This is a genomic window from Cryobacterium sp. TMB1-7, assembly GCF_004402435.1.
Classification (GTDB): Bacteria; Actinomycetota; Actinomycetes; order Actinomycetales; family Microbacteriaceae; genus Cryobacterium; species Cryobacterium zongtaii.
Genome location: NZ_SOFZ01000023.1, coordinates 55350 through 111228, shown reverse-complemented (window position 1 = coordinate 111228; position 55879 = coordinate 55350). Strand labels below are relative to the sequence as shown.

The window sequence follows — 55879 nt, the reverse complement described above, 5'->3', positions numbered from 1 at the left end:
CGGGGTGCAAAGCATCCCAGGAGTCGAAGAGCGCGTCATCTTCCTGCGCCAGGCCGGAATCTTCGATGACGGCGTGCAGCGCCAGTTCGAAGGCGTGCTGTTCGGCAGCCACCTGTGCCACGCGGGGGTCGTCGACAGCGATCATGTCGTCGAGTGCCTCCTCGGCGGTATCAACGCGGTCGGATTCCTCCCGCAGACCCCGGTGGGTGGCCAAGGCGATGAATCGGCCGGCTTGGACGGCCGCACCGAGCGGGCCGAAGATCCGCTCGGTGACCAGCAGGATGTCCAGGTCCGCCTGGCGCAGGGAGCCCTCGGGCAGGCTCGTGAGGCGGCTGGTGACGAAGTCGGGGAGCAGACCAAGTTCCCGGGCGCCGGCGACGTCGTAGTCGCTGTCGGCACCAGTTGGAGCCGGGTCAGCAAAGGCGTCACGGATGGCGTCCACGGCGATCCCGGCGTCGGCCATTTTGCGGATCCACAGCAGCCGGATTATCTCTCCGTAACCGTAGCGGCGGTCGTCACTGCCCCGCTCGGGCTCGGGGAGCAGGCCGATCTCTTGGTAGAGACGGATCGCCCGCGGTGTGGTGCCGACGAACGATGCCGCGTCACCGATCGTGACCTGACGCGGTGGAATAGGGATAAGGGACGAGTGTATGAGCGGGGCCTTCCTCAGCGGGGCGGGAAGTGAGTCCACCGAACCACATAACGCTACGGATAGGCGCAACTCCACGCTCTCCCGGTCAGAGCCGGTCCACCTCGATCAGGATGGCGGTCTCCGGATACAGAATCGGCGGCCGAAGCCCGATCTGCGCCAGCGCCGCCCCGGTGCTCTCCATCCCGGTCAGCCAGCGCGGCTGCTGGGCCTGGGTGGTGCCCGCCGCTCCGGCCGGTTCCACCAGCCGCACCTGGTAGCGCGCCGCCGGGTCGAGTCCGGGCAGCAGGATGCGTCGCGGGTTGCTGCCGCCGGCCGCGGCCAGTTGCACGTAGGCGAACACGGCCTCGCCGCCGTCCTGCGCCACGACGCCGTGCACGAACGCCGTGTCGTCGGCCTGCTCGACCCGCACCACCCTGCCGGTGTGCAGCAGGGCGCGCTTCTGCTTGTAATAGGCGGCCCAGGAGGCGAGGGCGGTGCGTTCGGCCGGGGCGGCCTCGGTGATGTCCCACTCGATCCCGGCGTGGCCGAAGAGGGCCGTGATCGCGCGGAAGGACAGGGCGTGCACCCGGCCGGTGGTGTGCGAGTGGGTCGGGCCGATGTGGGTGCCGAGCAGCTCGGGCGGGATCGCGAACTGGGTGTAGCGCTGAATGTATTGGCGTTCGAGGGCGTCGTTGCAGTCCGAGGTCCAGAACCTGTCTGCGTGCTGGGTCATGCCCAGGTCGACCCGCCCGCCGCCGGAGGAGCAGGACTCGATTTCCAGCCGCGGGTGCCGGCGCTTGAGCTCGTCGAAGAGCCGGTAGATCGCCTCGGTCTGGCGGCGCACGCCGGCCACGCCGAGGTGCGCGGGCTCGGTGAGCACCCGGTTGTGGTCCCACTTGATGTAGCTGATGCCGCACTCGGTGAGAATCGCGTCGACCTGGCCGAGCACGTGCGCGTAGGCGCCCGGGTGAGCGAGGTCGAGCACCTGCTGGTGCCGGGCCTCCGGCGGGATCCGCCCGCCGGCCTGGAAGATCCACTCGGGGTGCTCCCGGTAGACGTCGGAGTCGACGTTGACCATCTCGCCCTCGAACCAGAGCCCGAATTCCATGCCCGCCGCGGCCACCCGGTCGGCCAACGGCCGCAGCCCATCGGGCCAGACCATGGGGTCCACGATCCAGTCGCCGAGACCGGCGAAGTCGTTGCGGCGGCCGAGGAACCAGCCGTCGTCCAGCACGAAGCGTTCCACGCCCACCTCCGCGGCAGCGTCGACAAGGGCGCCGAGCTTGACCGGGTCGTGGTCGAAGTAGACGGCCTCCCACACGTTGAGGGTCAGCGGGCGCGGTCGGGTCGGATGCTGCGGCCGCGCCCGCAGCCAGCGGTACAGCCGGTCGGTCATGCCGTCGATGCCCGTGTCCGAGTACGTGGCGGCCACGGTGGGGGCGGTGTAGCCCGCTCCGGGGGCGAGGATCGATTCGCCGGGCAGCAGGAGTTCACCGGCGCCGAAAGCGGTCTGCCCGTTCGGGAGTCGTTCGACCAGGTGCCGGGTGTTGCCGCTCCAGAGCAGGCCGGTGCTCCACACCGAACCGGTTTGGTAGTCGGCGCCGTCGGAGAGCGCGAGTTGCACGATCGTGTAGTCGTGGCCCGAGCGGCCCTCGCGGATTTCGCGCGCCCAGGTGCCCACCTGGATGGGCCGGCGCTGCGGTTGGCGCTCCTTCAACCAGCGGCCGGTGAAGTCGAGGGTTTCGGTGGCGGCGTCAGGCAACGGCAGCCAGGTGGTGAGTTCGGTGAGGTCGAACGGGGTGGCGCCGTTGTTGGTGACGGTCTGGCTGATCAGGAGCACACCGGCCGGCTGATCGACGGCGGCTACGACGCCGTGGTGCGCGGCGACAGCACCTGGTAACCAACCTGGACAGGGGCCTACCGCGGTGCAGGGTCTTCTGTCACTCTGGGCGCCATGAGCATCCGAGCCCGAGTGGTGGTGGGCGTCTATCCAGGTCAGGCCGACGGCGTGGTGCTGCAGGCCGCTGTCTTCGCGGCGCGGTTCGACGCCGAGTTGGTCTGCGCCTGGGTGGACCCGGGCCGGCATCCGCGATCCGACCATGCCGACGTACCCGCACCGGGCAACGGCGCGGGCATCGACCCGTACCTCACCGCCCGCCTGACCCGCATCCTGGGCGGCCAGGACATCGAGTGGAGCACCCGCCAGCTCTCCGGCGACCCGGCCAGGGCGCTCGGGCAGCTCGCCGAGACGCTCCGGGCCGTGATGATCGTGGTCGGCACCAGGGACGGCACCGTGCGCGGCAGCCTGCAGGAGTTCTTCGCGGGTTCGATCGCGATGCACCTGGCGCACCGGCAGCACCGTCCCGTCGTCGTCGTCCCCCTGTCGCCGGTGTCGTTCGACGATGACGTGCCGTGGGAGTCCGAGTGAGCGGTGTACCCTTTTGCGTGGTGATGGATCCCACCTGAGCACCCGCTCGAACCGCCGACTGCGCTGATGGTTCCGGCCGACGAGACTGGTGGGTGACGGTGACGAGCTGGCCGAGCGGTGCTTCACTCGTCCTGCTCCGCCACGGCCAGAGCACCGCGAACGCCGCCGGCCTCTTCACCGGCATCCTCGACCCCGAGCTGTCACCGTCCGGCGCCGACGAGGCGCTGGCCGCCGCAGACCTGCTCACGGCGCACGACCTGGTCCCGGATGCCGTCCTCGTCTCCCCGCTGCAGCGCGCCAGGCAGACCAGTGCCATCGTGGCCACCGCGCTGGAGTTGCCGGCCGACGCTGTCCACACCGACTGGCGCCTGAACGAACGCAACTACGGCGCCCTCACCGGACGGTACAAGGACGATGTGCGCGCCGAGGTCGGCGAGGCCCAGTTCCTGGCCTGGCGCCGCTCGGTCGACACCGCGCCGCCGGCCATGTCCGACGAGCAGCTTGGCGGCTTCGCCGACACGGCCCTGTTCCGTGGCCTGCCCGCCCGGGCGCTCACCCGCAGCGAGTCGTTACGTGACGTGATGTCCCGGGTGGCCGAGATCCATACCGAACGGGTGCTGCCGCTCCTGGCGGATGAGCGCACCGTGCTGGTCGTGGCGCACGGCAACTCCCTCCGCGCGTATTGCGCCGTGCTCGAGACCCTCGACAAATCGGCCATCCACCGACTCAATCTGCCCACCGGGCATCCGCTGGTCTACCAGGCCGGCGGCCGGCGGTACCTCGATGCCCCACGTGCCGAGGCGGCCGCGCTCGCCCTCACCCTCGACGGCGGCACCTGATGGCAGTCCCGACCGGCGCGTCGCGCCCCGTACACCTGCGTTGGCCGCACCTCGCCCTCGTCTTCGCCGGCGGTACCGTCGGCACCGCGCTGCGCGAGCTCTTGGCGATCTCGGTGCCGCCGGTCGCGGGGGTGGCTGTCGTGATCGTGGGCATCAACATCGTCGGCGCCTTCGTGCTCGGGCTGCTGCTGGAGACCCTGGCCCGCCGCGGCCCAGACGAAGGCCGACGCCGGCAGCTGCGGCTGCTGCTGGGCACCGGCGTGCTCGGCGGCTTCACCACCTACAGCGCCCTGGCCACCGACACCGGCCTGTTGCTGGCCGACAGTCGACTCGGCGCCGCCCTGCTCTACGCGCTGGGCACGGTTCTGATCGGCGCGGCCGCCTCGTGGGCCGGGATCGGCGCGGCCGGGGCCCTGCACGGCCGGCGGCCGAATCCTAGCGGGACGGCGGCCCAATGACCCCGCTGCTCTTTGTCGCCGTGGCGCTGGCCGGCGGTCTCGGCGCGACCCTGCGGCTGGTCGTCGACGGCGTCGTGAAGTCCAGGGTGCGCACCACGCTGCCGGTCGGCACCCTGCTCATCAACGTGGTCGGCTCCCTACTGCTTGGACTCATCACCGGCCTCACCCTGGCGCTGTGGTTGCCGGAGGCCTGGCACCTGGTACTCGGCGGCGGCCTGCTGGGCGGTTTCACCACCTTCAGCACCGCCAGCTACGAGACCGTGCGGCTGGCGCAGGACCGGCGGTCCCTTCCGGCGCTGGTCAACGGGCTCGGGATGCTCGCGCTCGCGGTGGGCTGCGCCTTCCTGGGCCTCTGGCTGGGCCTGGGCGGGTAGCCCAGCGCGAGGTCAGATCGACTCGTTGTGCCTGGCGACCGCATCGGTCACCCAGGAGAGCTCGTCGACGAAACGACCGAGCAACCGGGCCAACTCTGTGCGGTCCTCTTCAGTCCACTTGCCGACCAGGGTTCCGTACACGTCCTGGGCGAGCTGGCGGTGCCGGGCGATGGCGGTACGCCCCTCTTCCGTCGCGGTGATGAGCACGCCCCGCCGATCGGTCGGATCGGATCGCCGACTCACCAGTCCGGATTTCTCCAGCCGCCGGATCTCGGTGGTCATGGTGGACTTGTCCACCGCCATCCAGCCCGCGAGCTTCGACATCCGCAGCGGCCCGGCGACGACGACGCGTTCCAGCAACCAGGAGTCCGTGCTGGAGAGGGCGGCACCGCTCGAATCGTGCAGCATCCGTTTATTGTCGGCGCGCGTCGACCAGCGGAGGATGGTCGACAGGGCCGATTCCAGAGCCTCACCGACCGTTGGAGCGGTTTCCCGGCTGTACACCATGGCTGAAAGTTTCCTGACTTTTCGGAGGCTGTGCGAATAGTTGGACGGATCCAACTAACATAGTGGAGCTACCTTACCTTTCGGTTGGGATGCGAATGGTTGGGCGACCCCAACTTAATCACACCACTACCCCCGCGGAGAACACCACCCATGGACATACCCGGCTACGTCTGGCTCCTCACGATCCTCGGCATCGTCGCCCTGCTCACCTTCGACTTCTTCTTCCACGTGCGCAAGGCTCACGAGCCGACCCTCCCCGAGGCCGCCAAGTGGTCCGCCATCTATGTGGGCATCGCTATCGTCTTCGGGCTCGGTGTTCTCTTCTTCGGCGGCGCCACGCTCGGTACCGAGTACTTCGCGGGTTACATCACCGAGAAGGCGCTGTCGGTCGACAACCTCTTCGTCTTCCTCATCATCATGGCCAGCTTCAAGGTGCCTCGCGCCGACCAGCAGAAGGTGCTCCTTTTCGGCATCGTCTTCGCGCTGATCGCCCGCACCGGGTTCATCTTCCTCGGCGCGGCGCTGATCAACTCGTTCGCCTGGCTGTTCTACCTGTTCGGCGCATTCCTCATCTACACCGCGGTCAAGCTGCTGAAGCCCGAAGCCGAGAGCGACGAGGCCGACAACTTCATCATCCGGCTGGCGAAGCGCCTGTTCCACACCACCGAGCGGTACGACGGCGACAAGCTCTTCACCATGGAGAACGGCAAGAAGGTCATGACGCCGATGCTTCTCGTCATGGTCGCCATCGGTGGCACCGACCTCCTGTTCGCGCTGGACTCCGTGCCCGCGATCTTCGGCCTCACCCAGAACGTTTACATCGTCTTCACCGCGACGGCGTTCTCGCTCATGGGCCTCCGCCAGCTCTACTTCCTCATCGACGGCCTGCTCGACCGCCTGATCTACCTCAGCTACGGCCTGGCCGCGATCCTCGGCTTCATCGGCATCAAGCTCGTGCTGCACGCCCTGCACGAGAACACACTGCCGTTCATCAACGGCGGCGAGCACGTCCCGGTCTTCGAGATCAGCACCGGCGTCTCGCTCGCCGTGATCATCGGTGTTCTCACGGTCACGGTCATCGCTTCGCTCGTCAGCCCGGCCGGCCGCGCGCACAGCGCGATCGCGCTCAGCAAGGCTTCGGCCAAGAAGTACCTGACCGGCGACTTCAGCGGCAAGGGTGAGACGCGCGACGAAACCTACGCTCTCGTCGTCGCCCACGAACGCGCCCTGGGCCTGCTCACCCCCAAGCACCGGGCTCGTGCCGCCGAAGACGAAGAGCTGCAGGCGCTGCTGGCCGAGGCGCACAACGCCCACGCCGGCGTCGCGCAGTAGCACCACCCCCGGAGCGGGCGGCGACGCGCGGTTGTCGCCGCCTCGCCGCCCGCTCCATACAGGATTTTCCGTGCCGGCGGCCTCTAGACTGGGCGCGCACTGGCGCTGACCAACACAAAACGTCATACGAAGGAGTACACAATGGGTTTGAGCTTGTCAAAGGGCCAGTCGCTCTCGCTGACCAAGGCGGATGGCGGCAGCCTCTCGAAGGTCCGCATGGGCCTCGGCTGGGACAGCGCCGCCCCCGTCAAGCGCGGTCTGTTCGGTCGCGGCAAGGCCGCAGAGGTCGACCTCGACGCATCGGCGATCTTCTTCGACGCCGCCGGCAAGGTCCTCGACACCGTCTGGTTCCAGCAGCTCAGCAGCAAGGACGGCTCGACCCGCCACACCGGCGACAACCTGACCGGGGCCGGCGACGGCGATGACGAAACCATCCTCGTCGACCTCGCCCAGGTGTCCGCGGCGGTCTCGCAGATCGTTTTCGTCATCAGCAGCTACAGCCAGCAGACCTTCGACCTCGTCGAGAACGCGTTCAGCCGCCTCGTCGACGACTCGTCCGCCGGCACCCCCGAGGTCGCCCGCTACCAGCTGACCGACAGCGGCCCGCACACCGCCATGATCATGTCGAAGGTCTCCCGCGACGGCACCGGCTGGACCTTCAAGGCCATCGGCGAGCGCGCCACCGGCCGTTCGGCCATGGACCTGCTCACCGCGGCGGCGAAGGTCCTCTAACCGCGCCACCGCACGGCCGTTCACCCACCCCATACACACAAGGAGAAAATTCCCATGGCAGGTCTGACACTCGCAAAAGGCAACAACCTCTCGCTGACCAAGGTCAGCCCCGGACTCACCGTCGCGACTGTCGGCCTGGGTTGGGACCCGCGCACCACCAGCGGCGAAGCCTTCGACCTGGACGCCTCCGCGCTCCTCATCGGCGACAACGGCAAGGTGCGTTCCTCCGCCGACTTCATCTTCTACAACCAGCCTGCCTCGGCAGACAAGTCGGTTGTGCACCTCGGTGACAACCGGTCGGGAGCCGGGGACGGCGACGACGAGCAGATCAACATCGACCTGCGTCAGGTGGCCAGCGACGTCTCCCGCGTGGTGATCGTGGTCTCGATCGACCAGGCCGACGCACGCCGCCAGAACTTCGGCCAGGTGCGCGGGGCGTACTGCCGCATCGTCGACCAGGACGATCAGGAAATCGTGCGGTTCGACCTGAGCGAGGACGCGGCACCCGAGACCGCCATGCTGTTCGCCGAGGTCTACCGCAACGGCACCGACTGGAAGTTCAAGGCCGTCGGCCAGGGCTACACCACCGGACTCGCGGGCATCGCCACCGACTTCGGCATCTCCCTCGACTAACCGGCCCACGCTCGTCGCCGCCCGCCGCACCAGAATCAGACAGGACCACGCATGAGTTCACCCCTCTCTCCCCCGGACGCCTCCGAGCTGGCCCTGGTGCTGAAAGCGCCGGATGCACCGGACATCGTGGTGGCGGACGACGCGCCCGGCATGGTGCCGGTTCCGGCCGAGCGGCAGCAGGAGATCGCCCGTCAGGCGCGGGAGTTCGTGGCGGATGTCTCGTCCCTGGATCCGCGGACCCCCGAGTTCAGCGCGAAGATCGAGGGCATCTCCGGCCTCGCGAGCGCCGAGATGGTGCAGTCCAGCGGCTACTCCACCCGCATGCTCGAGCGCTCGTCGACTTCGGTCGCCGGCGCCAAGCGCACCGGCAACAGCGCGCAGATCACCGTGGCGAACACTCTCGGCGAGCTGCGCTCGACCGTTGAGGACCTCACGCCCAACGACGCCGACCTCGGAATGGGACGCAAGATCCTGGGCTTCATCCCCGGCGGGAACAAGCTGGCGAAGTACTTCCAGAAGTACGAGTCAGCGCAGACCCAGCTCGACGCGATCATCAAGTCGCTGATGAGCGGGCAGGACGAACTCCTCAAGGACAACGCGTCGCTGGCCGGTGAGAAGGTACAGCTCTGGGAGACCATGCAGACGCTGAGCGAGTACGCGGTCTTCGCCAAAGCCCTGGACAACGCCACCGTCGAGAAGATCGACGCCTCGCGGTCCGCCGGTCGCATCGACGAAGCACAGAAGCTCGAGGCCGACGTGCTCTTCCCGATCCGCCAGCGGCACCAGGACATCCTCACCCAGCTCGCCGTGTCGGTGCAGGGCTACTTGGCGATGGACCTCATCCGCAAGAACAACCTGGAACTCATCAAGGGTGTCGACCGGGCGCGCACGACGACCATCGCGGCGCTCCGCACGGCCGTCATCGTGGCGCAGGCCCTGGCCAACCAGAAGATGGTGCTCGACCAGATCGACGCGATCAACACCACCACCAACAACATGATCCTCAAGACCAGCGAGATGCTCAAGGACCAGACCGTGCGCATCCACGAGCAGGCGTCGAACTCCGGAGTGAGTGTCGAGACGCTGCAGAAGGCCTTCGACAACGTGTTCGCCACCATGGACGCGATCGACACCTTCCGCGCCGCTGCTGCCAAAAACATGGAGGGCACGGTCTCGGCTCTCGAAACAGGACTGCAGAAGGCGAAGCCGTACCTGGAACGCAGCAAGCAGGGGGAACAGCGCGAGCTACGCTAGACAATCGGGCAACGTAACGAGGACGGTGAGGGCATGGCGTTCGGCAAGTTCGTAGACTCTCTGTTCAAGGGTCCGGCGACGACGGATGCCCCCTCCGCGGCCGTGGAGCCGGCCGGCGTCGTGGAATCCGAGGATGAAGCGACACGGCGCGCCCTCGACCATCTGCGCGCAGCCGTTCGGAGCTCCGGGGGCGAACTGCCCACCCTGCTCACCTCCAGGCTCGCCCAGATCGACGACCTGCTCCGTCGCGTCATCGAAATGGTCGCCGCCCAGAACGCCTCGACCGAGCAGCGCGTGTTGCTCGATGCGATGATCCGGGACTACCTGCCGACCCCGCTGCGGGCCTACCTCGCCCTGCCAGAGCCCGAACGCACCAACACCTCCGCTGCCACCCTGCAGTTCTCGGCCCAACTCGGGATCCTCGAAGAAACCATCGGCGACCTGCTCAACCAGATTCGCATCGGCGCCATCGCGGAGCTCTCCACCCACGGGCGTTTCCTGGCCGACAAGTTCGCGGCTCCCACCCTCACGCTGGACGGACGATGACCTCACTGATTCCGGGGGCCAACGCCGCCCTGACCGCCGAGAACCCGGGGCTCACCGAGCTGATGATCGGCTTCGGATGGGAGATCATCCCCAGCCGCGGTCCGCAGTCCGAGCTCGTGCCCCTGGCCATCCTGTGTGACGCCCAGGGCAAGTCGCTCTCCAACGACCATCTCGTGTTCTTCAACCAGATCGTCAGCCAGGACGGCTCCGTCGGTTTCCGCGACGACCTGGACACCGAAGAGATCGACGTCGACCTCGCCAGGGTGCCCGCCGAGGTCGCGAAGATCGTGTTCGTCGTCTACGTGGACCCCGACGTGCGGGGCGCCGGCAACTTCTCCTCGGTCCGTTCCGCGTACGTCCGGGTGGCCACCCGCGACAACCGCGAGCTGGTGCGTTTTGTTCTCCCGGCCGGCGAGTACCGCACCGTGGACGTGCTGATGTTCGGCGAGCTCTACCGCCACCGTGACGACTGGAAGTTCCGTGCCCTCGGCCAGGGCTATTCGACGGGCCTGCGCGGGGTCGCCGCCGATTTCCGGATCGACCTCTGACCGGTGGCACTGAACAGCTCCCCGGTCCGCACCGACATTGGGTTCCTGCGCCGCCGCGTCAAGCCCGCAGCGCCGACCGCCGTCGCGCGCGATGCCGCCGCCACCGAGCCGGAACCTCGTCGGGCCGCATCCGCCGGGTTGTCTCTCGCCCCCGCGACGACCGGCACAGCAGCTTCACCGGCCCGCCCGGGATCCGTCGCGACGGCGCCGGCCACCGTCTCGCCGGACTCGCTTCCCTTCCCGGCCCCCTCGATCGACGAGGTTCGCGAGCTGGGCGAGAACGAGCCGGTACTCCGGCTCAACGCCCGCGAGTCCGCTGTGGGCAGCCTCATCGTGAGCGGCGCCGACCTCGCCGCGTGGGAGGACGCCGACCGGGTGACCGGCTCGGAGAGCGCTGCAGGCGACACCGCCGGCACTCCCGTGACGACAGCCGGCAATCGGCCGCTGGTGGGATTCGACGAGGCCGATGCGATCGTCTCCCTGCGCCACTTGCAGAGGCTGCGACGCGCCCTGTTCATCGCACGCGGACCGCACACCCTCGGCGTGCAGATCTTCGACGGCTCCACGGTCACGACCGCTCGGGGTGACGACTCACGGATGTTCATCCTCTGTTTGCTGAGGGTCGGTAACCTCATCGAATTGCGGGCGGAACCCGTGGACCGCACGGCGTCTGACGAAGCGATTCTGAGCCAGTTCGGTTTCACCCTCACCCCCCACGTCGCTACTCGAGAGTCCCGGAGCCGATAATCCCCCATGCGCCACTTCGCCTTCCTCGATGACTCCCAGACCGACCAGCTGTTCCACCGGCGGCCCCAGGAAATCTCGGTCGACTCGCCCGCCCCGCTGCTCGCCGCGTTCCTCGGCGCCACGCTCTACTGCCCCGGCGACCGTCCCGCTATCGCCGACGACGTCATCAAACAGGCCTCTCGCGGCTGCGTCAGCATGGTGCTCTGCCTCGAGGACTCGATTGCCGACAGCGCAGTGGATGGCGCGGAAATCAACGTCGCCGAAGCGATCAGAGCCCTGCACCGCACCGCGACGGACAAGCCTGATACCGCCCTCCCCCTGCTCTTCGTGCGGGTGCGCACCCCGGAACAGATGTTGCGGGTGGCCGAGTCCTGCGGTGCGGGCCTGGCTCTGCTCAGCGGATTCGTGGTCCCCAAGTTCGAGAACGAAACCGGCTATGCCGAGGGCTTCTTTGTTGCGCTCCGCGAGATCCAGCGGCAGAGCGGCGCCGACGGCTCGCGGGGCGGCCAACGGCTGCGACTGATGCCCATTCTCGAGTCTCCGAACATGATCCACAGCGAGACGCGTACCTCGGCGCTCGCGTCGATCCGCACGATTCTGCACGACAACCGCGAGGACGTGCTGGCCGCGCGCATCGGCGCGACCGACCTGTCCAGCGCCTTCGGGCTGCGCCGCTCGCGCGACCTCACGGTGTACGACGTCAAGGTGGTCGCCTCGATGATCTCCGACATCGTGAACGTGCTGGGCCGGTCAGACGACAGTTTTGTGATCACCGGCACGGTGTGGGAGCACTATGAGACCGAGCGCATCCTCCGACCGCAGCTGCGTATGACCCCGTTCGTCGAAGCCAACGAGAGAGAACTCCGGCACCGGCTGATGCTGGGCGGCCTGGACGGGCTGATCCGCGAGATCTCCCTCGACCAGGCCAACGGGCTCCTCGGTAAAACCGTGATCCACCCCACCCACGTGTCGGTCGTGCACGCCCTGTCTGTCGTGAGCCACGAGGAGTTCCTCGACGCCGCGGTCATTCTCGACAACGTGGGCGGCGGAGCCAGCGCGTCCCCGTACGGCAACAAGATGAACGAGGCCAAGCCGCACTCCGCGTGGGCGCACAAGACGATGCTGCGCGCCGACGCCTTCGGGGTGGCCTCGGAGTCCACCACCTTCGTCGACCTCCTCGAAGCGAGCATGCGGTGACGGTGGCAACGGCCCTCGACATCCACGTGGCCACCGACCACACCCGGAGCATCCTCGGCGTCGACGAACTCGTCGGCATCGCCCTCCGCCACAACCCCAAGCGCGCCCACCTGCTCGTCTCCACGGTGCTCGCCAAACACGTGCCGACGGTGCCCGGCATCGCCCTGGCGGCCGGGGAACTGCTCGGGTTGCTCGTCTCCGCGGTCATCACCGGCGGCTACCCTCCGGCCGCGAACGAGTTGGGCGACCGATTCGCTGTTCTGGTGGCCCGGCTGGCCGAGAAGGCCGAGTCGACGGATGCCGAATCCCTGGCCCAGGCCCACCGCAATCTGACGGACCTCCGCCGCGACATCCGCGCCGCGACGGCGCCGCAACCGGACGTCGTGACGTTCGGCTACGCCGAGACAGCCACCGGCCTCGGCCAGCTCGTCGCGGACGCCCTCGGCGCCTACTACCTGCACTCGACCCGGCACGCGCCGGCCGGGGCGACCCCGTTCGCCGGCTTCGCCGAGGAACACTCCCACGCCACCGACCATGCCCTGCTGCCGACAGACCCGCACTGGCTGCGCGCGGGCGGCACGACGATTCTGGTCGACGACGAACTGAGCACCGGCACCACGGTGATCAACACGATCACGGCGCTGCATGCCCTCATCCCGCAATCGCACTGGGTGATCGCCTCGCTGATCGACCTGCGGTCCCCCGCCGACCTCGGCCGTTTCGACGAGCTGGCGACCACGCTCGGCACCCGCATCTCCGTGGTCTGCCTGGCCGCCGGCTCGATCGGGCTCCCCGCCGACGTGCTTCCCCGTGCCGGCCGGATGATCGAGTCGATGCCCGTCATCACCCCGGCGCCCGCCGCTGCCGGCGAGGTGCACCTGCTCGACTGCACCGACCTCGCCCCGCTGCGAAGCGCCCGATTCGGCACCATGGCGCCCGCGGACGCCGCCCTCGCCGCGGCGGTCGCCGATCGTGTGGCCGCCCTGCTCCCCGCCGGGGAGGCGACCGCGGACGACCGCGGGGTCCTGGTCCTGGGCTCGGAAGAGTTCATCGCCCTGCCGATGCTGACCGCGGACGAGCTCGGACGCGCCGCCACGCCGCTGTTCGTCAGGTTCTCCACCAGCACCCGATCGCCGATCGCCGCCCTCGATGCGGCCGACTACCCGATCAGAAGCGCCATCAGTTTCCGCAGCCACGACACCACCTCCGACGGCGACGGCGTGCGATTCGCCTACAACCTCACCGCCGGCCATCGCCGGTTCGGCACCGTGGTGTTCATACCGGAACCCGGCACCGACCCCGCCCGGCTGACCGGTGCCGACGGCGTGATCGACGCCCTCCGCCGCGTGAGCGACCGCATCGTGGTCGTGCTCCTGACCGCTTCAGCCCCCACCGATGGGATACCCACCCCGTGACCACCAGCCCTCTCCCGCCGGCGGCCGTGCTGCCGCATCCGCTCAGCGGCCCCGCCTTCGGCTCATACGCCGCCGAGGACGTGAGCTGGCTGCTGCAGGACCTGCAGGGCGTTGCCCTCGAGGCACCGGCCGAGGAACGCGAGCACGCCATCCAGACCGGGGCGGCGAACTACGCCGAGTCGTTACCCATCGAGTACCTGCCGTCGCCGGAATACGAGGCGCTCTACCGGGAGGCGCTTCAGCGTTCCGGCCGCCGGCTCGCTGTAGCCGTCGGCGTCGTCACCGACCTGGCCCTCGCCGCCCGCGGTGACCGGCCGGTGTTCGTCTCCCTCGCCCGGGCCGGCACCCCGATCGGCATCCTGATGCGGCGCTGGGCCCAGCAGGCGCGCGGGATCGACGTGCCGCACTACACGATGAGCATCGTGCGCGGCGTGGGGCTGGACCAGACCGCCCTGCGCTACCTCGCCGCCCACCACGATCCGGAGCAGATCATCTTCGTCGACGGCTGGACCGGCAAGGGCGCCATCGCGCGGGAGCTGTCCGCGGCGATCGCCCTGTTCGGCCGGACCGACGGTGTGTTCTTCAGGGACGACCTGGCAGTGCTGGCCGACCCAGGACACTGCGTCACCATCCACGGCACCCGCGAGGACTACCTGATCCCGTCCGCCTGCTTGAACTCCACGGTGTCCGGGCTCGTGTCCCGCACCGTCTTCAACCGGGATCTGATCGGCGAGGACGAGTTCCACGGCGCCAAGTTCTACGCCGAGCTGAGCCCCAACGACGTCTCGGGCGACTTTCTCGACACCGTCTGCGGCTACTTCACCGATGTCGCCGCCGACGTCGCCGCCGGAGTCGCGGCGGCGAGCGGCGAGGACCGCACCCCGTCGTGGGTCGGCTGGAAGGCTGTCGAGAAGATCAGCACCGAGTACGGCATCAACGATGTGAACCTGGTCAAGCCGGGAGTCGGCGAGACCACCCGGGTCCTGCTGCGCCGGGTGCCCTGGAAGGTGCTGGTGCGGGCGGATGCCGTGGCGGATGTCGCGCACGTGCTGCTGCTGGCCGAGCAGCGCGGCGTCCCGATCGAGGTCGTTCCCGACCTGCCGTACAGCTGTGTCGGGCTCATTCGGCCCGGTCGCGGGATTGCGGGTGCACAGTGACCGGCATGCCCCTGGTCGCCTGCGATCTCGACCGCACCCTCATCTACTCATCGCGCGCCTTCTGGCTCGAGACGACCGACGCCCAGGCTCCACCGATCGTCGTCTCCGAGGTCTATCAGGGCGTGCCGATCTCGTTCATGACGCGCGCCGCCGAGCAGCTTCTGCTCGACCTCGCCGCGACCGCCACGTTCGTGCCGGTCACCACCCGCACCGTCGCCCAGTACAGCCGGGTGCAGCTGCCGGGGTCGGTGCCGCGCTTCGCCATCACCACTAACGGCGGCACGATCCTGGTCGACGGTGAGGTCGATCCGGCGTGGTCGCACACACTGCAGGCCCGGTTGGGCGCGGAAGCGGCTCCGTTGGCCGAGGTCAGGGCCCTGCTCGAGGATCCGGCCGCCGGGGAGTGGATTGTGCGGGTGCACACCGCGGAGGACCTGTTCACCTACGCGATCATCGACCGGGAGGCGATGCCCGCGGACTGGATCGCCGGGCTGCACGTGCGGTGCCGGGCGCTCGGCTGGACCGTCTCCGTGCAGGGACGCAAGCTTTACTGTGTGCCGGAAGCCGTGAACAAGAGCGCCGCCGTAGCCGAGGTGCACCGCTGGCTCGGCGCCCCCACGGTGCTGGCCGCCGGCGACTCGCTCCTCGACCAGCGGATGCTGGAGGAGGCGCACTTCGCCTTCCGGCCGGCGCACGGCGAGCTGCATGACGCGGCCTTCACCAGGCACAACCTGGCCGTGACCGCCCGGCGGGGCATCCTGGCCGGGGAGGAACTGCTGCACTCAATCACCCGGCAGGTGCTGTCGAGCTGAATTTCTTTCCCGTCCTGTCGATCCAGGCCCGCCCCGTTCGACGCATCATGTAGAGGGACGCACTCGGCGCCCTCCACGAGTGAGGAGAACCCGATGAAGTACATGCTGATCATGCGAGCAACCGAAGCGGCCCGTCAGGACTACGACACGGCGGACATCAATCAGATCATCGAGAAGATGGGTGCATACAACGAGGCCCTGGTCAAGGCCGGCGTAATGCTCGCCGGCGACGGTCTGGCCGACTCGATGGCCGACAATTTTGTGGTCGACTTCGCCGCAGACCCACCCATCGTGACCGACGGCCCCTACGGCGAAACCCACGAGCTGTTCAGCGGCTTCTGGATGATCCAGGTCGCGTCGAAGGAGGAGGCCATCGAGTGGGCGAGCCGGTGCCCGCTCGGACCGGGGTCGAAGCTCGAGGTACGCCGGGTCACCGAGATGAGCGATTTCGGTGAGGCGGCCGACAACCCGATCCTTGCGCAGCAGGAGCTCTGGCGCGCCGAGAGCGGCCAGGTCTAGCGGGCTTCGGCCGGCAGGCTGGGGTCATGGCCGATCCGCGGCGCACCGTGGACGCGGTCTGGCGCATCGAGGGCGCCAGGATCGTCGCCACGCTCGCGAAGATGACCAACGATGTGGTGCTGGCCGAGGATCTCGCCCAGGAAGCGGTGGTCGACGCGCTCAGGCAATGGCCGGAGGCGGGCATCCCCCGGAACCCCGGGGCCTGGCTCACGGCCGTCGCCAAGCGCAAGGCCATCGACACCTGGCGGCGACGCGAACGCCTCGATGAGAGGTACCGGGCGATGGCCCATGATCTGGTGGGCATCGGCACCGCCGCGGATGCTGGGGAACCGATCGATGACGACGTGCTGCGGCTGGTATTCATCGCCTGCCACCCGGTGCTCGCCCGCGAGGCTCAGGTCGCGCTGACGCTGCGGCTGATCGGCGGCCTCACCACCGAGGAGATCGCCCGGCTGTTCCTGGTGCCGGTGGCCACCATCCAGCAGCGCATCCTGCGGGCCAAGAAGACCCTCGCCGCGGCGGGGGTGCCTTTCGAGGTGCCCGACCCGAGCGAGTGGCGGTCCAGGCTCGGCGCCGTGCTCGGGGTGGTCTACCTGATCTTCACCGAGGGTTACGCGGCCACGTCCGGCGACCATTGGCTGCGCACCGACCTCGCGAACGAGGCGCTGCGGCTTGCTCGGGTACTCGCCGGTCTCACCCCGCGGGAGCCCGAGGCGCACGCGCTGGTGGCCCTGATGGAGCTGCAGGCCTCCAGGTTCGGCGCCAGGGTGCGCGCCGACGGCACGCCCATCCTGTTGGCCGATCAGGACCGCCGTCGCTGGGACCACGGCCAGATCGCCCGTGGGCAGGCCGCCCTCGCCCGCGCCGACGCGCTGGGCCGCGGCCGGGGCAGCTACGCCCTGCAGGCCGCGATCGCCCAGTGCCACGCGAGGGCCCCCAGCGTGGCGGACACCGACTGGGACCGGATCGTGTTGCTCTACGAGGCACTCGGCCGGATCGCGCCGAACCCGGTGGTTGAGCTCAACCGCGCGGTAGCGGTGGCCATGGCGACCGGTCCCGCATCCGCACTGCGCATCGTCGACGACCTCGCCGACGACGGCGCCCTGCGTGGTTCGGCCCTGCTGGCGAGTGTGCGCGGCGAACTACTGGCCCGGCTCGGCCGCGCCCAGGAGGCCCGGGCCGAGTTCCTCACGGCCGCCGCCCTCACCGCGAACACGCGGGAACGTGACGTCCTGCTCGCCAAGGCCGACGCGCAGGGCTAGAGGCGGGCGCGGAGCTCGTCGACGCGGGCGCGGATGTCGTCACGGACCAGTCGCATGCGCTCCATGCCCTCGATGCCGCGCTCGGAGGGCTCGTCCGTGATCCACGTCTCGAACCTCGTTCCGGCCACCTCATCGACCTGCGCCTCAGACCCGAGGATCACGACGACGTCGGCAGCGGCCACCATGGACGCGGTGATGGCCTTCGGCTGCTCGTCTCCGACGCGGATTCCCAGCTCGGCCAGTGACTCCACGGACTGAGCGTTCAGGGCCGCCGCGGGCTTCGTTCCCGCCGAGAACACCTCGACACCGTCCCCCGCCGCTGCCCTCATCAGTGCGGCCGCCATCTGCGACTTCCCACCGTTCTTCTGGCAGACGAACAGAACGGATGGGATACGGGTCTCGGTCATGCCGCAATCGTACCCACCGCGGCTTGCGCACCGGTCCGTGCGGGTGCCCACCGAACTATGCGGGGCAGGCGCCGGTATGCGGGTGGCGCGCCACCCGCATACCGGCGCGGCACCCGCAGATCGTGGCGACCGGCCCGCACCCGCACCTCGTAGGCTGAACCCGTGGGGGACACCAGAGAACGCGCAGTGGTAGCCGGGGCATCCGGGTTCATCGGCCAGAGACTCGTTCGCGAGCTCCGCGACCAGGGCTACGAGGTCGCCCGCATCGGCCGCACCGGGCCCGACGCGCGCTGGGACGACGACACCGCCGTGCGGGAGCTGATCGACGGTTCCGCCCTGGTCATCAACCTGGCCGGCAAGAGTGTCGACTGCCGGTACACCGACCGCAACCGCACCGAGATCCTGCACTCCAGGGTCAACACCACCCGGCAGCTCCGCGAGGCCATCCAGACGAGCGCGCGGCCGCCGCGGGTGTGGCTGAACGCGAGCACCGCCACCATCTACAGATACGCGATGGACCGCCCGATGACCGAGACCCACGGCGAGATCGGCTCCGGCTTCTCGGCGGACATCGCCCGCAACTGGGAGGACGAGCTCTTCGCCGGTGTCCTGCCCGGCACCCGCCGGGTGGCGCTGCGGATGGCCATCGTGCTCGGTGACGGTCCCGCCACCGCGATTCTCGCGCGCCTGGCACGCCTCGGGCTGGGTGGGCCGCAGGTCGACGGGCGGTGGTTCCCGCACCGGCGCTACCGCGGCATCGGCACTCAGCCGAGCGGAGACGGCACGGCGCCGACCCATCACTCCCGCGGGCGGCAGCGCTTCAGCTGGATCCACATCGACGATGTCATGGCATCCATTCGGTTCATCGTCGCCCACGACGGACTCGCCGGGCCGGTCAACCTGGCCGCGCCGCACCCCAGCGACAACCGCACGCTCATGGCGACGCTACGCCGCCGGGTGGGCGCCAGGCTCGGCTTGCCGGCGTTCCGTTGGATGCTGGAACCGGCCATGTGGCTGCTGCGCACCGAACCCGAGCTGGTGCTCAAGAGCCGCTGGGTGGAACCGGAACGCCTGGTCGCCGCCGGATACCGGTTTGCCTGGCCTGAACTCGAGCCGGCCATCTACGATGTGGTCGCTAGATCGGCACGACCATGACCGGGAATCGTGCCCGCGGCTCCGTCACCGCCGTGGCAGTCCGCGTCGCGCGGAGGATCGTCCAGGCGACCCTCAAAACGGCTCTGGTGATCGTCGACGCGCTGAACATCGGCCCCGGCTCCGCGACATCGTCGGTGGCGCACCTGCCCGTCCTGCTTCCGCGCCCGGGCGGGGACGAGCCGTCCGCCGCCCAGCCCCGCAGGAAGCCGCGTTTTCGCCGCCGCCGCCCGCGTCGCTCCAACTAGGCAGCAGCCCCGCGCCGAATCGTCCAGTCCCCACCGAATTGCGGATGCGGGTCACAGCCGCACGTCACTCCGCGAAATCGGAGCTAGAGTGTTTTTCATGCCTCAGATACGCATCAAAGACGCGGCCGCGTTCTTGAGTGTCAGCGACGATACCGTGCGCCGGTGGATCGACAACGGCGTGCTGCCCAGCTCGAAGGACGCCTCGTCCCGCACCGTGGTCGACGGCCTGGCGCTGGCCCAGCTGGCGCGCACTAACGCGGTGCTCCCGGAGGATCCGTCCGGAATCGGCCGGTCCGCCCGCAACCGGTTCGTGGGCCTCGTGACCGACATCGTGATGGACACCGTGATGGCCCAGGTTGAGATCCAGTGCGGCCCGCACCGCGTGGTCTCGCTGATGAGCAGTGAAGCCGTACGCGAACTCGGCCTGGAACTCGGCTCGGTCGCCATCGCCGTGGTCAAGGCCACGACGGTCATCGTCGAAACACCCCAGGGGCGAGTCTGACCGTGGCCCGCGTCACCCGCAGCCTCGCGACCGCAGTCGTGATCAGCCTGACCCTCACCGGATGCGGGTCCGCGACCCCGTCACCGACCGGCTCCGCCGCCGCGCTCGGGGGCGACATCACGGTCTACGCCGCCGCGTCGCTGCAGGGCACCTTCACCGAGCTGGCCGCGTCCTTCGAAGCCGCCAACCCGGGCACCACGGTGGTGCTGAACTTCGCCGGCTCCTCCGCCCTCGTCACCCAGATCATCGAGGGCGCCCCGGCCGACGTTTTCGCCTCGGCAGACACCGATAACATGGCCAGGCTCACGGATGCGGCGCTGGGCGACGGCGAGCCCGTGGACTTCGCCACCAACGTCCTGACCATCGCGGTGCCGCCGGGCAACCCCGCGGGTATCACCGACCTCACCGACCTGACCAGACCCGACGTCAGGCTCGTCGCCTGCGCCCCCGAGGTACCCTGCGGCGCCGCGGCCGAGACCGTGGCCGCGAGCGCGGGGGTCACGCTCAGCCCGGTGAGCGAAGAATCATCCGTCACCGATGTGCTCGGCAAGGTCACCTCGGGTGAAGCGGACGCCGGCCTGGTCTACGTCACCGACGTCGCCGCCGCGGGCGCCGCGGTCGAGGGCATCGAGTTCGCCGAGGCCGCCAGCGCCGTCAACACCTACCCGATCGTGCCCGTGACCGGCTCGGCATCCGTTGACGTGGCCCGGGCGTTCGTCGACTACGTCACCGGCAGCGCCGGCGCCGCCGTGCTGCGCGCCGCGGGCTTCGGGGCGGCGTGATCTCATGACGGTTCCCCGTTGGGTCTTCGCCGTGGCCGGCCTCGGCGCGGTCTTCGTGCTACTGCCGCTCGTGGCGATGGTGCTCAGGGTGAACTGGACCGAGTTCGTTCCGCTGATCAGCTCGGAGTCCTCGGTCGCCGCGCTGCTTCTCAGTCTGCGCACCTCGCTGGCGGCGACCGCGTTGTGTGTAGTCTTCGGCGTGCCGATGGCGTTGGTCCTGGCCCGCACCGACTTCTGGGGGCAGAAGGTGCTCCGCTCGCTGGTGTTGCTCCCCCTCGTGCTCCCCCCGGTCGTCGGCGGCATCGCGCTGCTCTACACCTTCGGCCGCCGGGGACTGTTGGGCAAGACCTTCGAACTCCTGGGCATCGAGATCGCCTTCTCCACCACCGCCGTCGTGATCGCGCAGACCTTCGTCGCCCTGCCGTTCCTGGTGCTGAGCCTGGAGGGCGCCCTGCGCACGGTGGGCAGCCGGTACGAAGCCGTCGGCGCCACCCTCGGCGCCAGCCCCACCACGGTGCTGCGCCGCATCACCCTGCCCCTGGTGCTGCCGGCCGTGCTGTCGGGCGCCGTGCTGTCGTTCGCCAGGGCACTGGGCGAGTTCGGCGCCACCCTCACCTTTGCCGGCAGCCTGCAGGGCACCACCCGCACCCTGCCGCTGGAGATCTACCTGCAGCGGGAGACCGACCCGGACACCGCCGTGGCGCTGTCACTGGTGCTGGTGGTCGTGGCCGTCATCATCGTCAGCCTCGCCCATCGCACCGGTGAGCCCTCCCGCCGTCGGGCACGGGCGCTCTCGTGACCTTCTCCCTCGACCTGCACGTCGCCGACCGCGACGTCAGCCTGCACCTGGACGTGGCGGCCGGCGAGACCGTCGCGATCCTGGGGCCCAACGGCGCCGGCAAGTCCACCCTGCTGGGCACCATCGCCGGGCTGGTCACCCCCGACTCCGGGCGTTGCGAGCTGAACGGCACCGTCTTGTTCGACCTGCCGGGCGCCGGGCGTCGCCCCCGCACCTGGCGGCCCCCACACCAGCGCGGTGTCTCCCTGCTCGCCCAGGAGGCGCTGCTGTTCCCGCATCTGAGCGTGCTCGACAACGTCGCCTTCGGCCCCCGCAGCGCGGGAGCGCCCTCGGGCCGGGCTCGCCAGATCGCGACCCACTGGCTCCGCGAAGTGGATGCCGAACAGCTGGCCGCCCGGCGCCCGGCCGAGCTCTCCGGCGGGCAAGCTCAGCGGATCGCGGTGGCGCGGGCCCTCGCATCCGACCCCGGCCTGTTGCTGCTCGACGAACCGTTGGCCGCCCTGGACATCTCGGTGGCGCCGGCGGTGCGGCGGATGCTGCGCCGCGTGCTGGCCGGCCGCAGCGCGCTGATCGTGACCCACGATGTGCTCGACGCCTACACCCTGGCCGACCGCGTGGTGATCGTCGAGGGCGGCCGGATCGTCGACCAGGGCACCCCGGCCGAGGTCTTCGACCGGCCGCGCAGCGCCTTCGCGGCCGGTCTGGCGGGCCTGAACCTGCTCACCGGTGTGCGCCGGGGCACCAACCTGATCACGGCGGATGCCGCGGCCCCAGTCGCGAACATCCCCGAGCCGGGCGTGGCCGACGGGGCACCGCTGTCTTTGGCGGTCCGTCCGGGCGCAGTGTCGGTGTCGATCGACCCGCCGGCCGATTCGCAGCTCAGCAGCGTGCGAGCCGAACTGATCGACCTCGAGCCCCGGGGCGACTTTGTTCGGGCACGGAGCGCCGTGCTGGCCGCGGACGTCAGCCCGAAGGAGGCCGCGCAGCTCGACGCCGCCGTGGGCTCCCCGGTCTGGTTCTCGTTTGCGACGGCCGCCGCCACGCTGTACCCCACCGTGCCCTCCGACCGGACCACGTCGTCGTGATCCACCCGGACGTGTCAGGGGCCATGGCCCTGTTCGGGTCGTTGTGCGGTCATTCGGAGACTGCGGCCGCCGAGAACGACATCGACAACGTGGACTACGGCGGCGCCGTTGCCCGGATCGGAACTCGACGCCTGCGGTTCCGGGTAGGCCGGGTGACGCCCCGCAAGGTCGGCCTGTTCGTCGCCGTCTGGCAGCGATCGCCCACCGGTTCGACCGAACCTTTCCCGGTCGACGACGTCGACCACCTGGTCATCCTCACCCGGGAGGGGCTGCACTCCGGTCAGTTCGTATTCCCGCGCTCCGCGCTGCAGCGTCACGGCATCGTGTCGGTGGCGGGCCAGGGCGGCAAACGCGGCTTCAGGGTCTATCCACCGTGGTCGCGCACCAGCAACGCCCAGGCCATCCGCACCCAGGCGTGGCAGGGCGCGTTCTTCCTCGACACCAGCGACGGCGTCGACCTCGAGCGGCTGCGTGAACTTCTCGACCCCTGAGCCCGCACGCACCGGCACGGGGCAGGCGCGCTGGTGTCGTGGCGATGCGACTGACCGGCCTACCGAACAGCGGTGGTGATGAGGCGTTCCAGGCGCACGATGCCGGCGTAGCGGCCGGCGTTGTCGGTGACGATCAGGGGATCGTAGCGATGCGTGCTGTCACGGGTGATCGCGCGCAGCAGGGCATCCCGAACCGGGGTGTCCAGGTTCACCCGCACGGCGCCGGTCGTGACCCCGAGGTGGGCGCTCTCACTGTCGAGAACCGAGACGGGCCGGCCATGGTGGTCGATGAGCACCACGGTGCGCACCTCCGCGTGATCGGTGAAGATCCGGGCTGCGGCGGCCACCGACTCCGCGCCGGGGGCGATGTCGAGCAGATCGCGCACGACGGGAACGGGCTGCCGCTCCGCACTGGGCACCACCGGCCTGGCCAGGTCGGGCCAGGCGGGACCGGGCCGGGCGAGGTAGTAGCCCTGCGCGAGCGGCACCCCGAGGGCGGTGATGGTGTCGTACTCCGCCGCTGTTTCGATGCCCTCGGCCAGCACCCAGGAGTCGATGCGGTTGGCGAAGGTGCCGATCATCTCGACCAGCGCGCGTTTCGCCTCGTCGGTGTCGATGCCCTGGATGAGTTCCCTGTCGAGTTTGATCAGTGCGGGTTTGAGCGCCAGCAGGCGGCTGAGACCGGCGTAGCCCGAGCCGAGGTCGTCAACGGCGATCAGGCCGCCGGCAGCACGGATGGCGTCGAGCTCGGGCTCGAGGTCGGCCGCGGAGTCGATGGCGGACTGTTCGGTGAGCTCGACGAACACCCCGGTGAGGTCGGCCTGGTCCCGCCAGACCTGCCGGATCGCGTCATGGCCGAGCACGTGCGGTGACACGTTCACGGTGATGAAGCAGTTGGTCGGCACCGAGCCGCGCTCGGCGAGGATGACCCGCAGACAGCGCGCCTCGATCTCCGCGGACCGGTTCGCGGCGCGGGCCTGGGCAAACAGGTCCTCGACGCTGATCCCCGCCGGCATCTCGAAGCGGGCCAGGCCCTCGAACCCCACCACGATCCCGCGGGCGGTGTCCACGATCGGCTGGAACGCCGCCGTTACGCCCGTTCCGGCGCTGACAGCGTCCAGCAGGGCGGCCCACTCGGTGGCGGGGAGCGGTGTCGTCAGGAGACGACCACGATCCGGTCCGTGACGCTCTGGACCAGCTCGGGGCTCACGGTGCTGATGCCGTGCACCGCGCTCGCGTGCTGGGCGACGAGAACGAGAATTTCGTCATCGGTGGAACTGACCCAACTCGCCGTGCACCCTGGCACCACATCTCCGCACGCGAATGACTTCATGACGTTTTCCCCTGTCGTTGCTGCCACCGGGGCGATTCCCTGGTCACTGAGGCTTCCGAGTGTAGTTCGGCGCGACGTGATGTGCGGATTGGGCTAGTACCGCACCTCGTCGATGGGGCCGCCGCCGGCGAGGTCCTCGAGCAACAGCTCGGGGTGGTCGCGCACGGTGTTGCGCAGCCGCCACGGGGTGCTGAACAGGGCCAGCAAGGTGCCGTCGCTGCGGCGGAGCACCTCCACCTGGCGGTCGTGGCCCAGGATCAGCGCGCTTTCCTTGTCGGTGCGCCGGGCCAGCTGGTACGGCAGCACGTCGCTGCGGATGGCGGCGCCGAAGTCGTGCGACATCCGCTCTTCGACGACCTCGAACTGCATCGGGCCGACGGCGCCGAGCACCGGGGCCTGGTCGCCGCGGAGGTCCGAGCGCATCACCTGGATGACACCCTCGTGGTCGAGCTGGTCGATACCGCGGCGGAACTGCTTGTGCTTACTGGTGTCGGCGGGGCGCACGGCGCGGAAGTGCGCGGGGGCGAACATCGGCAGCGGCGGGAAGGTGACCGCGGGGCTGCCCTCGTGGATGGAGTCGCCGACCCGCAAAGCGGAGGCGTTGACCAGGCCGACGATGTCGCCGGGCCAGGCCTCCTCGGCCACTTCGCGGTCCTTGCCGAACAGCTGCTGGGCGTACTTGGTGGCGAACGGCCGGCCGGTGGCGGAGTGGGTGACGACCATGCCACGGCGGAACTGGCCGGAGCAGACCCGCACGAATGCGACGTAGTCGCGGTGCGAGGAGTTCATGCCGGACTGCACCTTGAACACGAAGCCGGAGAACGGGCTGGTCACCGGGCGGTGGCCGCCGTCGGCGTCCAGGCGCGCCTCGGCAGGCGGGGCGAAGTCCACCAGGGTGTCCAGGATGTGCTGCACACCGAAGTTGAGCACCGCGGCGGAGAACAGCACCGGGGTGGTCACGCCGTCGAGGAACAGTTCCTCGTCGTGGTTCTGGCCTTCCTCGGTGAGCAGTTCGGACTCCTCGGCGGCGGCGACCCAGGCGTCACCCTCGACTGCGGCGGCCTCTTCGGCGGTGGTGCGCTCGGAGTCGGCGCGGGTGGCGCCGCCGGCGGTGCGGTTGAAGCGGATGAAGTCGCTGCTGTCCCGCTCGATCACACCGCGGAAGTCGCCCGCGATGCCCACCGGCCAGGTCAGCGGGGTGGGGATCAGGCCGGTGCGGGTGCGGATCTCGTCCATCAGGTCGAGGGCGGCGGAGCCCGGCCGGTCCCACTTGTTGATCACGGTGATGACGGGCAGGCCCCGCTGCTTGCAGACCTCGAAGAGCTTCATGGTCTGCACCTCGAGGCCCTTGCTGGCGTCGACGAGCATCACGGCGGCATCCACCGCGGAGAGCACCCTGAAGGTGTCCTCGGAGAAGTCGGCGTGGCCGGGGGTGTCGACGAGGTTGATCACGCTGTCGCGGTACTCGAACTGGATGGCGGCGGAGGTGATCGAGATGCCACGCTCCTGTTCCATGGTCATCCAGTCGGAGACGGTGCCGCGCCGGCCGGCCTTGCCGTGCGTGGCGCCGGCGGTGGTGATGGCCCGCGCGTGCAACAGCAGCGCCTCGGTGAGCGTGGACTTGCCCGCGTCGGGGTGCGAGATGACGGCGAAGGTACGCCGGCGCACGGCCTGAGCCTCGACCTCTTTCGGGGACACCTCGGTGCCCGGGGTCACGGTTGCTTCAGCCACTGCTCGGTTCCTACCTCTATATGTCTGTCAATGCGCCGCTTGCGCGCACGCGTCCTTCAAACCTAACCTGCGCGGCTGTTCACCCGCTCCCCGCTAATTGTTACCATCCTTTACAAACAGAGTCGGCGCGTGGGACAATGTCCTCACAGGCAGTTGATACAGCATGAGCACCCTCGTGGCCGGTTTCTTGCCCCGCGACACTCGCCGACCGCTGAGGAGCCCCAGCCATGACCGCCGTGACCCTCACTTCGGTTCTCGCCCAGGCCCTCCCGCTCGGCGCCGGCGAGCCGGTGATCGCCGTGGATGTGGGCGGCACCGACACCAAGGCCGCGCTCTTCGACACCTCCGGCCGGATGCTCGGACTCAGCCGCACGCCGACACCGCTGGACGGCGAGCGCACGGCCTTCTCGGTGATCGCCCGGGTGCAGGAGCTCACGCTGCAGTTCGCCGCGGATTTTCCCGCGGTGCGGCCCCGGGCGGTGGGCCTGCTCGCCCCCGGCCTCGTCGACGACGACGCGGGCATCGGCGTGCTCTCCACCAACCTGCACTGGTCCAACGTGCCCTTCAAACAACTCACCGAAGAACTCATCCACCTGCCCACCACTTTCTCGCACGATGTGCGGGCCGCCGGTGAGGCCGAGTTCAGGCTCGGCGCCGCCCGCCCCTATCGCAACGTGGTGGTGTTGGTCATCGGCACCGGGATCGCCGGGTCGCTGTTCATCAACGGCCGGGCGCACACCGGCGGCGGCTACGCGGGCGAAATCGGCCACTCGATAGTGCACCCGTCCGGTCCGCTCTGCGGCTGCGGCTCCCGGGGCTGCCTGGAGACCGTGGCCTCGGCCGGCGCGATAGTGCGCCGCTACGAAGAGGTCACCGGCATCCGGTTGAGCGGGGCCCGCGAGGCTCTGGCCCTGGCCCGCACCGGCGACCCCGCGGCGGCGCTGATCTGGAGCGAGGCACTGGATGCGCTCGCCCTGAGCATCGCCCAGCTGGCCGCGATCCTCGCCCCGGAAGCGATCGTGATCGGGGGCGGCCTGGCGCAGGCGGGCGACCAGCTGTTCGTGCCGCTGCGTGAGAGGGTGAGCGCCCTGCTCAGCTTCCACCGGCGTCCGGTGATCCTACCGGCGTCGATCGGCGAGAACGCCGGCCTGCTCGGCGGCGCGCTGCGGGCGCGCGACCTGGTGAGCTAGACCGGCTCGGCGGTCACCGGCTCGGCGGTCAGGGGCACCGCGGTCAGGGGCACCGCGGTCGGGGGCACCGCCGCCAGCAGCTCCAGCAGCGCCCGCCCGGCCAGCCTCGACGCACCGAAGGTGGCGATGTCGGCGTAGCGCAGGTCGTCCGACGGCCAGCCCATGTCGACCACGAGAACATCACGGCGGTCGGCGCGCAGCGTATCCACCAGGTCACGAATGAACGGATGCCGGTGGTTGTCCTTGCCGATCACGACCACGGCAGAGTCGGCCGAGAGCTCCAGCGCCCCGCTGTCCTCTGCGCTGCGTGCGAGGAGAGGCCTGGCCAGCCACACGGTCGCGAGGTCCGACTCCGGATGCGCGGCCGCCTCGGCGAACGGCCCCCAGGGCGCCAAGCCCACGGCGATGTTCGTGACGGTGTCGAGGCGAACCACGGGGAAGGTCTCCGGAACCGCCGCGAGCCACCGCTTCGCGTGGTCGTTGATCGCGAAGGAGGCACGGATCCGCCCGGTATCGAAGCTGGGTTCCGGCATCGTCAGCGCGGCAGCCGGGAGCTGGATGTCCAGGGTGTCGTCGCGGATTCCGGCCGCGAGGCGGTGCACCCGGCCGGCCGCCTCGGCGAGACGGGCCTCGGTGAGGGTTCCGGCGTCGACGGCGGCCAGGATGGCGGCCTCGATCTGGTCGAGCTGCTCGGCGGTGTTCTCGGTGCCGATGCAGAGCAGGTCGCAGCCGGCGGCGAGGGCGGCGGCGGCGGCCCCCGGGATGCCCAGGATGCCGCTGGCACCCTTCATATCCAGGGCGTCGCTGACGATGACGCCGGTGAAGCCCAGTTCGGTGCGCAGCAGGCCGCCGAGCACCCGCGTCGAGAGTGTTGCGGGGTTCTCCGGATCGATTTGGGGCAGCAGGATGTGCGAGGTCATGATGGTCTTCGCGCCGGCGGTGATCGCGGCGTTGAAGGGCACCAGCTCCCGCTCGCGCAGGGTCGACGGCGGCAGGTCGACGACGGGCATGGCCAGGTGGGAGTCGAGGGCGGTGTCACCGTGGCCCGGGAAATGCTTGGGGCAGGCGGCGACCCCGGTGGACTGCAACCCGCGCACCCAGGCGGCGGAGTGCAGGCCCACCCGCACCGGGTCGACGCCGAAACTGCGCACGCCGATCACCGGGTTGTCGGGGTTGGAGTTGACGTCGGTGTCCGGCGCGAAGGTGAGGGTGCAGCCGGCCTTCCGCAGCTCCCAGCCGACCTGCCGGCCGACTTCCTCGGTGTAGCCGAGGTCGTCGATCCGGCCGAGGATGGCGTTGCCCGGATACGGCGAGCCCGAGGAGAAGTAGAGCCGGGTGACGTCGCCGCCCTCCTCGTCGATCGCGATGACCGCGAGCGGATTCGCGGCGCGGATCGAGTCGGTCAGCGCCCGCAGCTGGGCGATCGAGACGATGTTCTGCCCGAACAGGCACACGGCTCCGAGTCCGTCCTGCAGGCGCAGGCGCAACCAGTCCGGCAGCAAGGTGCCCACGAAGCCCGGCATCAGGGTCGCCCGGATGTTCCTGCGCACCGGGGAGTCGTCGCCGTGGCCGCCGGTCATCCCTTGACCGCCCCGCTGACCAGTCCGCTGGTCATTCTGCCCTGCACGAAGAGGAAGAAGATGATCACCGGAATGGCCACCATGGTGGACGCCGCCATCACCTGGCCCCAGTCGGTGGCCCGGCTTGCGCTGGCCTGGATGAAGCCGCGCAGCCAGAGCGGAAGCGTCTGGCTGGAGTTGTCCTGCAACAGCACCAGGGCCACGGTGAACTCGTTCCAGGCCTGCAGGAACGCGTAGACGCCCGAGGCCACCAGGCCGGGGGCGAGGAGGGGGAAGGTGATGCGCATGAACGCCTGGGTGCGGCTCAGGCCGTCGATCATGCCCGCCTCCTCGAGGTCGGCGGGGACGCCGGCGACGAAGCCGCGCAGCATCCAGATCGTGAAGGGCACGACCGCGGCGATGTAGATGATGCTCACGCCCACGATCGAATTGAGCATGTTCAGGCTGCCCATCAGCTTGTACTGAGCGATGAAGAGCCCCTCGGCTGGGAGCATCTGGATCAGCAGCACGGCCAGGACGAACGCCTTGCGCCCGCGGAATCTGAACCGGCTGATCGCCAATGCCCCGAGGAAAGCGAAGAGCAGGCAGAACACCACGGTGATGAGGGCGATGGCCGTGCTCATGCCCAGGGCGGGCAGGAAGGTGCCGCCCGAAAAGACCGCGACGAAGTTGTCGAGGGAGCCGCCGAACGGGAGCCAGGTCGGGGTGGTGCTCTGCAGCACCACGTTGGGCAGCAGCGACGAGTTGAGCATCCAATAGACCGGGAACACCCAGATCAGGGAGACCACGATGCCGATCACGCCCAGCGCGATCCGGCCAGGGCGGATGCGCCGGTTGCCGCCGCCGCCCTTCCGGCCGGTCGGCGGGAGGTCGGGCCGGGGCCGCGAGCCGGCCGGCGGGGCGGATGCGCCGGTGGATTGGACCGTCGAGGTCATGATTCGTCCTCCTTGAGCATGCTGCGTACGTAGAACCAGCTCAGGGCCACGGTCAGCACGAGCACGAAGATCGAGACGGCGCTGGCCATCGCGAAGTCGCTGGAGCCGACGCCGAGTTGGTAGATGTAGGTGCCGAGCAGATTGGTCTCCGAGGCGATCGACCCGACGTCCTGCAGCAGGCGGATCTGGGTGAACACCCGCAGGTCCCAGATCACCTGCAGCAGCAGGATGATCGCGAGCACCGGCCGGATGATCGGCACGATGATGTACCGGAGCCGCTGGGCCAGCGTGGCGCCGTCCAGCTGGGCGGCCTCGAGCACCTCTGTGGACACCTGGGTGAGGCCGGCGTAGATGGAGAACGCCACGAACGGCACGCTCATCCAGACCACGATGACCATCGCCACGAAAAAGAACGACAGCGGGTTGGCCAGCCAGTTGTGGTTCTGGAAGTCCAGGCCCATACCGGTCAGAACCGAGTTCAGCACCCCCCGGCGCCAGTCGATGAGCCAGTTCCAGACCGTCATCGCCGCGACGACGGGCATCGCCCAGGCCAGCAGCAACGAGATCTGCAGGGTGATGCGCACGCTGGTGTGCACGGCGTTCATCAGCAGCGCCATCAGGGTGCCGATGGCCATGGTGACCGCGGCGGTGACCAGGCAGAAGGCCAGCGACCGAGCCACCACGGTCCACATGTACGGGTCCGTGAACAGGGTCACGTAGTTGTCGAACCAGACGAATTCCGGGGGTTGGCCGAACTGCTGGGAGAGTCCGAACCTCTGCATCGAGGTGATGAACTGCCAGACCAGCGGATAGCCGAGCGCCAGGATCAGGATGGCGCAGGCCGGGATGACCAGCAGGTACGGCGTTGATCTGCCCCTTTTTCGGGGCCTGGCCGGCCGCGGCGGATCGGCCTGGCCGAGCACGAGGTTCTGCGTGGTCACGCCGACCCTCCTTTCGTTGTTCGATTCGTCTGGTTCGACAGGCTGCCGGCTATTCGCCGTTCAGCATCGGGGTGAGCTTGTCGTCGTATTCCGTGGCGAGTGCCTTCAGGTCGGTGGAGCCCTCGATCTTGCTGAAGAACTCTTCCATCACGAGGGAGCCTTCGACCGTGGCCCAGCCGGGCGCTGCCGGGGTGAGCTTCGAGTTCGAGGCCGAGGCGATCAGCGCCTGGGCAAACTGGTCGTCGCCGAGCGAGTCCACGTAGTCGCTGTTCGCCGGGCCGAGGCCGTTCTGGCCGAGCATCATCTGGTACTCCTCCGAGTAGATGATCCTGAGGAGGCTCTTGGCCAGCTCGGGGTTCTTGCTCGTCGCAGAGATGCCGATGTTGGATCCGCCGGCGAAGACCGGGGCGGGCTTGCCGTCGTTGCCTGGCAGGGCGAAGACCGCGTTCTTGGTGTCATCCCAGGTGCGGGTGGCCTTGCCGTCGGCGTCGGTGCCGAGAGTTCCGATCGACCAGTGCGCCCAGGTGGGGGCCATGATCGTGGCGGCGGACAGTGAGGTGTTCGACGTGACGGCGCCCTCGGCATCCTTGATCTCGTCGCTGTCGTTCAGGTAGATGTACTGGTTGGAGTCCTTGGCGTCGTTGGGCGCATTGGAGGCTGACTTGTACAGCTCCTGCAGCTGGGCGAGGCCGGTCAGGGTGTTCTCCGAGGCCAGCGTCGAGGTCCAGGTGCCGTCCTTGACGGTGGCGAGTTCGCCGTCGTTGGCGAAGATCCAGGAGATGCCGTTGCGCCAGTCCTGACCGCCGAGGTAGAAGCCGGAGAAGTCGGGGATGTTCAGCGGGTTGGCGGCGTTGATCGCGGCGACGCCGGCGTTGAACTCCTCGAGGGTGGTGGGCTGCTCGACTCCGGCTGCCGCCCAGACGTCGGCGCGGGTGAATACGGCGCGGGAGCCGAAGTAGTAGGGCAGGGCGTAGTTCTTGTCGCCCACCATGCCGGCGTCGACGAAGGACTGCAGCAGGTTGGCGCCGCCGAGCTCCTCGTACATGTCGGAGATGTCGAGGAACGCACCCACGTTGGTGAAGGTCGACGACTGGGTGTTGCCCAGCTCGGTGACATCCGGGGTGTTGTTGGCGTCCGGCAGTGAGGTCGTCAGCTTGGTGACCAGGTCACCCCAGTCCTGCTGCTGGATGTTCAGGGTGGCGCCGGTCTGTGCGGTGAATTCGGACTTCAGGTAGTCGCGCAGTTCATCGGGGGTGTCGCCGCCGGCGAGCCAGAGGGTGATGGTCTTGTCGCCGTTGTCGGTGGAGGCGTCGGTGCCTTCATCGGTGGCGGACGAACATCCCGCCAGCACGAGCGCGGACGCAGTGGCCAGCGCGGCGAGAGATGCGAGCTTTCTCTTCATGAGATATTCCTTTCGTGGATTGCCGACGTTGGCGGGCGCCACATCGTTGGTGCAGGGGAAATCCGTCGGCTAGGAAACGCCGAGTTGTGCGGAGAGAACCATGACGGCCGCGCCGCGCAGAACGATGTCCTCCCCCTGCGCGGTCATCCGCAGGGTGAGATCGCCGGTTTCGGTGGCCATGGTCCTCGACCGGAGGGTCTCGACGGTGGCCGCGGAGAGGGCGCCGTCGAGAAGTTCGGGGGGCCCGCTCAACACGATCTCGAGCAGGTTGAGGGCACCGACGACGGGGGCGAGGATGATGCCGAGCCGGCGGCCCGCCTCGGTGAGGATGTCGGAGGTGGCGCGCTCGGCATCCGCCGGGGTAGCCGCCGCGGCGGTGGCGTCATGGATCGCCGCGGTCAGCCGCGGTACGGAGAGCCAGGCCTCGAGGCAGCCGGACTTGCCGCAGGCGCACAGCGGGCCGTCGTCGGTGCCGACCACGACGTGGCCGATCTCACCGGCGGCGAAGCGCTCACCGAAGATTGCGCGACCGCCGATCAGCAGCCCGGCGCCGACACCGTGGCCCACTTTGACCAGGAGCAGATCGTGGTCGGCGCCGCCGAAGCTGTGTTCGGCGAGCACGGCGGCGTTGGCGTCGTTGACCACCCGAACGGGCAGACCGGTCAGCTCCTGGAGCCGGGCCTGGAGCGGCTGGTCACGCCAGCCGAGGTTGGGCGCGTTGCGCACGACTCCCGCCCGGTCCACGATGCCCGGAGACCCGATTCCGACACCGAGGATCGGGGCGGTGGCCGCGGCGATGACCTGGGCGAGCAGCTCGGCGACAGTGTCGTAGGCGGCCTCGCCGCGGGCGCCGGCCAGGTCGAGTCCCGAGCTGGACAGCACCGCACCGTCAAGACTGAGCACCGCGCCGCGCAACCGGGTGTGACCGGAGAGGTCGAGTGAGACGATCTGAAACGCGGACCGGTTGATGTCGAGCAGGGTGGCGGGCTTGCCTGGACGCGGTTCCTGGCGCTGGCCCAGTTCGATGACGAGGTTCTCCCCCATCAGCTCGCTGATCAGGTCGGAGACCGTCACCCGGGTCAGGCCGGTTTCCCGGGCCAAGTCAGCGCGGCTTTGCAGGCCGGCGCGGTACAGCGTTTGCAGCACCAGGGTGCGGTTGTTCAGGCGGATGTGCTCGGGCAAGACCTTCGCGGTGGGGCGGAGGGCTCGGTCCTGGATCGTCCGCGGGGCGCCGGTTGCTGTCATGTTTGTTAGTAAACCTTACGAACGAAATGCGCGCAAGGGAGAACAAACTATTGGTTGGGTTGGTTACCAAGTCGTAACGCGGCGATGCTATCCGCCGCCTGGATGCCCCCCGCGCTCAGCGGGGCAGGCCACGATAGTGCGCGCGAAGCTCGGAGCCGAGGTGCTCGATGGCGTAGCTGAGCATGGTGCGGGGCATGCGGCCCGCGTGCAGGTCGAGGAAGCGGAGCAGCAGGTCCCGGTCGACGCGGGCGCCGACCTCGCGCAGCATCCAGCCCACGGCCTTGTGCATCAGCGGCTCGGGATCACCCAGCAGCCGCGCGGCCAAGTCGAGGGTGGTGGTGGCGTCGCCGCGCCGGATGAACGCCGAGGTGGCGATCACCGCCACCCGCCGTTGCCAGAGCACCTCGCTGGCGGCGAGCTCAGCCAGCAGCCCGCGCGGCCGGTCGAACAGGTACTCGCCGAGCAGCCCCGGCGCGGAGGAGTCCACCAGGTCCCAATTGTTCACCCGGCCGGCTCGCAGCTGCGCGAGATAGAACTCGGCGAGAACCCGGCGCCGGGGGTCGTCACGGGTGCGCGGGGCGCTTGCCCGGGCGAATTGCGCCACCAGGATCAGCAGGGCGGCGAGTCGGTGCTCGTGCACCGGGCCGGCCAGGAGCAGGTCGATCTCGTGCGGCGGCAGGGTGGCGAACCGTGTGACCACCGCTCGGGTCTGCGGCACGGTGACGCCGATGAACACATCACCCTCGGCGTACTGCCCTTGCCCGGTCTGGAAGTACCGGGCGGCCCCGGTGGCGCGCTCCGGATCGGCGATCGCGGCGAGCGCCGCCCGCACCTCGGCCGCGGTGGCACTGCCCGAAACGCGCCCGGCATCCGTCATGGCAGCAGGCTAGCGCCTGGGCGGCCGATCAGCGCCGCGTGGTGCGGATCGCGCCGTAGGCGCGCATCAGCTGGGGCACCACAAGGTACACGGCGACCGGCACCACGACCACCGAGAGCACAAAGGCGCGCAGAACCGGATTCCAGTCGGTGGCGAACGGGGCAATCGCGAAGAATCCGAGCGTCACCAACGGGAAGATGGCGATCCAGGTGATCACGGCCCGCACGTGCACAGACGGGGGTGCGGCACTTCCGCGGGGAGCTGGGGGTAGTGACACTGGGTCTTCCTTTCGAGAGATGAGCGGCCGATGATCACGACCTCGTCCCCCTACAGTGCGGCCGTCGCGAAATTCCTGAGACTATCGTTGCCAAAAGTGGGACACGCTGCTTAGCTGTCCGCATGAGCAGCACTCCCCGGATCAACGACGAGCTGAGTCAGATCGCACCGCGCCTGCGCCGCGCCCGCGAAAAGAAGAACGTCACGCTGGCCGAACTCGCCACCGCAACCGGGATCTCCAAGAGCACGCTGTCCAGGCTCGAGTCCGGGCAGAGAAAGCCCAATCTCGAGCTCCTGTTGCCCATCGTGGCCGCTCTGGCGGTGCCGTTCGAGGAGATCGTCAGCCCGCCCAGGGTGCAGGACCCGCGAGTACCGCAGCGGTCCACGCGGGCGGACGGCCGCACCCTCACGCCCCTCTCACAGCACCAGGGTGAGCCCCAGGCCTTCAAGATCGTCATCCCCGCCACCGATCGGGAGCCCGCACCCCGCACCCACACCGGGTACGAGTGGATCTACGTGCTCTCCGGTCGCCTTCGGCTGATCCTCGGCGAGCACGATGTGGTCCTGGGCACGGGTGAGGCGGCGGAGTTCGACACCCGCAATCCCCATTGGTTCGGCTCCACCGGCACCGATTCGGTGGAGATCCTCTCCATGTTCGGCAAGCAGGGCGAACGCATCCACCTGCGCGCCCGGTCGACATCGGCGACGTCGAGCTAACCGTTCGGTCGGTGCAATCACGCGCCAAACCGGGCCAAGACGGCGATTCGCTGCGGAGGCTCGCATGAAAATGCCGTCAACCCCCGGTTACGCTGGGGGCGGCGCACACCGGAGCATTCCAGTTCAGTGCGCCGCACGCACGTCGCACCCGCGGCACTCACGAGGACGGGAGGTTCCCATGTCGAATTACATTGCAGATGCACTGGTCGGTGAGCCCGAGGTTCTCGAGGACACCCTGGTCGCCGACCTGACCGGCTCGCCCGCCTGGCTGCGGCTCAAGACCGCCGCCGCCGCCCTGCAGACCGTGCAGGCCCAGGACGGTTCGATCCCCGAGGCCGGCGCCCACGCGGATGCGCAGGCGTCCGTCGCCGAGATCACCGGCGCGGTCACCGAGTTGGCGCCGCAGTTCCCGCACGATGCCGCCTACCTGGCCGCCGTTGTGGTCGACTTCGACCGCTGGGCGGCCGGCGGCTTCGGCGTGCCCGACTTCTACGACTCGCTGCTGGCCTTCCAGCCGCAGCAGCACCGGGAGGACGGCATTCGGCACCTGGTGGTGTTTCCGATGTACACCCAGAACGGCAGCCCCAACCGGCTCGTCGAGGCGGTGCTCATCGAGGTGCTCTGGCCGGAGTTCGTGGCCGAGCTCGAGACCGAGTACACCAACAAGCTGTTCGTGCCCATCCGCTTTCTCGACTTCACGGCCGGGTACGACACCAACTCGGCGGTGCTCTTCCCCGAGACCGTGGCGATGCGGCAGATCCCCACGTTCACCTGGGGGGCCATCTTCGCCGACCGGGAGGCCGCGAGGTTCCGCAGGGTGGTGCGCGCCGCGGCCGAGATCACCAGGCTGGAGCTGCCCGCCGAGGCCGAGGCGCTGCTCGACGACCAGCACCTCACCGAAGAGACCTTCGTGATGTGGGACCTCATCCACGACCGCACCCACATGCGCGGCGACCTGCCCTTCGACCCGTTCATGATCAAGCAGCGGATGCCGTTCTTCCTCTATTCACTCGAGGAACTGCGCTGCGATCTCACGGCGTTCCGCGAGTCGGTGAAGATCGAACGGGACGAGGCCGCCAGCCCCGAGGCCCGCCGGCACGCGAAGCTGGTGCAGTACGCGGTCATTTTCGACCGTATCTTCAGGTTCTCGATCACCGGCAGCCGGGTGCGCAACTATGACGGCCTCGGCGGCCAGCTGCTGTTCGCCTGGCTGCACCAGCACCACGTGCTGCACTGGACCGACACGGCGCTCTCCTTCGACTGGGAGGCGGTGCCCGATGTGGTCATCGCGCTCGGCGCCCAGATCGACGAGCTCTACTGGGCGTCGATCGACCGGCCGAAGAAGGCGCACTGGCTGGCCGCCTACGAGATGCTGACGAAGACGCTCACGCCCAACCCGGCGTCGGCGTGGGCTCGTGGGCTGCCGCTCGAGGTGCTCGCCGGCGCGCCGAAGGGGTACACCGACCTCGTCCTTGACGACGAGTTCCCGCTCTCGATGTTCTTCGAGGCGCTCGACAAGAAGATGAAACCCGTCATCGAGTCGACCAGGGGCATCACGGCGGATGCGTAGGCTCACGCTGGTCGACCCGTCCGGCGATCCCGGCCAGCCGGGGGCTGCCGGGCACACCGTGCTGATCGCCGGGGCCACCAGCACCGCCGGGGTGGCCGTCGCGGCCGCCCTGGCGGGTGCCGGGGCCCGGGTGCTGGCCGTGGGCTCCAACGAGGAACGGCTGGCGCGGGTGCTCGAGGTGGCGCCTCAAGCCTCCGTCTACGTCGCTGACCTGACCGATTTTGCGGCGGTGACCGCCCTCGCCGCCACCGTGCACACCGAACACGGACCCGTCGACGGGCTCGTGCACCTGGTGGGCGGCTGGCGTGGCGGCGGCGGGCTCGACGGTCAGACCGACGAGGACTGGGACTTTTTGCACCAACGCGTCGTGCAGACGCTGCGCAACACCACTCGCGCGTTCAACGCCGATCTGCTGGCCTCGTTCACCGGCCGGCTGGCGATCGTGTCGTCGGTGTCGGTGGATGCGCCCACCCCCGGCGGCGCCAACTACGCCAGCGCCAAGGCCGCCGCCGAGACCTGGACCCGGGCTGTGGGCCACGGCTTCGCCAAGGCCGGCGACACCGCCGCGGCCGTGGTCTTCGCCGTGCGCGCCCTCGACGGACTCGAGCCCCGGCTGGCCGCCGAGGTCGTGGCCCTCTGGGACTGGCCCGCCGCGTCCCTGAACAACACCCGCCGCATCCTCACCCCCGGACCGGCAGCCCCGGCCGGCGCAACCATCGAACCTCCCCCTGGGGGCTGATTCGCCCGCGACGCGTCGGCGCTAGCGTGGGGGCATGACTGCCGAAGCCCGCACCGAACCGGTCACCGACCTGCTGGCCGACCCGCTGGCCGACGGATGGCGGCGGCCGCGCGGCCCCCGCTCCGCGTACCGGGTGGATGCCTGGGTGGCGCTGGCGCTGGCCGGCGGCACCGCCCTGAGCATCTCGCTGAGCCTCGGCACCGGGCTCATGGGCGATGCGCCGTGGTGGCAGGTAGTGATCTGGGTGGCCCTCATCGCTCTGCCGCTGGCGGCCCGCCGCCGCTGGCCGGAGGCCGTGGCACTGCTCGTCTCCCTGGTCTTCGCCGTGTCCGCCAGCATGGGCATCACCGACGGCCTCTTCTCCAACATCTGCCTCTATGTGGCCATCTACTCGGTGGGCGCGTGGAGCCACCACCGCACGATCGCCCGGTGGACGCGGCTGGGCATCATCGCGGGCATGTTCATCTGGCTGTTCTGGAGCCTCTTGGAGACCGCCAACCAGGCCACCGTCATCCCCGAACTGTCCAGGGACGGGTTCTTCTCCCCCTATGCCGCCTACGGACTGCTGCAGGTGCTGCTCAACCTGGTCTACTTCTGGGCGGCATACTACTTCGGCGGCGCCGCCTGGCACGCGGCCCGGCGCTCGGCGGCGCTCGAGGGTCTCACCCGTGAGCTCGCCACCGAACGGGAGCGCACCGCGGCCCAGGCCGTCAGTCTCGAACGGGTGCGCATCGCCCGGGAGCTCCACGACGTGGTCGCCCACCACGTGTCGTTGATGGGCGTGCAGGCCGGCGCGGCCCGGCGCATCCTGGACCGCGACCCAGCCGCGGCCGTGCGCGCGATCACGGTTATCGAGGAGAGCGCCCGCACCGCTGTGGACGAACTGAACACCATGCTCGGCGCTCTGCGTGCCGATGACGCCGACGGTGCGCAGCCCGCCCACCAGAGCACCAGCACCCGCGGTGTCGACCAGCTCGCCGAACTCGCCCAGGAGAACACCGACGCCGGGTTGCCCGTGCGGCTCCAGGTGATCGGCGAGCCCCGCCCGGTACCCGGCACCATCGGTCTCAGCCTCTACCGAATCGCCCAGGAGGCCCTGACCAACACCCGCAAGCACGCCGGTTCCGGTGCGACGGCCGACCTGCGCCTGCGGTACGAGACGGATGCCGTGGAGCTGGAGGCGACCGACACCGGTCGCGGCGTGCGCGCCCCGGCCAACCCCGCCGCCGAGCGGAGCGCCCCCGGCGGTCTCGGCCAGCAGGGCATGCGCGAGCGCGTCGCGGCCGTCGGCGGCACCCTCGAGCTGGCGAACCGGCCGCGCGGCGGCTATCTGGTGCGCGCCCGCGTTCCGCTCACCGGTCCGGCTGTGGCCACCGAGCCGCCCCTCTCCGTGCCGCCCGCCGAAATGCGGGCGCCCCAGACCGTGGAGACCGTCGAATGAGCGTGCCGATCCGGGTGCTCCTCGTTGACGACCAGGCCCTGGTGCGGGCCGGATTCCGCATCATCCTCGAGTCCGAGCCGGGCATCGTGGTGGTCGGCGAGGCCGTGGACGGCGCCGCCGCGATTCGCCAGGCCGGCGCCTTGCGGCCCGACGTGGTCTGCATGGACGTGCAGATGCCGGGCATGGACGGGCTCACCGCCACCCGCGCGATCGTGGCAGACCCGACCAGCCGCGCCGCGGTACTCGTGCTCACCACCTTCGACAGGGAGGACTACCTGTTCGCCGCCCTGCAGCACGGCGCCAGCGGGTTCCTGCTCAAGAATGCCTCGCCGGAGTCCCTCGTCGAGGCGGTGCAGGTGCTCGCCCGCGGCGACGCCCTGCTCTCCCCCGAAATCACCCGTCGGGTGATCGCCCGCTTCGCCGGCGCCTTCTCCAACTCCTCGCTTGCCGCCGCACCGGATGTCGCGCTCGCGCAGGGCGCGCACCGGCCGGAGCCGAAGGCGGTGGGCATGCTCACCGACCGGGAGCGGGAGGTTTTCGAGCTGATCGCGCTGGGCCTGGCCAACGCCGAGATCGCCGCCCGGCTGTACCTGGGCGAGGCCACGGTGAAGACCCACGTCTCGAAGGTGCTGCAGAAACTGGATTTACGCGACCGTATCCAGGCCGTGGTTTACGCCTACGAACACGGCATCGTCGTGCCGGGGGCGGCGCAGCGGCAGAGCACCAACCCGCACTGACGCGCCTGACTCACCCCCAGTCCGGGGGCAAATCCTCGGCGTCGGGGCCCGGATTCGTTGCGCGCCCGTAGCGTATGAAGGCGGTCGAGCTTTGCAGCTCCTGCCGCGCGATCCGCTTTCCAATCCTGAACTGAATGAGGCCCGAACCGTGACCACACGAACCACACAGAGTTGGACGAACCGCACGGCAGCGTTCGGCCTCGGCCTGGCCCTCATCGGGGGAATGACCCTGGTCGCCAGCCCCGCCCAGGCAGAAGAGATTCAGCCGGCTGCCGCAACGGCCTCACCTGTCCCCTCTGAAGAGGCCGTCGCCCCCGAGGTCGAGCCGACGCCCGCACCGTCCGACGAGGCCACGCCCTCCCCGTCGCCCTCCGACGTTCCGACGTCCTCTCCCACTCCAGCGCCCGCAGCTCCTGAGCTCCCCGCTCTTGCGGCCGGCACCGTCACGGTCTCCGGCGAACCGATCGTGGGAAACACCCTCACGGGCACCACGACCGGCTGGCCGGCAGGAACCACCTTCACGTACCAGTGGACCGTCGGTTTCGGTTACTACGGCGGTGAGGTCGAAGGCGCCACGTCGATCAGCTACACCCTGACTTCGGCCGAGGCCAACGGCTCGATGGGTCTGGCTGTCACTGGGTCGCTCGACGGCTTCACCTCAACGACTGTGCGCGAATTCATGGAGGCAACGGTGACCCAACCCCAGAAGCCGGCCGCGGTGGCGCCCGATTCTGCCGTGCTGAGCCAGTACCTGACAGCTGCGAATGTGACAGTTGAGCCGCAGACGTCGGCTGGACTGCCGGCAGGCGCGCTCAACCCGACAAACGCCTACACGGCGAACATCACGTGGATGGAAATGAGCGACTCTTACGTCGACGTCTACGTGTACTCACAGCCGACGCTGGTGGGCAGCTTTGCGGTTGTCGACGGTGCCGTGCAGATCCCGCTGAGCGCCGCGCTGCTGCGCTCCCTCCCTGCCGGTACACACACCCTGGTGATCACCGGACAGACCTCAGGTCTGACCCAGGCCGTGGCGCTGAACGTTGCCCCGTCTGCAGTTGCTACCGTGCGCACCGGCACCGCTCTTGCCGAGACCGGCGCCTCAGTGACCGGTCCGCTGACAGCCGCGGCGGTGCTCCTCATGCTCGGTGCCGTACTGGTCGTGCGTCGCCGTCGCGTGACCGCCTAACCAGCACAACCAGCGAAGGGGCGCGGCCAGTCGGCCGCGCCCCTGTGTCATGTCCTGCCGGTGCCCCTCCTCCACAGGCGGGCGTGGCTGAACACCTACCTCAAAGCCGAAGACGCTCAGGCGATCTGCGACCGGCTCAGCCACCTCGCCACCACTTCCGACACCGACACCGCGGCGCCCGGGGCCGACGCGGCCGGCACCGATGCGGCCGTCCCACCCCGCGCCCGCCGACATGCGCCGCTACCTCGACGCCCGCGACCAAACCTGCCAAGACCTACACCTCAGCCTCCGCCAACACCGACCCCACCCACACCGACCCCACCAGCTTCGACACCACCAGCTACGACAGCCGCCCGCCCGGCCCCAGCAACTCGGCGGCCACGCCAACGGCCTCGGCACCAGCGCCAATCCCGTATCAGGCGCTCGGCGTCCGGGACGGTTCCGCTTGATCCGCAGCCGGCGCCGGCGCCGGTTCGAACCCAGCCCGCGTCCGAGGACCCGCCGCCGTTCTGAGCCGGGTATCCCCGCTAGGGTCGAGGCAGAGCCCGGCACCGGGGGAACGGCGCCGGAGTCCTGCGTCGCGAAGGAGCAGCCATGGTGCGCACACACCCGCCCGTTGTCGTCGGTGTCACGGCGGGCCAGCCAGATGCCGTGCTCCTGGCCGCATCGGAATTCGCCGCCCAATTCGGTGCCGAGCTGATCTGCGCCTCGGTGGACCCGAGTCGCTTCATGCTCGAGGAGCTGCCAGACGGCAGCATGACGAGCGCCTCCTTCGACCCGGACTCGTTTGAGCAGGCGGCCGCCGAGTTCGACCCCGGCCTGCGCGCCCAGATCGAACGGGTGCTGGCCGGCCGCGGGGTCGGCTGGTCGACCCGGGCCCTCGCCGGCGAGCCCGCTAGGGCGCTCGGCCATCTCGCCGGCACCGTGCGGGCCATGATGATCGTCGTCGGGTCCCGCGAACCCACCGTGCGGCACACGCTCCGGTCCTTCTTCACCGGATCGGTGGCCGTGCGCCTCGCCCACGGCCAGCAACGTCCGGTCATCATCATCCCGCTCAACCCGATTCCCTTCGGCACCGAACTACCCTGGGACGAAGAGTAGGGCCGAGCGCCTCACCCTGTGGGCGGAGGCAGGCACTCACCCCGCAGGCGGATGCGGCCACGGCCCCGCATCCCTAGCGTTGACGGTACGCAACGAAAGGGCAGACATGCTCGAGATCAGGGACATCAACAAGCATTACGGCACCCACCAGGTGCTCACCGATGTGAGCTTCAGTGTGGGCGCTGGCCGCATGACCGGCTTCGTCGGCGCCAACGGTGCCGGCAAGACCACGTCGATGCGCATCATTCTGGGGGTGCTCTCGCCGGACTCCGGCAGCGTGCTGCTCGACGGCGTCGCGCTCACCGCCGGTGACCGGCGCCGGTTCGGCTACATGCCGGAGGAACGCGGCCTCTACCCCAAGATGAAGGTCGCCGAACAGCTGGTCTACCTGGCGCGGCTGCACGGCATGAGCACCAGCGCCGCCAAGCGCAACGCCAACGACCTGCTCGAGCGGCTCGGCCTCGGCGAGCGCGCCAACGATCTCGTCGAGGCCCTGTCGCTGGGCAACCAGCAGCGCGCCCAGATCGCCGCAGCGCTCGTGCACGACCCCGAGTTCCTGGTCCTCGACGAACCGTTCTCCGGCCTCGACCCCATCGCCGTCGAGGTGGTTCTCACGGTACTCAAGGAGCGTGCCGCCGCCGGCGCCCCCGTGCTGTTCTCCTCGCACCAGCTCGACCTCGTCGAACGGCTCTGCGACGACCTCGTGATCATCGCCGCCGGCGAAATCCGCGCCAACGGGTCCCGCGAACGCCTACGCGAGCAGTTCAGCACCCCCAGGTTCGAAATCCACACAGATGCCGACGCCGGCTGGATCCGCGGGGTCGCCGGCATCACCGTGATCGACTTCGACGGCGGCGAAGCCGTCTTCGAAGCCGACTCCGACGCCGCCAGCCAGCAGGTCCTCCGCGAGGCCCTCACCCGCGGCGCCGTGCACTCCTTCGGCCACCTCCGGCCCTCCCTCTCCACCATCTTCAAGGAGGTCGTGCGATGAGCACCGACACCGAACCGGCCACTGGCACTGGCACTGGCACCGGAACAGAACCCCGCCAGAGCGCCGCAGCCCGCACCACACCCCCCGCGCCCAATTTCTGGGCCAGCGTCTGGCTGGTCGCCACCCGCGAGATCGTCTCGCGCCTGCGCAGCAAGGCCTTCCTCATCTCCACCGGCATCCTGCTGCTGATCGCGGTCGGCTCCGTCGTCGCCGGCGGCATCATGAGCGCCAACCCGTCCACGACCTCGGTGGCCGTGGTCGGCTCGGCCGGATCCGTGGTCAGCGAGGCCGCCGGTCTCACCATGGTCTCCGCCGACGGCGTCGCAGAGGCGGAGGCCCTGGTGCGCGACGGCACCGTCGAAGCCGCCGTGGTGCCTGACGACTCCCTGCTCGGCGTCAGCGTGATCGCCCTGGATTCACCGCCGAGCGCGGTCATGAATGCGCTCAGCGTCGCCCCCGCCGTCGAACTGCTCGACCCGGCCGAGCAGGGCGGCTTCCTCGTCTACATCGTGGCGCTCGGCTTCGGCCTGGTGTTCTTCATGTCGGCGCTGACCTTCGGCTCCACCATCGCGCAGAGCGTGGTCGAAGAGAAGCAGACCCGGGTCGTCGAGATCCTGATGTCCGCTATCCCCGTGCGCGCCCTGCTGGCGGGCAAGGTGGTGGGCAACTCGATCATGGCGCTGGGTCAGATCGTGGCCATCGCCCTGCTCGTGGGCATCGGCATGGCGGTCACCGGCCAACGGGTGCTGCTGGCCGACCTGGGTCCGGCCATCGGCTGGTTCGCGGTGTTCTTCGCCTTCGGCTTCGTGATGATCGCCGCCCTGTTCGCGGCGACGGCGTCGATGGTGTCCCGCCAGGAAGACGTGGGCTCGACCACCGCACCGGTGACGTACCTCGTGATGATCCCCTATTTCCTGGTGATCTTCTTCAACGACAACCCGCTCGTGATGGCCATCATGTCCTACGTCCCGTTCTCCGCACCGGTCGGGATGCCCGTGCGCATTTTCCTGGGCTCGGCCGAGTGGTGGGAGCCGGTGCTGGCGCTGATCATCCTCGCCGTGACCACGGCCGGAGTGATCATCCTGGGCTCGCGCATCTACCGCAATTCGCTGCTGCGGATGGGCGGCCGCGTCACCATCAAGCAGGCCCTGCGCGGCTGATCGGCGCGAAAGCGCGAATCCGGGCCTGACCCGGGGTGTTGACACGTTGTGCAGGCACACAATCCGTGCGACACCCCGGAGCAGACGCACAGATTCGCCACCCAGGTTTACGCCAAGATGGAGGGGTGACCTCCCTCCATGACCTGCTCTCCCGCGGTTTCGCGTCCGACAACTATTCGGGCATCCACCCGGAAATTCTCGACGCCATCGTGCGGGCCAACGGCGCCCATCAGATCGCCTACGGCGACGACGTCTACACGGCCGAACTGCAGCGCGTTTTCGCGCGGCACTTCGGTGACGGCGTCGAGGCGTTCCCGGTGTTCAACGGCACCGGCGCCAACGTCACCGGGCTGCAGTCGATGCTGCCGCGCTGGGGAGCGGTGATCTGCGCGAGCACCGCGCACATCAACACCGACGAGGGCGGTGCTCCCGAGCGGGTCGGCGGCCTCAAGCTGCTGCCGATCGAGACGCCGGACGGCAAGCTCACTCCCGCCCTGATCGACCAGGAGGCCTGGGGCTGGGGAGACGAGCACCGCGCCCAGCCGCTCGTGGTGTCGATCACCCAGACCACCGAGCTCGGCACCGTGTACACGCCCGCAGAGGTGCGCGCCATCGCCGACCACGCGCACGCCAATGGCATGCTGCTGCACATGGACGGCGCCCGCATCTCCAACGCCGCGGCCGCCCTCGGGGTGCCGTTCCGGGAGTTCACCAGCGACGCCGGTGTCGACGTGCTCAGCTTCGGCGGCACCAAGAACGGCATGATGCTCGGCGAGTGCATTGTGGTGCTCAACCCCACCTCATCCACCGGGCTCAAGTACCTGCGGAAGCTCAACATGCAGCTGTCCTCGAAGATGCGCTTCATCTCGGCCCAGCTGATCGCCCTGCTCGACGGCGACCTGTGGCTGCGGAACGCCGACCACGCCAACGCCATGGCCGCACGCCTGCGCGGCGCGCTCGAAGAGGGCCTGGCGAATGGCTCGGTGACCGGACTCTCGTTCAGCCAGCCCACCCAGGCCAACGCGATCTTCGCCGTGCTGCCCGCCGGCGTGGCCGACAAGGTGCGCGAGTTCTACAGGTTCTACGACTGGAACCCGGCCACCGGCGAGGTGCGCTGGATGTGCGGCTTCGACACCACCCCCGACGACGTCGACGATTTTGTCGCCGCCCTGAAGAAGGAACTGATCAGCGCATGAACGTCTTCACGAACAAGCCCTGGTTGAGCTCATACGCCGCGGGCGTGCCCAACACGATCACTGATCCCACCGAGACCCTCATCGACATGATCGAGGGCTCCACCCGCCGGTTCGCCGACAAGGTGGCGCTGGACTTCTTCGGCGGCACCATGACCTACGGGCAGCTGGGCGATGAGATCTCTCGCGTGGCCAACGGCCTGCGCCGGCTCGGCGTCAAGCCCGGCGACAGGGTGGCCCTGGTGCTGCCGAACTGCCCGCAGCATATCGTCGCGTTCTACGCCGTGCTGCGGCTCGGCGCGATCGTGGTGGAGCACAACCCGCTCTACACCGAACGTGAGCTGCGCCACCAGTTCGAGGACCACGGCGCCAGCGTCGCCATCGTCTGGGACAAGGTTTACACCACGGTGCGCGGCTTCCCCCGCGACATGGGTCTGCACACCGTCGTGGCCGTCGACGTCACCAAGTCGATGCCGCTGACCACCCGGCTGGCCCTGCGCCTGCCGATCCCCAAGTCCCGCACCGCCCGCGCCGCCCTCACCGTGGCCCAGCCGCTCAAGGACGCCATCGAGTGGAGCGCCCTGGTGGGTTCCCGCCGGCTGCGCACCGCGCATCCGCGCCCGCTGCTCGGCGACACCGCCGTGCTGCAGTACACCAGCGGCACCACCGGCTCGCCCAAGGGCGCCATCCTCACCCACTTCAACCTGCAGGCCAACGCCCAGCAGAGCGAAGCCTGGGTGCCCGGGCTCGAGCGCGGCAACGAGGTCTTCTACGGCGTCCTGCCGATGTTCCACGCCTACGGCCTCACCCTCTGCCTCACCGTCGCGATGTCGATCGGCGCCCGGCTGGTGCTGTTCCCCAAGTTCGACGTGGGCCTGGTGCTCAACGCGGTCAAACGCACCCCACCCACCTTCCTGCCCGCGGTGCCCCCGATCTACGAGAAGCTCGTGACGGCCGCCAACGCGCAGAAGGTCAGCCTTCGCGGCACCAAGTACGCCATTTCCGGGGCGATGAGCCTGCCCCAGTCCACTGTCCAGCTGTGGGAGGAGGCCACCGGCGGCGTACTCGTCGAGGGGTACGGCATGACCGAGTGTTCGCCGATCGCGGTGGGCAACCCGATGGGCGAGAGCCGGCGCAACGGCACCGTGGGCGTCCCGTTCCCGAGCACCGAGATCCGGGTCGTCGACCCCGCGAACCCCGCGGTCGACCGCGGCTTCGACGAAGAAGGCGAGCTGCTCATCCGTGGCCCGCAGGTGTTCTCCGGTTACTGGGACCGCCCCACCGAAACCGCCCAGACCCTGCTGGCGGATGGCTGGTTGCGCACCGGTGACATCGTCACGGTGTCGCCGGACGGCTTCGTCACCATCGTGGACCGCATCAAGGAACTGATCATCACCGGCGGCTTCAACGTTTCGCCCTCCGAGGTGGAGGCCGCCCTGCTCTCGCACCCCGACATCGCCGACGCCGCTGTGGTCGGCCTCAAGAGCGAGCACGGCGGCGAGGATGTCGTGGCCGCCGTGGTGCTGATCGCCGGCGCCACCCTCGACGTGGCCGGTTTGCGGGAGTACTGCCGCACCCGCATCTCTGCCTACAAGGTGCCCCGCCGTATCGTCGAGGTCGACGACCTACCCCGGTCGCTGATCGGCAAGGTGCTGCGCCGCAAGGTGCGCGACAACCTCGAAGCGGCGGAGCACACCGCCTGACCGACGGCATCCGGTCAAATATGCGGGCGCATGGAATAACCGCGCCCGCACCGCGTTGACCAGATTGGGACGATGATGCCCCGCACCAATCGACAGACACGCACCAGAGAAAGCCGGGCATCATGACCCTCATCACCGACACCCACAGCCGCGCCGCCGATACGACGGCACCGATCCTCCCCGCGATGGCCGAGCGCTGGAGCCCGCGGGGATTCGACCCGACCGCCGTCATCGACGAGGACACCCTCACCACGGTGCTCGAGGCCGCCCGCTGGGCGCCATCCGGCAACAACAACCAGCCGGCCCGGTTCATCGTCGCCCGCCGCGGTTCCGAGAGCTTCGCCAAGATCCACGCGAACCTGATGGGCTTCAACCAGGCCTGGGCCGACAAGGCGTCGGTGCTGATCCTCAACATCGCCGAGGGTGACAACCCCTGGGCGCAGTACGACCTCGGCCAGGCCGTCGCTCACCTCACCATCCAGGCCCAGCACGAGGGACTGTTCAGCCACCAGCTGGGCGGTATCGACCGCAAGGCGCTGGCCAGTGCGTTCCGTCTCAAGGAGAACCAGGACGCCGTCACCGTGACCGTGCTGGGTGTGCTCGGCGACGCCGAGGCGCTCAGCCCCGAACTGCTCGAACGAGAGATCGCGCCGCGCACCCGCAAGCCGCTGACCGAGATCCTGCTGGTCAACGACTAACAGCCGCCGTTTCGGGCGGCGCACCATCCGCCGAATTGCCGCAGAGTTCCCCTCGAGTCCGCCGAAGGGGTCTGCCGCAACTCGCGGGCCTCGACGCCGCACAACGGGGGATGTGAGTTGCCACTTGGAGCCCCCTCAGGGCCTCCGAAGGGGCGCCAACTGCCATCTCACCCGACTGCGCCGCATCGACCTGCCAGTTGAGGCCCTCAACCGGGCCGCCAAGAGGCCGCAAGTGGCAAGTCGGGCAATACACGAACGCCCCCCTCGCATAAGCGAGGGGGGCGTTCGTCATGTGAGGGGTGCGGACTACGGGCGCAGCAGCACCTTGATGGCGCGGCGCTCGTCCATGGCGGCGTAGGCCAGCGCCACTTCGGACAACGGCAGCTGCAGGTCGAAGACCCGCCCCGGGTTGATCGCTCCGCTGAGCACCTCGGGCAACAGTTCCTCAACGTATCCGCGCACGGATGCGACGCCGCCGTTCACGCCCACGTTGCGGCCGAAGAGGGCCTTGATCGGCAGCTCGGCGCCGCCGTTGGGCACGCCGACGTAGCCGACCATGCCGCCGGGCCGGGTCGAGCGGATCGCCTGGTCCATCGACTCCTCGGTGCCAACGCACTCGAGCACGCAGTCGGCGCCGACACCGTCGAACATCTCCAGGATGCTCTCGACACCCGCGTCGCCCCGCTCCTCGACGATGTCGGTGGCACCGAATTCGCGGGCGACGGCCTGCCGGTCGGCGTGCCGGGACATGGCCACGATGCGGGACGCGCCCAGGCGCTTGGCGGCGATGATCGCGCAGAGGCCCACGGCCCCATCGCCGACCACGACGACGGTGCTGCCGACGGTGACGCCGGCCGAGACGGCAGCGTGGTGGCCGGTGCCCATCACATCGGCGAGGGTGAGCAGGCCAGGGACCTGGTCATCCGTGGGCTGCACGGGGGTGGCGACGAGCGAACCGTCGGCGTGCGGAACCCGCACCCGTTCGCCCTGGGCGCCGTCGGCGAAGCCGCCGAGCTGGTCGTCCGAGCCCCACCAGCCGCCGTTGAGGCAGGAGGTGCTGACGCCGTTCCGGCAATTGACGCAGGTGTTGTCGCAGTCGTAGAACGGGGCGATGACGAAGTCACCGACCGTGATGGTGGTGACGTCAGGACCGATCTCGTCGACGATGCCGACGAACTCGTGGCCGATCCGGTGCGGCTCGTCGGTGGGGGTCACGCCGCGGTACGGCCAGAGGTCTGACCCGCAGACGCAGGCCGCCACCACCCGCACGATGGCGTCACCGCCGGTGGACAGGACTGGGTTGGGAACTTCATCGAGTCGGACATCCCGCTCGCCGTAAATAACTGTTGCACGCATCCGAAAAGCCTAACCCTCAGCCCGCGAACCGTGAGATTTGCCCCAGGAACCGCCAGATTCCGGTGCTTGACTCACGGTTCGAGGGAGGCGGGAACAGGTTCGAGGACCACAACGGCAGTTTCGGTCGGGCGGCGGCGGGCCAGACCGTCGAGGTCCTTGTCCACCGTCCGCCAGCGGTCCCACAGCCGGGAGCGTTCCCCTCCGGTCGCGGCGTGCGCGACGACGTGGCGGGTCTCATCGGCGAGCTGGACCTCGCAGCGCGGCCGCGCCTGCAGGTTCAGCCACCACGCGGGTTCGGCTTCGCCCCAGCCGTTCATCGCCAGGGTCACCAGGTTCGGGCCGTCCTCCAGATAGCCCACGATCACGGACCGTTCCTGGCCGCTGCGGCGCCCGGTCGTGGTCAATCGCAGCGCACCCCACCGCTGGGGCCGCGCACGCCACAGACCACGACGACCACCGGTCACCCGGAACAGTGCCCTGTGAACCTTCCAGGCCAGCACGACGAACCAGCGCGGCGGCAGCCACGGGGTCCGCTCGCCGGTCTCGCTGCCGCGGCCGGGGGGCGTCATGGCGATCGCTTCCTCTCGCTCGGTCAGAACGGATCCGTTCAGCGCGACTGTACAACCGTTCCCCTCCCTCGAGGCCTTCGCCGCCACAGCGGCACTCCAGCCGCACGAGCTCGTGCGCCTGGGCAGCGAGGCCTTCTGCTCACCACGCCCCCGGGCCAAGCGCGGCTTCGGCCGCCGAGTCGACTACTGACCCGCGAGCCAGCCCGCGGCACGATTCAGACACGACACACACGCATGTCACTGCGTCTCGACAGGCTCGACCGACGACGGGGGCAGGTTAGGGCTTGCCGCCGACCTGCGGGTAGGACGCGGCGAGCACCCCGGCCAGGTAGGCCACGATCGCGCCGGGGCCGCTGTTCGGCGCTACAGCCTCGATCTCTGCGTTGTAGTTGGTGTTGGTGTTCACGTCGTAGGTCACCACCCGGCCGTCGACGGTTTCGATGAACTCGATCCCGGCGATCTCGATGCCCTCTGTGCGCAGGAAGTCCCGGTACCGGTCGATGATCGGGTGCTCGAACCCCTCCCGCAGGGCGAAGATCTGCTGCCCGGCCTCCGGCATGATGGTTGCCCCGGGCGGCAGAAGCAGTGCACCGGTGGTCGGGTCGATGGCGCAGGCATCCGCGGGGCAGAGCTGGTAGCCGCCGCGGGCGGTGTCGGCGGTGATCGCGTAGATGAACTCGTCGCCCACGATCTCGACCCGGGTGACCTCGGCGTGCGCTGACACCACGAACTCCTGCAGCAGCGAGATGCCGTCCTCGGGTTCCGCGTACTCGCCGGCCGCAATCGCCGCCGCCAATTCGGCGGCGCTGTCGAACTTCTGCACGCCCAGGCCCTTGCCGCCCTGGTTGTGCTTGGTGATGAACGGGGTCGGAAAGTCCCGCGCCGCCTCCACCAGGAGGTGCGTGCCGACGACCACGCGGGTGCGCGGCACGTCGAAGCCCTGCGCGCGCAGCCGGGTGAGCTGATCGACCTTGCTCACCTCGAGTTCGATGGTGCGGCGGCCGTTCACGGTGCGGGCGCCGTACGCCTCCAGCCAGTTCAACACGCTGCGGGTGTAGTCCTTCGACAGGCCGTGCCCGCGGGTGTGCGCCGACGCGCTGATCCGCGACCAGAAGATGCCGGCCGGCGGCGCCTCGTCGAGGTCGAGCACACCGTCGACGAGCAGCCATTCCCGGTACGGCACCCCGGCCGCCTCGAACGCGGCCTGGAACGGTCCGAACCAGTCCGGGTTCTCGTGCAGCACGTGGACGACGGGGGTGTCGGGAAGAAGGCTCATGAGACGAGCCTTCCACGTCACGACATTCCCCGCACGCTGACACATGGCGTAAAGGTCACTCCACCCTCCCCGCCCGGTTACTAGGGTCAGAAAACGGCCCATGTACGCTCGATGCGAAAGTACCCGATGACTCACTCACGTTTCGACGAGATCACTCGTGACGAGCTCAGCCGTGCCAGCAGCCGCAAGTGGAGCCTGCACCCGGGCACCATCGGCGCCTGGGTGGCCGAGATGGACTTCGGCACGGCGCCCGCGGTGTCCGCCGCCCTGCACCGAGCCGTCAACGCCGGCGAGCTGGGCTATCTAGCCCCCGCCACGACGCGGCTGATGGCCGAGGCCACCGCGGACTGGCTCCGGCAGGATTCCGGCTGGGTCGTGCCCCCGGAGAACATCCACCCGGTGTCCGACGTGATGTCGGCCTTCGACGTGACAGTGCGCCGGTTCTCGCCGGATGGCAGCGGCGTCATCGTCCCCACCCCGTCGTACATGCCGTTCCTCAGCTTCACGCCCACCCTGGGCCGGAAGATCTTCGAGGTTCCCGGCCACACCGTCGACGGTCGCTGGAGTCACGACCTGGCCGGCATCGACGCGGCGTTCCGTGCCGGCGCCCGCACCCTCGTGCTCTGCAACCCGCACAATCCCACCGGCGTGGCCCTGACCCTGGCCGAGCTCGAAGCCATCGCCGACGTCGTCGAGCGGCACAACGGCCGGGTCTTCGCCGACGAGATTCACGCGCCGCTCCGCTACGGCAATACCCCGCACATCCCGTACGCGTCGATCTCCCGCGAGACGGCCCGGCACACCATAACGGCCACCTCGGCCTCCAAAGCCTGGAACCTGCCCGGCCTCAAGACCGCGCAGTTCATCACCTCGAACCCGGCCGACGAAGAGGTCTACCAGGTCTACGGCTTCAGCGTGGTGCACGGTGCGTCGACGCCGGGGGTCATCGCGGCCACCGCCGCATACGCCGACGGCAGAGACTGGTTGGCCGAGGTGATCACCTATCTCGACGGCAACCGCACGGCCCTGCGGGACCTGCTCGACGAGCACCTGCCCGAGGTGCGGTACTCGCTGCCGGACGCCACCTACATAGCCTGGCTGGACTGTTCGGCGTTGGGTCTCGAGGGGTCCATCGCCGACTTCTTCCGCACCGAGGCCGGGGTCACGCTCACCGACGGGGCCCTGTGCGGCACCGGGTACGCCAACCATGCCCGCCTGATCTTCGCCATGCCCCGCCCCATTCTCGAGCAGGCGGTGCGGCAGATGGCCGCCGCCGTGCACCGACTGAAAGTGACCCTGTGACCCTCGACGCCACCACAGACTGTCCGTCCCAGCCCGAGTATGACTGGGAGGGCTACGCCTTCGACACCCGCCAGGTGCACGCCGGCGAGTACGACGACCTCACCAGCGGCGCCCGCATCTCGCCCATCAACATGACCGCGGGGTTCAGGTTCGACTCCTTCACGGATGCCAAGGCCCGCTTCGCCGGCGAGGCCGACGGTCTCATCTACTCCCGGCAGCGCAACCCCTCCGGCGGGGTCGCGGAGCGAAAGATCGCCTCGCTCGAGGGCGGCACCGAGGCCATCGTGGTGGCCTCCGGCCAGGCCGCGATCACCGCGGCGCTGCTGTCGATCGCGCAGTCCGGTGATCACATAGTCTCCACGGCGAGCATCTACAGCGGCACCCGCATCCTCTTCGGGCGCAGCTTCGCCCGGTTCGGGGTCACGGTCGACTACGTCTGGGACGAATTCGACGACGACGAGTGGGACCGTGTCATCCGGCCTAACACCAAGGCCATCTTCAGCGAGACCATCCCCAACCCGAAGAACGACATCGTCGACATCGGCCGGGTCGCCGCGGTCGCACAACGGCACGGTATCCCGTTCGTGGTCGACAACACGATAGCGTCGCCGTTCCTGATCCGGCCGTTCGAGCACGGCGCAGACGTCGTGGTGCATTCGTCGACCAAGTTCCTCAGCGGACACGGCGCGGCGATCTCCGGCACCATCGTCGACGGCGGCAGCTTCGACTGGGCCGCCGCCGACCGGGAGTACCCACTGATCACGCAGTCCGCGGCGGGCCTGCCGTCCATCGCCGAGAAGTTCGGGCGCACGGCCTATGCGCGAGCAACCCGCGAAGCCGTCGTCAACGACATCGGCCCGGCGCTGAGCCCGTTCAACTCGTTCTTGCTGCACCAGGGCATCGAGACGCTGTCGCTGCGGATGGAACGGCACCTGTCGAATTCGCTGGCCATCGCGGCCTGGCTGGCCGAGCATCCGGGTGTGCAGAGCGTCGACTATGCCGGCCTGCCCGGTAATCCGGCTTTCGACCTCGCCCAGCGGCTCTACGGCGGCCGGAGCGGCTCGGTGTTCTCGTTCACCGTGCGGGGCGGCGAAGCAGGGGCGGGCCGGTTCCTCGACCGGCTGCGGGTGATCAGCCACATGACCAACATCGGCGACACCCGGTCGATGGCGTTGCACCCCGCCACGTCGACGCACGCCTCGTTCAGTCAGGAGTTGCGCGAGCGTTTGGGCATCGGCCCCGGCCTGATCCGCCTCTCGGTGGGTATCGAAGCCGTGGCCGACCTCATCGCCGACCTGGACCGCGCGCTCAGCTGACCAGCGGCAGGCGCACCGTGAAAGTGCTGCCCTCACCGAGCACACTGGAGACCTGCACGGTGCCCTGGTGGGCGTGCACAACGGCCCGCACGATCGCCAGGCCCAGGCCCATGCCGGGGATGGCCAGTTCGGTGGAGTTGCGGGCCCGGAAGAACCTGTCGAAGACCTGTCGCTGATCCTCGGCGCTGAGGCCGATGCCGTCGTCGGCGACCCGCACCACCGCATGCGTATCGTCGTGGTCGACGCTGAGCGAGACCGAGCCCCCTGGCCGCGAGAACTTGATGGCGTTGGCGAGCAGGTTGTCGATGGCCTGCTCGATCGCCAGCGGGTCCACCCTGGCGGTCACCGCGGCGTTGTCGTGGGCGCTGATGGTGATGCCGGCGCTCTGCGCGCGCTGCCGGGCGGTGCCCAGGCTGGAGCGCAGGATCCCGCCGAGGTCGCAGTCGACCCGGTGAATCGGCGGCTGGCCTTCGGTGGCGCTGAGCAGTTGCGCGATCACCGAGAGCAGCCGCTCGGCGTTGCGCTCGATCACGCTCACCTCCATGGTGATGCCGAGCTTCTCGGCGTCGATCAGGCCCAGGTAGCCGATGATCGAGGTCAGCGGGGTGCGCAGCTCGTGCGACACCGTGGCGAGAAAGCCGTCCCGCACGGCGATCGCCTCCACCAGCGGGGTCACGTCGGTGGCCACCACGACGGTGCCGAGCGGATACCCTGACTCACGTTCGACCACACCGGAGGACGCGATGATGGCGCTCTGGTCGTCGTCACCGCCGACCCAGTACACCCGGCCGGCGACGAGGTCCCCGCGCATGGCCCTGGCGGCGATCTGATCGTCGAGGGCGACCAGGGTGGTGCGGTCCACGTCGAAGACGAGCGACGCATCCCGGCCGTAGGAGCCGGTGGCCGAGTCGGTGCGCAGGGCGAGGGCGCGGGCGGCGGCGTTGCTCAGGATCACCTCGCCCTGCGGGTTGTAGAGCTCGATGCCGGCATCCACGGTCTCCATCACCGCTTCGAAGGTGGCCTGCCGGTCGGTTGCCTCGAGCAGGGCTGTGCGCAGCTCGCCGGACACCGCCACCAGCTCGCGTTGCTGAGCCCGCAGAGCGTTGGCGGCGATGCGGGCGGCGACGGCGATGAACGCGGTGATGATGGGCAGGAGCAGCACCGCTCCCCAGCCGACAGCGTCGGTGGGAAATCCACCGGCCTGCACCAACGGAAGGCCGCTCACGAACACCGCCCCGGCCAGGGCCAGGCCCAGCGCCCACCAGGCGAAGCCGTAAGCCAGCCAGAGCACGGGCAACACTATGAGCATCCCCACGGCGGGGAAGGTGTCGCGCACCCCGTCACGGAGGAACGCGACCACCACGACGTCGAGCAACGGGACCATGACCAGCCACTCGTGCCCGAACCGCGGCCAGGGCACCAACAGGCCCAGCAGGGTGGCGACGACGGCCAGGCCCAGACCCACCTGGAAACCCGTTTCGAGAAGGGCCTCCGGCCGACCGGCCAGCACGAAGCCCAGGAGCACCGCCACACCGGCCAGAAACGGCGCCTGGGCCAAGGGAAACTCGCGGATACCCGGCGGCCGAACCATCGGCACGAGACCACCCATTACCTGCGTCACTCGACGATCCTCACGTTCGCGAGGCGTCTTAGGCTCAGTTGCCGGCCCTCCCCTGAATTCAAGCAGGTCGACAGGCTGAATTAGCCGTGTTCGGGGACCAATTCCGCCCGGGTTTCAGGCGTGCCCGATCGGGGCCACGGCCACGGTCAGCGAGTCGCCGTCCTCGGCGAGGTCAACCAGAACCGTCTCACCGTCACGGATGCTGCCATTCAGCAGCGCCGTGGCCAGCCTGTCGTCGATCTCGGTCTGCATCAGCCGCCGCAACGGCCGGGCCCCGTAGATCGGGTCGTAGCCGCGTTCGGCCAGCCAGGAGCGGGCATCCGGGGTCACGGCCAGCTCGAGCCGACGTTCGCCCAGGCGGCGCTGCAGCCTGTCGACGTAGAGCTCCACGATCTGGGCGAGGTCATCGGTAGAGAGCGACGAGAACACCACGATGTCGTCGAGCCGGTTCACGAACTCGGGCTTGAAGGCCTGCCGCACCATCTGCTGCACGGCCTCTTCCTTCTCCTCGGTGCTGAGGCTGGGGTCGACGAGGTACTGCGAGCCGAGGTTGGAGGTGAGCACCAGGATGGTGTTGCGGAAGTCGACCGTACGGCCCTGGCCGTCCGTGAGCCGGCCGTCGTCGAGCACCTGCAGCAGCACGTCGAACACTTCGGGGTGCGCCTTCTCCACCTCGTCGAAGAGAATCACCGAATAGGGCCGGCGCCGCACGGCTTCGGTGAGCTGGCCGCCCTGTTCGTACCCGATGTACCCGGGAGGGGCGCCGACCAGTCGGGAGACGGAGAACTTCTCGCCGTACTCGCTCATGTCGATGCGCACCATGGCCTTCTCGT

The 55879-nt window shown here is 69.2% G+C and carries 59 protein-coding genes (2 of these 59 only partly in view); 40 read left to right on the top strand and 19 right to left on the bottom strand.

The genetic code is table 11. The features are described 5' to 3' along the window. Both E3O60_RS10810 and E3O60_RS10805 read right to left on the bottom strand, forming a co-directional pair. Positions 1 to 691 carry the 5' portion of a MerR family transcriptional regulator gene (locus E3O60_RS10810; RefSeq protein ID WP_241993245.1) on the bottom strand. Its footprint begins 140 nt before the window's first position, so 691 of the gene's 831 nt are visible here — the first part of the coding sequence; it begins with the start codon at positions 689 to 691; its stop codon lies beyond the left edge, outside the window. A 46-nt stretch (positions 692 to 737) separates the two neighbouring features. Continuing rightward, on the bottom strand, positions 738 to 2621 hold the full coding sequence (locus E3O60_RS10805) for an alpha-galactosidase (RefSeq protein ID WP_255455315.1): 1884 nt from the start codon (positions 2619 to 2621) through the stop codon (positions 738 to 740). On the opposite strand from E3O60_RS10805, the gene E3O60_RS10800 reads away from it, so the two are divergent. The 4 genes from E3O60_RS10800 to E3O60_RS10785 all read left to right on the top strand — a co-directional run bounded on the left by E3O60_RS10800 (position 2586) and on the right by E3O60_RS10785 (position 4730). Then, complete coding sequence (locus E3O60_RS10800) at positions 2586 to 3059, top strand: universal stress protein (RefSeq protein WP_134498047.1); 474 nt, start codon at positions 2586 to 2588, stop codon at positions 3057 to 3059. The two genes, E3O60_RS10805 and E3O60_RS10800, sit on opposite strands and share 36 nt — an antisense overlap. A 92-nt stretch (positions 3060 to 3151) precedes the next feature. Next, the gene (locus E3O60_RS10795) at positions 3152 to 3898 is read left to right on the top strand and encodes a 2,3-bisphosphoglycerate-dependent phosphoglycerate mutase (protein ID WP_088457519.1); all 747 of its coding nucleotides are present in this window, start codon (positions 3152 to 3154) and stop codon (positions 3896 to 3898) included. Further along, a complete protein-coding gene (locus tag E3O60_RS10790; protein WP_134408518.1) occupies positions 3898 to 4356 on the top strand; it encodes a CrcB family protein in 459 nt (152 codons plus the stop codon). The genes E3O60_RS10795 and E3O60_RS10790 overlap by 1 nt, the downstream gene beginning before the upstream one ends. Then, positions 4353 to 4730: a CrcB family protein gene (locus tag E3O60_RS10785; protein WP_088457521.1), complete on the top strand. Its 378-nt coding sequence runs from the start codon at positions 4353 to 4355 to the stop codon at positions 4728 to 4730. Before E3O60_RS10790 ends, E3O60_RS10785 begins: the two co-directional genes overlap by 4 nt. A 12-nt stretch (positions 4731 to 4742) precedes the next feature. On the opposite strand, the gene E3O60_RS10780 is transcribed toward E3O60_RS10785, so the two are convergent. Then, entirely contained in the window at positions 4743 to 5237 is a 495-nt protein-coding gene (locus E3O60_RS10780) for a MarR family winged helix-turn-helix transcriptional regulator (protein ID WP_103431394.1), read from the bottom strand. 150 nt (positions 5238 to 5387) lie between these two features. Between E3O60_RS10780 and E3O60_RS10775 the strand changes: the two genes are divergently transcribed. From E3O60_RS10775 to E3O60_RS10715, 13 genes are all read left to right on the top strand, one after another. Further along, positions 5388 to 6569, top strand: coding sequence for a TerC family protein (locus tag E3O60_RS10775; protein WP_134408517.1), 1182 nt, complete (start codon positions 5388 to 5390; stop codon positions 6567 to 6569). Between the two features lie 141 nt (positions 6570 to 6710). After that, positions 6711 to 7301, top strand: a complete 591-nt coding sequence (locus tag E3O60_RS10770) for a TerD family protein (RefSeq protein ID WP_088457524.1) — start codon at positions 6711 to 6713, stop codon at positions 7299 to 7301. 54 nt (positions 7302 to 7355) lie between these two features. Beyond that, entirely contained in the window at positions 7356 to 7934 is a 579-nt protein-coding gene (locus E3O60_RS10765; RefSeq protein ID WP_088457525.1) for a TerD family protein, read from the top strand. A gap of 51 nt (positions 7935 to 7985) precedes the next feature. Then, complete coding sequence (locus E3O60_RS10760) at positions 7986 to 9188, top strand: toxic anion resistance protein (protein ID WP_088457526.1); 1203 nt, start codon at positions 7986 to 7988, stop codon at positions 9186 to 9188. 33 nt (positions 9189 to 9221) lie between these two features. Further along, complete coding sequence (locus E3O60_RS10755; protein ID WP_134408516.1) at positions 9222 to 9734, top strand: hypothetical protein; 513 nt, start codon at positions 9222 to 9224, stop codon at positions 9732 to 9734. Continuing rightward, positions 9731 to 10282: a TerD family protein gene (locus E3O60_RS10750; RefSeq protein WP_103431390.1), complete on the top strand. Its 552-nt coding sequence runs from the start codon at positions 9731 to 9733 to the stop codon at positions 10280 to 10282. The genes E3O60_RS10755 and E3O60_RS10750 overlap by 4 nt, the downstream gene beginning before the upstream one ends. Positions 10283 to 10285: 3 nt before the next feature. Continuing rightward, positions 10286 to 11029, top strand: coding sequence for a hypothetical protein (locus E3O60_RS10745; RefSeq protein WP_088457529.1), 744 nt, complete (start codon positions 10286 to 10288; stop codon positions 11027 to 11029). Positions 11030 to 11035: 6 nt separating this feature from the next. Next, entirely contained in the window at positions 11036 to 12226 is a 1191-nt protein-coding gene (locus tag E3O60_RS10740; RefSeq protein WP_134498045.1) for an HpcH/HpaI aldolase/citrate lyase family protein, read from the top strand. Beyond that, positions 12223 to 13641, top strand: coding sequence for a phosphoribosyltransferase domain-containing protein (locus E3O60_RS10735; protein WP_134479541.1), 1419 nt, complete (start codon positions 12223 to 12225; stop codon positions 13639 to 13641). Before E3O60_RS10740 ends, E3O60_RS10735 begins: the two co-directional genes overlap by 4 nt. Next, entirely contained in the window at positions 13638 to 14798 is a 1161-nt protein-coding gene (locus E3O60_RS10730) for a cysteine protease StiP family protein (RefSeq protein ID WP_166788826.1), read from the top strand. Before E3O60_RS10735 ends, E3O60_RS10730 begins: the two co-directional genes overlap by 4 nt. 5 nt (positions 14799 to 14803) lie before the next feature. Beyond that, the gene (locus E3O60_RS10725) at positions 14804 to 15610 is read left to right on the top strand and encodes an HAD family hydrolase (RefSeq protein WP_134408514.1); all 807 of its coding nucleotides are present in this window, start codon (positions 14804 to 14806) and stop codon (positions 15608 to 15610) included. 93 nt (positions 15611 to 15703) lie between these two features. Next, positions 15704 to 16129, top strand: coding sequence for a YciI family protein (locus tag E3O60_RS10720; protein ID WP_088457533.1), 426 nt, complete (start codon positions 15704 to 15706; stop codon positions 16127 to 16129). A 26-nt stretch (positions 16130 to 16155) separates the two neighbouring features. Next, positions 16156 to 17391 carry an RNA polymerase sigma factor gene (locus E3O60_RS10715; protein ID WP_088457534.1) on the top strand — a complete coding sequence of 412 codons (1236 nt, stop codon included), beginning with the start codon at positions 16156 to 16158 and terminating at the stop codon, positions 17389 to 17391. Here the strand turns inward: E3O60_RS10715 and E3O60_RS10710 are convergent. Next, on the bottom strand, positions 17388 to 17798 hold the full coding sequence (locus tag E3O60_RS10710) for a low molecular weight phosphatase family protein (protein ID WP_088457535.1): 411 nt from the start codon (positions 17796 to 17798) through the stop codon (positions 17388 to 17390). The genes E3O60_RS10715 and E3O60_RS10710 overlap by 4 nt on opposite strands. A 162-nt stretch (positions 17799 to 17960) precedes the next feature. Here E3O60_RS10710 and E3O60_RS10705 point away from each other — a divergent pair, with 162 nt between their 5' ends. The 7 genes from E3O60_RS10705 to E3O60_RS10675 all read left to right on the top strand — a co-directional run bounded on the left by E3O60_RS10705 (position 17961) and on the right by E3O60_RS10675 (position 22857). Next, on the top strand, positions 17961 to 18953 hold the full coding sequence (locus E3O60_RS10705) for an epimerase (RefSeq protein WP_134408513.1): 993 nt from the start codon (positions 17961 to 17963) through the stop codon (positions 18951 to 18953). Continuing rightward, entirely contained in the window at positions 18950 to 19198 is a 249-nt protein-coding gene (locus E3O60_RS10700) for a hypothetical protein (protein WP_088457537.1), read from the top strand. The genes E3O60_RS10705 and E3O60_RS10700 overlap by 4 nt, the downstream gene beginning before the upstream one ends. 97 nt (positions 19199 to 19295) lie before the next feature. After that, a complete protein-coding gene (locus E3O60_RS10695) occupies positions 19296 to 19700 on the top strand; it encodes a molybdopterin-binding protein (RefSeq protein ID WP_088458155.1) in 405 nt (134 codons plus the stop codon). Continuing rightward, the gene (modA, locus tag E3O60_RS10690) at positions 19697 to 20482 is read left to right on the top strand and encodes a molybdate ABC transporter substrate-binding protein (RefSeq protein ID WP_088457538.1); all 786 of its coding nucleotides are present in this window, start codon (positions 19697 to 19699) and stop codon (positions 20480 to 20482) included. Before E3O60_RS10695 ends, modA begins: the two co-directional genes overlap by 4 nt. 4 nt (positions 20483 to 20486) lie before the next feature. Next, positions 20487 to 21281 carry an ABC transporter permease gene (locus E3O60_RS10685; RefSeq protein WP_088457539.1) on the top strand — a complete coding sequence of 265 codons (795 nt, stop codon included), beginning with the start codon at positions 20487 to 20489 and terminating at the stop codon, positions 21279 to 21281. Continuing rightward, positions 21278 to 22366, top strand: a complete 1089-nt coding sequence (locus E3O60_RS10680; protein WP_134408510.1) for a sulfate/molybdate ABC transporter ATP-binding protein — start codon at positions 21278 to 21280, stop codon at positions 22364 to 22366. The genes E3O60_RS10685 and E3O60_RS10680 overlap by 4 nt, the downstream gene beginning before the upstream one ends. Further along, positions 22363 to 22857 (top strand): MepB family protein, encoded by a 495-nt coding sequence (locus tag E3O60_RS10675; RefSeq protein ID WP_240632289.1) that lies wholly within the window; start codon positions 22363 to 22365, stop codon positions 22855 to 22857. Before E3O60_RS10680 ends, E3O60_RS10675 begins: the two co-directional genes overlap by 4 nt. A 59-nt stretch (positions 22858 to 22916) precedes the next feature. Here the strand turns inward: E3O60_RS10675 and E3O60_RS10670 are convergent, their stop codons facing one another. From E3O60_RS10670 to E3O60_RS10660, 3 genes are all read right to left on the bottom strand, one after another. Beyond that, on the bottom strand, positions 22917 to 23978 hold the full coding sequence (locus tag E3O60_RS10670; RefSeq protein WP_255455314.1) for an EAL domain-containing protein: 1062 nt from the start codon (positions 23976 to 23978) through the stop codon (positions 22917 to 22919). Positions 23979 to 24013: 35 nt separating this feature from the next. Then, complete coding sequence (locus E3O60_RS10665) at positions 24014 to 24190, bottom strand: DUF1059 domain-containing protein (protein ID WP_088457543.1); 177 nt, start codon at positions 24188 to 24190, stop codon at positions 24014 to 24016. Positions 24191 to 24283: 93 nt separating this feature from the next. Continuing rightward, positions 24284 to 25921 carry a peptide chain release factor 3 gene (locus tag E3O60_RS10660; RefSeq protein WP_241980076.1) on the bottom strand — a complete coding sequence of 546 codons (1638 nt, stop codon included), beginning with the start codon at positions 25919 to 25921 and terminating at the stop codon, positions 24284 to 24286. A gap of 227 nt (positions 25922 to 26148) precedes the next feature. On the opposite strand from E3O60_RS10660, the gene E3O60_RS10655 reads away from it, so the two are divergent. Beyond that, positions 26149 to 27111, top strand: a complete 963-nt coding sequence (locus E3O60_RS10655) for an ROK family protein (protein ID WP_088457544.1) — start codon at positions 26149 to 26151, stop codon at positions 27109 to 27111. On the opposite strand, the gene E3O60_RS10650 is transcribed toward E3O60_RS10655, so the two are convergent. The 7 genes from E3O60_RS10650 to E3O60_RS10620 form a co-directional block, all read right to left on the bottom strand. Next, the gene (locus tag E3O60_RS10650) at positions 27108 to 28691 is read right to left on the bottom strand and encodes a glycoside hydrolase family 3 protein (protein WP_134498043.1); all 1584 of its coding nucleotides are present in this window, start codon (positions 28689 to 28691) and stop codon (positions 27108 to 27110) included. The two genes, E3O60_RS10655 and E3O60_RS10650, sit on opposite strands and share 4 nt — an antisense overlap. Then, positions 28688 to 29626: a carbohydrate ABC transporter permease gene (locus tag E3O60_RS10645; RefSeq protein WP_088457546.1), complete on the bottom strand. Its 939-nt coding sequence runs from the start codon at positions 29624 to 29626 to the stop codon at positions 28688 to 28690. Before E3O60_RS10645 ends, E3O60_RS10650 begins: the two co-directional genes overlap by 4 nt. Beyond that, positions 29623 to 30567: a carbohydrate ABC transporter permease gene (locus tag E3O60_RS10640; RefSeq protein WP_088457547.1), complete on the bottom strand. Its 945-nt coding sequence runs from the start codon at positions 30565 to 30567 to the stop codon at positions 29623 to 29625. Before E3O60_RS10640 ends, E3O60_RS10645 begins: the two co-directional genes overlap by 4 nt. Positions 30568 to 30616: 49 nt before the next feature. Next, on the bottom strand, positions 30617 to 31969 hold the full coding sequence (locus E3O60_RS10635; RefSeq protein WP_134408508.1) for an extracellular solute-binding protein: 1353 nt from the start codon (positions 31967 to 31969) through the stop codon (positions 30617 to 30619). 69 nt (positions 31970 to 32038) lie between these two features. After that, a complete protein-coding gene (locus E3O60_RS10630) occupies positions 32039 to 33214 on the bottom strand; it encodes an ROK family transcriptional regulator (protein ID WP_088457549.1) in 1176 nt (391 codons plus the stop codon). A 115-nt stretch (positions 33215 to 33329) separates the two neighbouring features. Further along, on the bottom strand, positions 33330 to 34091 hold the full coding sequence (locus E3O60_RS10625) for a DNA alkylation repair protein (RefSeq protein ID WP_134408507.1): 762 nt from the start codon (positions 34089 to 34091) through the stop codon (positions 33330 to 33332). Positions 34092 to 34119: 28 nt separating this feature from the next. Then, entirely contained in the window at positions 34120 to 34368 is a 249-nt protein-coding gene (locus E3O60_RS10620) for a hypothetical protein (RefSeq protein WP_133160304.1), read from the bottom strand. 122 nt (positions 34369 to 34490) lie between these two features. On the opposite strand from E3O60_RS10620, the gene E3O60_RS10615 reads away from it, so the two are divergent. The 12 genes from E3O60_RS10615 to E3O60_RS10555 all read left to right on the top strand — a co-directional run bounded on the left by E3O60_RS10615 (position 34491) and on the right by E3O60_RS10555 (position 47606). Beyond that, entirely contained in the window at positions 34491 to 35084 is a 594-nt protein-coding gene (locus E3O60_RS10615; protein WP_103461275.1) for a helix-turn-helix domain-containing protein, read from the top strand. Between the two features lie 178 nt (positions 35085 to 35262). Then, the gene (locus E3O60_RS10610) at positions 35263 to 36654 is read left to right on the top strand and encodes a DUF6421 family protein (RefSeq protein ID WP_134498041.1); all 1392 of its coding nucleotides are present in this window, start codon (positions 35263 to 35265) and stop codon (positions 36652 to 36654) included. After that, entirely contained in the window at positions 36647 to 37393 is a 747-nt protein-coding gene (locus E3O60_RS10605) for an SDR family NAD(P)-dependent oxidoreductase (RefSeq protein WP_134408504.1), read from the top strand. Before E3O60_RS10610 ends, E3O60_RS10605 begins: the two co-directional genes overlap by 8 nt. A 34-nt stretch (positions 37394 to 37427) precedes the next feature. Continuing rightward, positions 37428 to 38834, top strand: a complete 1407-nt coding sequence (locus E3O60_RS10600) for a sensor histidine kinase (RefSeq protein WP_088457555.1) — start codon at positions 37428 to 37430, stop codon at positions 38832 to 38834. Next, positions 38831 to 39571 carry a response regulator transcription factor gene (locus E3O60_RS10595; protein ID WP_088457556.1) on the top strand — a complete coding sequence of 247 codons (741 nt, stop codon included), beginning with the start codon at positions 38831 to 38833 and terminating at the stop codon, positions 39569 to 39571. The genes E3O60_RS10600 and E3O60_RS10595 overlap by 4 nt, the downstream gene beginning before the upstream one ends. A gap of 148 nt (positions 39572 to 39719) precedes the next feature. Continuing rightward, entirely contained in the window at positions 39720 to 40760 is a 1041-nt protein-coding gene (locus E3O60_RS10590) for an LPXTG cell wall anchor domain-containing protein (RefSeq protein WP_134408503.1), read from the top strand. 594 nt (positions 40761 to 41354) lie between these two features. Beyond that, positions 41355 to 41861, top strand: a complete 507-nt coding sequence (locus E3O60_RS10580; protein ID WP_088457558.1) for a universal stress protein — start codon at positions 41355 to 41357, stop codon at positions 41859 to 41861. Between the two features lie 106 nt (positions 41862 to 41967). Further along, positions 41968 to 42852 (top strand): ABC transporter ATP-binding protein, encoded by an 885-nt coding sequence (locus tag E3O60_RS10575; protein WP_088457559.1) that lies wholly within the window; start codon positions 41968 to 41970, stop codon positions 42850 to 42852. Beyond that, positions 42849 to 44012, top strand: coding sequence for an ABC transporter permease (locus E3O60_RS10570; RefSeq protein ID WP_134498039.1), 1164 nt, complete (start codon positions 42849 to 42851; stop codon positions 44010 to 44012). The genes E3O60_RS10575 and E3O60_RS10570 overlap by 4 nt, the downstream gene beginning before the upstream one ends. Positions 44013 to 44137: 125 nt before the next feature. Next, positions 44138 to 45208: a low specificity L-threonine aldolase gene (locus tag E3O60_RS10565; protein ID WP_134498037.1), complete on the top strand. Its 1071-nt coding sequence runs from the start codon at positions 44138 to 44140 to the stop codon at positions 45206 to 45208. Beyond that, positions 45205 to 46908, top strand: coding sequence for a long-chain-fatty-acid--CoA ligase (locus tag E3O60_RS10560; RefSeq protein WP_088457562.1), 1704 nt, complete (start codon positions 45205 to 45207; stop codon positions 46906 to 46908). The genes E3O60_RS10565 and E3O60_RS10560 overlap by 4 nt, the downstream gene beginning before the upstream one ends. A gap of 122 nt (positions 46909 to 47030) precedes the next feature. Further along, a complete protein-coding gene (locus E3O60_RS10555) occupies positions 47031 to 47606 on the top strand; it encodes a nitroreductase family protein (RefSeq protein ID WP_088457563.1) in 576 nt (191 codons plus the stop codon). A gap of 306 nt (positions 47607 to 47912) precedes the next feature. On the opposite strand, the gene E3O60_RS10550 is transcribed toward E3O60_RS10555, so the two are convergent. Both E3O60_RS10550 and E3O60_RS10545 read right to left on the bottom strand, forming a co-directional pair. Further along, on the bottom strand, positions 47913 to 48962 hold the full coding sequence (locus E3O60_RS10550) for a zinc-dependent alcohol dehydrogenase family protein (protein ID WP_088457564.1): 1050 nt from the start codon (positions 48960 to 48962) through the stop codon (positions 47913 to 47915). Between the two features lie 71 nt (positions 48963 to 49033). Then, positions 49034 to 49531 carry a nitroreductase/quinone reductase family protein gene (locus E3O60_RS10545; RefSeq protein WP_088457565.1) on the bottom strand — a complete coding sequence of 166 codons (498 nt, stop codon included), beginning with the start codon at positions 49529 to 49531 and terminating at the stop codon, positions 49034 to 49036. Here E3O60_RS10545 and E3O60_RS10540 point away from each other — a divergent pair. After that, positions 49530 to 49721 (top strand): hypothetical protein, encoded by a 192-nt coding sequence (locus tag E3O60_RS10540; protein WP_134408499.1) that lies wholly within the window; start codon positions 49530 to 49532, stop codon positions 49719 to 49721. The two genes, E3O60_RS10545 and E3O60_RS10540, sit on opposite strands and share 2 nt — an antisense overlap. Before the next feature lie 87 nt (positions 49722 to 49808). Here the strand turns inward: E3O60_RS10540 and E3O60_RS10535 are convergent, their stop codons facing one another. After that, positions 49809 to 50807, bottom strand: coding sequence for a RimK family alpha-L-glutamate ligase (locus E3O60_RS10535; RefSeq protein ID WP_134408498.1), 999 nt, complete (start codon positions 50805 to 50807; stop codon positions 49809 to 49811). A 126-nt stretch (positions 50808 to 50933) separates the two neighbouring features. Here E3O60_RS10535 and E3O60_RS10530 point away from each other — a divergent pair, with 126 nt between their 5' ends. Continuing rightward, positions 50934 to 52109 carry a MalY/PatB family protein gene (locus E3O60_RS10530; protein WP_088457567.1) on the top strand — a complete coding sequence of 392 codons (1176 nt, stop codon included), beginning with the start codon at positions 50934 to 50936 and terminating at the stop codon, positions 52107 to 52109. Then, positions 52106 to 53425, top strand: coding sequence for an O-acetylhomoserine aminocarboxypropyltransferase/cysteine synthase family protein (locus tag E3O60_RS10525; RefSeq protein WP_134498035.1), 1320 nt, complete (start codon positions 52106 to 52108; stop codon positions 53423 to 53425). Before E3O60_RS10530 ends, E3O60_RS10525 begins: the two co-directional genes overlap by 4 nt. On the opposite strand, the gene E3O60_RS10520 is transcribed toward E3O60_RS10525, so the two are convergent. Beyond that, entirely contained in the window at positions 53418 to 55046 is a 1629-nt protein-coding gene (locus tag E3O60_RS10520) for a HAMP domain-containing sensor histidine kinase (RefSeq protein WP_134498033.1), read from the bottom strand. The genes E3O60_RS10525 and E3O60_RS10520 overlap by 8 nt on opposite strands. A 114-nt stretch (positions 55047 to 55160) precedes the next feature. Further along, positions 55161 to 55879, bottom strand: partial view of an ATP-dependent Clp protease ATP-binding subunit gene (locus E3O60_RS10515; protein WP_088457570.1) — the end only. It continues 1444 nt past the right edge of the window; the window shows 719 of its 2163 coding nt (coding positions 1445-2163); its start codon lies beyond the right edge, outside the window; its stop codon occupies positions 55161 to 55163.

Excerpts from the sequence above, each read along its gene's own strand:
- E3O60_RS10685 (WP_088457539.1), top strand. The coding sequence starts at position 20,487 with ATGACGGTTCCCCGTTGGGTCTTCGCCGTGGCCGGCCTCGGCGCGGTC.
- E3O60_RS10530 (WP_088457567.1), top strand. The coding sequence starts at position 50,934 with ATGACTCACTCACGTTTCGACGAGATCACTCGTGACGAGCTCAGCCGT.
- E3O60_RS10550 (WP_088457564.1), bottom strand. The coding sequence starts at position 48,962 with ATGCGTGCAACAGTTATTTACGGCGAGCGGGATGTCCGACTCGATGAA.
- E3O60_RS10625 (WP_134408507.1), bottom strand. The coding sequence starts at position 34,091 with ATGACGGATGCCGGGCGCGTTTCGGGCAGTGCCACCGCGGCCGAGGTG.
- E3O60_RS10615 (WP_103461275.1), top strand. The coding sequence starts at position 34,491 with ATGAGCAGCACTCCCCGGATCAACGACGAGCTGAGTCAGATCGCACCG.
- E3O60_RS10750 (WP_103431390.1), top strand. The coding sequence starts at position 9,731 with ATGACCTCACTGATTCCGGGGGCCAACGCCGCCCTGACCGCCGAGAAC.
- E3O60_RS10755 (WP_134408516.1), top strand. The coding sequence starts at position 9,222 with ATGGCGTTCGGCAAGTTCGTAGACTCTCTGTTCAAGGGTCCGGCGACG.
- E3O60_RS10760 (WP_088457526.1), top strand. The coding sequence starts at position 7,986 with ATGAGTTCACCCCTCTCTCCCCCGGACGCCTCCGAGCTGGCCCTGGTG.
- E3O60_RS10595 (WP_088457556.1), top strand. The coding sequence starts at position 38,831 with ATGAGCGTGCCGATCCGGGTGCTCCTCGTTGACGACCAGGCCCTGGTG.
- E3O60_RS10710 (WP_088457535.1), bottom strand. The coding sequence starts at position 17,798 with ATGACCGAGACCCGTATCCCATCCGTTCTGTTCGTCTGCCAGAAGAAC.
- E3O60_RS10775 (WP_134408517.1), top strand. The coding sequence starts at position 5,388 with ATGGACATACCCGGCTACGTCTGGCTCCTCACGATCCTCGGCATCGTC.
- E3O60_RS10610 (WP_134498041.1), top strand. The coding sequence starts at position 35,263 with ATGTCGAATTACATTGCAGATGCACTGGTCGGTGAGCCCGAGGTTCTC.
- E3O60_RS10740 (WP_134498045.1), top strand. The coding sequence starts at position 11,036 with ATGCGCCACTTCGCCTTCCTCGATGACTCCCAGACCGACCAGCTGTTC.
- E3O60_RS10545 (WP_088457565.1), bottom strand. The coding sequence starts at position 49,531 with ATGACGCCCCCCGGCCGCGGCAGCGAGACCGGCGAGCGGACCCCGTGG.
- E3O60_RS10725 (WP_134408514.1), top strand. The coding sequence starts at position 14,804 with ATGCCCCTGGTCGCCTGCGATCTCGACCGCACCCTCATCTACTCATCG.
- E3O60_RS10765 (WP_088457525.1), top strand. The coding sequence starts at position 7,356 with ATGGCAGGTCTGACACTCGCAAAAGGCAACAACCTCTCGCTGACCAAG.
- E3O60_RS10600 (WP_088457555.1), top strand. The coding sequence starts at position 37,428 with ATGACTGCCGAAGCCCGCACCGAACCGGTCACCGACCTGCTGGCCGAC.
- E3O60_RS10575 (WP_088457559.1), top strand. The coding sequence starts at position 41,968 with ATGCTCGAGATCAGGGACATCAACAAGCATTACGGCACCCACCAGGTG.
- E3O60_RS10655 (WP_088457544.1), top strand. The coding sequence starts at position 26,149 with ATGACCGCCGTGACCCTCACTTCGGTTCTCGCCCAGGCCCTCCCGCTC.
- E3O60_RS10770 (WP_088457524.1), top strand. The coding sequence starts at position 6,711 with ATGGGTTTGAGCTTGTCAAAGGGCCAGTCGCTCTCGCTGACCAAGGCG.
- E3O60_RS10665 (WP_088457543.1), bottom strand. The coding sequence starts at position 24,190 with ATGAAGTCATTCGCGTGCGGAGATGTGGTGCCAGGGTGCACGGCGAGT.
- E3O60_RS10580 (WP_088457558.1), top strand. The coding sequence starts at position 41,355 with ATGGTGCGCACACACCCGCCCGTTGTCGTCGGTGTCACGGCGGGCCAG.
- E3O60_RS10535 (WP_134408498.1), bottom strand. The coding sequence starts at position 50,807 with ATGAGCCTTCTTCCCGACACCCCCGTCGTCCACGTGCTGCACGAGAAC.
- E3O60_RS10605 (WP_134408504.1), top strand. The coding sequence starts at position 36,647 with ATGCGTAGGCTCACGCTGGTCGACCCGTCCGGCGATCCCGGCCAGCCG.
- E3O60_RS10650 (WP_134498043.1), bottom strand. The coding sequence starts at position 28,691 with ATGACCGGCGGCCACGGCGACGACTCCCCGGTGCGCAGGAACATCCGG.
- E3O60_RS10630 (WP_088457549.1), bottom strand. The coding sequence starts at position 33,214 with ATGACAGCAACCGGCGCCCCGCGGACGATCCAGGACCGAGCCCTCCGC.
- E3O60_RS10540 (WP_134408499.1), top strand. The coding sequence starts at position 49,530 with ATGGCGATCGCTTCCTCTCGCTCGGTCAGAACGGATCCGTTCAGCGCG.
- E3O60_RS10715 (WP_088457534.1), top strand. The coding sequence starts at position 16,156 with ATGGCCGATCCGCGGCGCACCGTGGACGCGGTCTGGCGCATCGAGGGC.
- E3O60_RS10790 (WP_134408518.1), top strand. The coding sequence starts at position 3,898 with ATGGCAGTCCCGACCGGCGCGTCGCGCCCCGTACACCTGCGTTGGCCG.
- E3O60_RS10720 (WP_088457533.1), top strand. The coding sequence starts at position 15,704 with ATGAAGTACATGCTGATCATGCGAGCAACCGAAGCGGCCCGTCAGGAC.
- E3O60_RS10800 (WP_134498047.1), top strand. The coding sequence starts at position 2,586 with ATGAGCATCCGAGCCCGAGTGGTGGTGGGCGTCTATCCAGGTCAGGCC.
- E3O60_RS10780 (WP_103431394.1), bottom strand. The coding sequence starts at position 5,237 with ATGGTGTACAGCCGGGAAACCGCTCCAACGGTCGGTGAGGCTCTGGAA.
- E3O60_RS10635 (WP_134408508.1), bottom strand. The coding sequence starts at position 31,969 with ATGAAGAGAAAGCTCGCATCTCTCGCCGCGCTGGCCACTGCGTCCGCG.
- E3O60_RS10570 (WP_134498039.1), top strand. The coding sequence starts at position 42,849 with ATGAGCACCGACACCGAACCGGCCACTGGCACTGGCACTGGCACCGGA.
- E3O60_RS10785 (WP_088457521.1), top strand. The coding sequence starts at position 4,353 with ATGACCCCGCTGCTCTTTGTCGCCGTGGCGCTGGCCGGCGGTCTCGGC.
- E3O60_RS10695 (WP_088458155.1), top strand. The coding sequence starts at position 19,296 with ATGCCTCAGATACGCATCAAAGACGCGGCCGCGTTCTTGAGTGTCAGC.
- E3O60_RS10560 (WP_088457562.1), top strand. The coding sequence starts at position 45,205 with ATGAACGTCTTCACGAACAAGCCCTGGTTGAGCTCATACGCCGCGGGC.
- E3O60_RS10555 (WP_088457563.1), top strand. The coding sequence starts at position 47,031 with ATGACCCTCATCACCGACACCCACAGCCGCGCCGCCGATACGACGGCA.
- E3O60_RS10700 (WP_088457537.1), top strand. The coding sequence starts at position 18,950 with ATGACCGGGAATCGTGCCCGCGGCTCCGTCACCGCCGTGGCAGTCCGC.
- E3O60_RS10645 (WP_088457546.1), bottom strand. The coding sequence starts at position 29,626 with ATGACCTCGACGGTCCAATCCACCGGCGCATCCGCCCCGCCGGCCGGC.